A 57,671-nucleotide genomic window follows, 5' to 3' on the forward strand; every position below is an offset into this window, starting at 1 on the left:
AAGGAAATTTGGTGAGTTTTGTCGTTAGAGGGAATAATTTCCCATTTTATGGGCGTCGGCATCTGATCATTTGGCTTTTTGTGAAACCGGTTGCATAAGCGATGTGCCACTGTCAAGATTGATGACACCCCGAAAGCGGGGATTTTTTTGAAAGTAAAATGAAACCGGTTACATTTGGTTGGGTGGAGATCAAATATTGACCGGAAATGGGTGCGTCACAGCGGTATCTGGCGCTCAATTCACCAAATAACGATAACAAGGTATTCGTGATGAAGAGAGAGTACTTGAAGCTTCTGCCCCTAGGTTTGGTGAGCACCCTGGCACTGAGTGCGGTTGTGCCGTTGGCGCAGGCGCAAACACAAGCCGAAGAAGGAGACGCCAGCCAGTATGATGCTTCGCTGGAGGAAATTACCGTTTACGGCATCCGTAAGGCGCTGCGTGACAGCGTCGACAAGAAGCGTAACGCTACTGCCATCGTGGATATAATTTCTGCGGAAGACATCGGCAAACTGCCGGATGAAAACGCCGCGCGCGCGCTTCAGCGCGTAACCGGTGTACAGATCTCCACCCGCGACGGTGAAGGTTCCGAGATCCAGGTGCGCGGTATGTCCCAGGTAAATATGGAGATGAATGGTGTCTCCTATCTGGGCACTCCGTCCCAGCCGGGCTTCCGCTCCAGCGTGCGCCGCAACGCCACCCTGGAAGATATTCCGGCAGAACTGCTGTCCAGCATGGAGGTGATCAAATCGCCGTCTGCTGACCGTATCGAGGGCGCCATTGGTGCTACCGTGGATATGAAAACCCGCAAGCCGCTGGACAGTGATGGCCTGCAGCTGGCGGCCTCCACCAAGGCTTCTTATTCCGAACTTACCGAAGAGCCTACCGAGCGCTACTCCTTTCTGATCGGCAATAACTGGGACGATAAATTCGGCGTGCTGCTGAATGTGACCCAAGGCGAAAGCGTCAGCCGCAACGATTCCATCGATTATCGCAACTGGGATGGTCTGTCTTTCGAAGACTGGAACTCCAATGCCGGCTCATTACAGGCGTGGAATGAAAACGTCTGGTGGCACGCGGAGCAGGATCCGGCTTCCGTCTGCGCGCCCTATTGCTGGCGTAACATGGGCTGGGCCGACGACGGTACTGGCAACAATGTTGCTACTGAAAATGGTGGTTGGTTCCCAACACTGATGCACTACGATGCCGAGACTGGCAATCTCAGTCAGGTGATCGCACCACAGGAAATCGAGCTGCAACAGAAAACCATTTACCGTGATCGCCTCGGTGTAAACCTAGCGTTGCAGTACAACCCGTCTGAAAACGTCAGTCTGTACGCCGATGTAATCGCCAGCGATTACGAAGAAGAGCAGCAGGCCAGTGTACTGACCTATGCCATTCGCGATATAGATTGGCCGCACACCGGTGTGATTCTGGATGAGTCCATCATGCCGTTTACCCTCGGCCAATTCACCGCCACCGGCGATGCCCCCTCCGTGGCTGGCATTGAATCCGGAAGTATCAATGCGGTGGATGGCGAAGTAACCCTACTATCCGGCGGCTTTACGCCGATCAGCTGGAACAACAATGGCAACTCCCAGCGTATGGGCGGCCAGTCTGCACACCGCGATGTGCAAAACCGCAACTTCAGTTTCGGCGGTAGCTGGTGGAATGACGACTGGACTGTTGCTGCGAATGTGTCCGGAGGCAAATCCAAGTTCGACAGCATCTGGCTGCGTCAGGACCTGAAAGGCAGCTACGGCAACGTGAACTGCGGCTGGCGCGACCCGCGCCCGGTGGATCCGAATACCGGGCTGGAAGTGCCTTGTGCCGAGAATGTGCGCTGGGGCTATGACCTCTCTGGCGGCGGTGCCGGCAGCCTGACTCTCGACCCAACCCTGAGCGCTGCCAATCCGAACGATCCGAATGCAGATTACCTGACTGACCCCTACAGCTATGCCGTAGCCTTTGTCAGCCTGTGGCAAGATAGATTCACCAGTGACTACGGCGCGGTGGCGCTGGACTTCGATTACAACCTGGACAGCAGCCTGGGCGCGCTGAATTTCAATCAGGTTGAGTTCGGCGTGCGTGTCGCGACCCGCGGCAACGAGCGCGAAGTGCATCAGGGCATGGGCACCCACTGGCAGGAAGAATGCACTGATGAAACCTGCAGCGTGGTCACTGACCAGCGTCTGGGAGTGGAAGATGCCAATTCAGTTTATATCCAGTCTCATGAAATTCTGAACGCCGTGAGTGTGAATGACGGCAGCTTCCTGGAAAAAATCAGCGGCAATATTCCTCGCCAATGGATTTCCGGTAATCCATCTGCGTACGGCGACCCAATCCAGGATCTGGCGGACATCTGGGGTATGTACCCGGTATCCGACAAAATCAACGACTACAGGGTGGATGAAGACACCCAGGCGGTGTACGCCAAGGTGAATTTCGAAAGTGACAGTGGCGTTGTCAGCGGTAATATCGGTGTGCGCTTGGTGGGCACCGAAACGGCATCTACCAACTACTCGGTGCGTGAAGGTGTCAGCTCGGAATTCCTATTTGTTCCCGTCTACAACGAGGAAGACTACATCGCGAATACCCTGACGCGGGAATACAACGATGTACTGCCAAGTGCGACCATTAATTGGGATATCACCGACGATCTGAAGTGGCGTACCGCTGCCTCAAAGGTGATGGCGCGCCCGGATCTGACGGATCTGACCTCTGGGGTTTTCATTACCAGCATTACTTCCCGCCAGGGCATTATCGGCAATCCGGATCTGGATCCATACCGCGCGAATCAGTTTGATACCTCCCTGGAGTGGTACTTCAGCGAAGGTTCCATGTTGTCCGGTGCTCTGTTTTACAAAGACATCAACAGCTTTATCACCCATGACTACAGCGTGACCTTTATGGGCCCCGGCCGCACACCCAACGAAGATGGTGTGATTGAAGAGGTACAGTACAACGGTCGTATGGCGGTGAACGAGAGCGGTGAAGTGCGTGGTGCGGAGCTCTCCTACCAGCAGATGTTCTCCGGCCCGCTGGAGGGCTTCGGCACCTTGCTGAACTACACCTTTGTGGATAGTGAAACTCCGGATAGTATGCCGGTACCGCAGCTCTCCGAACACAGTGCCAATGCCATTCTGTTCTTTGAAAAGTCCGGCTTCGGCGCGCGTCTCGCCTACAACTGGCGTGATGACGCACTGCTCGCCGCGCGGGGTTCTGGCGGTCGCTCCGAGTATTCCAAAGACTACGGTCAGCTGGATTTCTCCCTCGGCTACGAGATCAACGACAACTTGAAGGTCACCCTCGAAGGTCTGAACCTGACCGAGGAGAATCTACAGTCATACGTGGATATCGAAGAGCGTGTACTGCAGTTCCAGCAACTGGATCGTGTATTCCTGCTGGGTCTGATCGGCCGTTTTTAACCTAAGCTGCCCAATTGGGAAGCCCGGCAACGTCATTGCCGGGTATCAATTTCGGCGCAAGCCGAACTGTCATCCCGGGTTACTTCCGTCCCGAGGTGACGCATTTGAGGCGGTGCAATCCCGTCTACTTTTCTCGTCGCACATTTCGTGTATTGATTTGAGCCCTTCTCAGGGCTCTTTTTTTGCCTGTGATTTTTACCGGCAAAAAAAACCGCAGGCTGGCTGCGGTATGAAAAGACAAGAACGATCGACGAGAGGAACGGCTTGTTAAAAGATTGGCTTCAAATAGAAGGTCAGCTTTCGATAAGTGCGAGCAGCGCTTCGGTCTGTTTTCTTAGTAGATCCGCGTCCGCGCGGGTTTCCAAATTCAACCGTAACAGCGGTTCGGTATTGGATTGGCGAATGTTTACTCGCCACTCATCGAAGTCCAGTCCCAGTCCATCGAGGGTTTCTGTGGCGGTCTGCTGTCCGTCAAAGTGGGAGTGGATTTTCTGCAGGATGGCGCGGGGATTTTCCACGCTGCGATTGATTTCATCGGAGCAGGGGTAGGCCTGCTGCATTTCCGCTACCAGCGCGGAAAGCGACTGGTTCTCGGCGCTCAGATATTCGCAAATCAGTAGCCAGGGGATGCTGCCGTTGTCGCAGTAGGCGAAGTCGCGGAAGTAGTGGTGTGCACTCATCTCGCCACCGTAGACGGCATCTTCAGCGCGCATAACCTGTTTGATAAACGCATGGCCGGTTTTGGATATCTTGCTGGTGCCGCCGGCGGCTTCCACCACTGCGCGAGTATTCCAGTAGAGGCGCGGGTCGTGCACGATGGTGGCGCCGGGGGATTTCTGTAGCAGAATCTGCGCGAGTAGGCCCACCAGATAATAGCCGTCCACAAAGCGACCCTGCTCATCGAAGAAGAAGCAGCGGTCAAAGTCGCCATCCCAGGCGATCCCCAGGTCGGCCTTGTGTTCGATCACTGCGCGTGCGGTTTCCTCGCGGTTTTCCAGCAGCAGGGGATTTGGTACACCCTTGGGGAAATGGCCGTCCGGCTGGTGATTGAGTTTGATAAATTCGAACGGGAGCTTGGATTCCAGCCGATTGACGATATTGCCCGCGCCGCCGTTGCCGGCGTTGACCACGATACGCAGTGGGCGCAGTTTAGCGGTGTCGATCCACTGCATCAGGTGTGCGTCGTACTCGCTTTTAAAGTTACGTTCACTGGCCGCTCCGGATTTCGCTACCGGTGTCATTTCCGCGCTGGCAACGAGCGCTTTCAAATTCTCCAGATCGCAGTCGCCGGACAGCGGCGCCGCGCCCGCCTGAACCAGCTTGATGCCGTTGTAGTTGGCCGGGTTGTGGCTGGCGGTAATACACAGCCCGCCGTCGAAGGTTTCGCCGGAATCACTACCGTCGGGCTGTTCGGTGGCCAGCCCGGCAAAGGTCGCGAAATAGATTTCTTCGGTGCCGCACTGGCCAATATTTACCGCGTTACAGCCGGCAGCACAGATGCCTTCGACCACTGCCTGAGTCAGCGCGGGGCTGCTCAGACGGATATCGTGGCCCACCACAAGATTGCGCGCATTCAGCAGCCGTGCAAAGCCGTAGCCAATGCGCCAGGCGATGGTTTCGTTCAATTCTTCCGGTACCTGGCCGCGCACGTCGTAGGCTTTGAAGGCGGTAACGGGGTAGTCAGTATTGGTCTCACAGGCTTGAGGCATGTTCTGCTCGCATTTTCAGTCGCTTGGCCGCGGCGTAATCCGCCGCTTCGGTGGTGGCCACCATTAGGTGGTACAAGGTGCTGGCAGGGGCCTGGCCATTGAGAATCTGGTTAGCTCCATCCAGCTGATCGATATAGAGGCCGGGAATTTCGTTGGAAAAATAGTATTTGAACAGGGTCTGGATGGCGCGCGCGGCCTGGGTTTCGGCCAGATCTTGTCCCGCTTCCGCCTGGCAAAGGCTGGCCTTGATCAGCTCGGTCAGCGGCCAACAGCGCTTGGTGGTTTTGAGTGGCGTGCCGTCGAGGGCGATGGCGTCGTAGAGAAGCCCGGTGTGGGATTCGAGGCCATGATTGATGGCGTTCTGATACAGGCAATGGGTGTAGCGGCGCACCGGGGCGCCGCTGCGGCGGCTGTACTGGTGCAGCAGCCACACCCACTCCAGCATGTGGCCGGGCTCTACTTCTTGGCCCTCCTCGCTTGTGAGCGGGCGCCAGTCTTGGTGAAAGTATTCCAGCAGCACACCGTGTTCGGCGTCGTAGAAGCAGTTTTCAAACAGAGTGAAAATTTCACCGGCACGGGCCAGCCAGCGGCCATCGCGGGTGGCATCGTAGAGCGCGATAAAGGCTTCAAACAGATGCATGTGGGGGTTCTGGCGGCGCGCCTTGCTGTCGTAATCCCCTTCCAGCCAGCCACCTCGTGGCCCCTTGATGTAGTTGTCCAGGTGCCGGGTCAGCGCATCTGCTTTACGCAGTGCGGTGGCGTCGCCAAATGCGCGGAAGCGCCATGCGCAGGCCAGCAGAAAGAACGCCATATCGTAGACGTCTTGGCGCGCGTCGGAGATTTCGTTGTCCGCGCTCAATACGTGCACGAAGACGTCCGGAGCCTGAGGGTGAGTGGCAAAGCGGCTGGTGAATGCCTCCAGTCGTTCCACGCGCGTGGCGCCGTCACTGATCCAGCCGCGCTGCTGTGCACAGGCCAGCACGAACATCTGCCGGGCCTGTACCCTTACTCGTTTAGGGCAAGCGAGATCGGCATGGCCCTTGTCGTCGAGGCGCTCGTGGGCGCTGCCGGTAGCCGGGTCGAAACCCTGCTCCAGCCACAGGGGGAGAGCAGAGCGCGACATCCAGTGGGTCAGGTGGTCGGCCCATTTAGTGAGGTCGTTAAGCATGGTTTGTTGTTCTTGAGTCACTTCTATTGAATGGTGAAACCGGTTACAAGTTATTCTTGAGTTTAGCCAGATCGAACCGGATTTGCGGATTATTATGCGCCATGATGTAACCGGTTACAACGATGTGCGGTAATGGAAGAGCGGGAGCGGAGCGCTGGATTCAGTGGCTTGTGTTATTTGGTGGGTGGAAAGGAGGTAAAAGCGAGTGGGAAGGACGTGAGAGAGGCAGGAAGGGCGGCTGTCAGCCGCCCTGCGCGCAGGCTGCAGAAATCGGGTCAGCGCTTCAGAGTGGGCGTGCTCTTGCGCACCACGAACTCGTACGGGAGCACCGTTTCCGCATTGCCCAGATCCTTGCCTTCGATCAGCTCCAACAGGGTCTGAAAGCCCACGCGCCCCAGTTCTTCCGCCGGTTGCGCAACGGTGGTGAGGGGCGGGTCACTGTAGCGGGCGAATTCGATATCGTCGAAGCCGGTCACTGACATTTCCTGTGGGACCTTGATGCCCGCTGACTTGAGCCCTTGCAGGCAGCCGATGGCCATTTCATCGTTCATCGAAAAGATGGCAGTAGGGCGATCTTTCATGCGTGCAAAGTGGCTTGCCGCCATCAGTCCGGAGCCCAGGGTGAAATCGCCATTCACCTGCAGATCCGGGTCGAGCGGGATACCCGCCGCTGCGAGCGCCTCCCTGTAACCGCGCAGGCGGTCGATGGCGTGGGGGTTGTCCACTAGGCCGGAGAGTACACCGATGCGGCGGTGGCCCTGGCCAATCAGATAATCGACGATCTCACGCGCGGCGCCGGCATTGTCGATCCGCACCGAGGGGTAGGGGGTGTTTTCACAGCCGCACGCGGACACCATGGGGATGGCCACTTTGGGCTCCAGGGATTTACCTGGCGTGTGTGGGCGCAGCTGCAGAATGCCGTCAGCCTGTCGTGTTTCCACCAGGCGGATGTATTCTTCTTCCCGCGCGCTGGAGTCGCGGGTATCGCCCAGCAGCACACTGTAGCCCTTTTGCTGGGCGGCGTCTTCGATGCCCCGGATCACCGTGGCGAAGAACAGGTTGGAGAGGTTCGGAACCAGCACCACGATGGAGTAGGCGCGCACTGCGCGGAAGTTTCGCGCCATCATATTTGGGCGGTAGCCCACCTTCTTGATGGCGTCGTTGACCTTCTTCAGTGCCGCTTCCGACACCTTTTCCGGGTTACTGAGGGCCCGGGATACCGTGGCGATGGAGACACCGGCCACCCGGGAGACTTCCCTAATATTCGACATGCTTTTGCTTCGTTGAGAGATTCACTGCGACTTTCGCTGGAGACGGACTGCTGCGAGGCATCTCGACCGTTCTTTTGCCCGTTTGGCGGCGACGTTTATGGACGTCTGAGTCGCAAATTCTGCCGGAAAAGTTACCGGAATTCTGGAGCAAGCTCTAGTAAATTGATGTGTAACCGGTTACATTGGGTTTTATGGAGGTCGCCTCGAAGGCGTATTTCCTATGAAACTCGGTAGGGCTTCCGCTATAAAAAATACTGATGGAAGCAAGTTGCGACGGCATTTGGCCAGTCTGCGACTACAACAATAACGAGCACCGCCCAGAGCCACGAACCGGACTCAGCGGTGCCAGGCGATCCAGAGAGAAGAGTTACACATGAATCTCGCACCAATCGACCTGATGGTCATCGGGTTATACCTGCTTGCAACGCTGTTTATCGGCTTTTGGGTATCCCGTCGCGCCTCGAAAAATATTCAGAGTTACTTTCTCGGTGGTAACAAGCTGCCGTGGTACTACCTGGGGCTGTCCAATGCCTCCGGCCAGTTCGATATCTCCGGCACCATGTGGATGGTGTACCTACTGTTTATTTACGGACTGAAGAGTATCTATATTCCCTGGCTCTGGCCCGCATTTAACCAGATCTTCCTGATGGTGTTCCTGTCCCTTTGGTTGCGTCGCTCTGGCGTGATGACCGGTGCAGCGTGGATCCGCTTCCGCTTTGGCGAAGGGCGCGGTGCGGAGCTTTCCCATCTGATTATTGTGGCCTTTGCGTTATTGGTGGTGCTCGGCTATCTGGCCTATGGCTTTGTGGGCATCGGCAAATTCGCGGCCGCCTTTATGCCCTGGCAACTGGCCGCCGATCCACATACCAATGAAATCTGCTACGGCCTGATTCTCACCGCAATCACTGCCGTGTATGTGGTGAAGGGCGGTATGTTCAGTGTGGTGCTGACCGAGGTGATGCAGTTTGTGGTGATGACCATTGCGTGTATCGCCATCGGCCTGATCGCCATGTATCAAGTGTCCCCGGAAATGCTGGAAGCCGCGGTGCCCGCGGGCTGGTACAGCATGGGAGTCGGCCACACTCTGGGGCTCGACTGGAGCGGCATTCTGGAGAGCGCGAATCAGCGCATCATCGATGATGGCTGGTCGTTCTTCTCCGTGTTCTTCGTGCTGGTGTTGCTGAAAGGCATTTTGCAGAGCATGGCGGGGCCCGCGCCCAATTACGATATGCAGCGTATTCTCTCCGCGCGCACCCCGGTGGAAGCGGCGAAAATGAGCTGGCTGGTCAACCTGGTGCTGCTGTTTCCACGCTACATGATGATTACTGGCCTCACCATTCTGGCGCTGGTGTTCTTCACCGACGACCTGCGAGCGATGGGTGGCGATGTGGACTTTGAACAGATATTGCCATTTGCTCTGGCTAACTATGTGCCCCAGGGGTTACTTGGCTTGGTGGTTGCCGGTTTACTCGCCACCTTTATGTCAACGTTTGCCGCCACCACCAATTCGGCGCCGGCCTATGTAGTCAACGACGTCTACAAGCGCTATTTCAACCCGAACGGCAGTGAAAAAACTTACATGCGCATGAGCTATGTGGTTTCCATTCTATTCGTGGTGCTGGGTACCGCCATCGGCCTGTTTGCGCCGTCCTTGAACGACATCATCCTGTGGATCGTAAGTGCACTCTACGGTGGTTACACCGCGGCGAATATTCTTAAGTGGTACTGGTGGCGAATGAATGGCTTTGGCTACTTCTACGGCATGCTCGCTGGCCTCGCCGCAGCCATCCCGTTGATGTTTACCGACCTGTCGCCACTTTACGCCTTCCCCTGGTTGTTCGCCCTGTGTGTGACCGCCAGTGTTGCTGGCTCTCTGCTGACCAAGCCGGACGATATGGAAACCTTAAAAGCGTTCTACTTCAAAACCCGTCCTTGGGGCTTCTGGAAGCCTGTGCACCGCGCTCTGCAGGAAGAGCGCCCAGAGCTGCAGGCTAACCGCGATTGTGTGCGCGACTTGATCAACTGTGGCGTGGGCATTCTGTGGCACACGGCGCTGACCGCTGCACCTATCTTCCTGGTGATTCGCCGCTGGCCGGAATTCGTAGTCGCCATAGCCGTAATTGTCGCCACCAGTTTGTTTCTGTGGCGCAACTGGTATCGCCACTTGCGCAATGACCCGGACCAAGCGACGGACGAGCACAGCGATGCGGAGAAACCTTTCGCTGGCGAACAACGCGGCCCGCTCGTGAACGGATAACAAGCTATGAGCGCAAAGAGATTTGGGGAGGCGGCGCCGCCGCTGTAAAAGTAATAAGACGTACAGGCACTTTATGACTCAGTACCTCGACAATGTGCGTGCCTTGATCGCACAACAGAACACACTGCTTGACCAGAAAAATCAACCAGCAGAAGGCGGCAACGGTATTTACCAGCGCTGGGAAAATCCGGTAATCACCCGCCACCATATCCCGGTAGACTGGCGTTACGATCTGAACGAATCCAGCAATCCATTTCTGATGGAGCGCCTGGGCATAAACGCCGCGTTCAACTCCGGTGCCCTCAAACTGGGTGACAAATATTTGTTGGCTGTTCGGGTGGAAGGCGTCGACCGAAAATCGTTCTTCGCCATCGCCGAAAGCGATAATGGCGTGGATGGTTTCCGTTTCTGGGACAAGCCGGTGGTGATGCCGGAAACTGAAAACCCGGATACCAATGTTTACGATATGCGTCTCACTCAGCACGAAGACGGCTGGATTTACGGTCTTTTCTGCACCGAGCGCAAAGATCTCGAACAGCCGAATGACATTTCTGCGGCGGAAGCCCAGTGCGGTATCGCGCGCACCAAGGATCTGAAAACCTGGGAGCGTCTGCCGGATCTGATTACCCACAGTGGTCAGCAGCGTAACGTGGTACTGCACCCTGAATTTGTCGATGGGAAATATGCGCTGTACACCCGTCCTCAGGATGGTTTTATCAGCGTTGGCAGTGGTGGCGGCATCGGTTGGGGCCTTACCGAGTCCATGGAAAATGCCGAAGTCCTGAACGAAACGCTGGTGGACACTAAGGTGTATCACACCATCAAGGAAGTGAAAAACGGCCAGGGCCCGGCGCCGATCAAAACCGACAAGGGGTGGCTGCACCTGGCTCACGGTGTGCGCAATACCGCCGCCGGTCTGCGCTACGTGCTGTACATGTTCATGACCGATCTCGACCGCCCGTGGAAAGTGACCCACCGTCCCGCCGGCCACCTGATTGCGCCGGAAGGCAGTGAGCGCCTTGGTGACGTTTCCAACGTGGTATTCAGCAACGGCTGGATCGAAGAGCAGGGCAAGGTATACCTCTACTATGCCTCCTCCGATACCCGTTTGCACGTGGCGACCAGTTCCGTTGAGCAGCTGGTGGATTACTGCGTGAATACCCCGGAAGACGAATTGCGCTCCGCGACTTCCGTGCAGACTCGTATCGATCTGATCGAACGCAATGCTGCGGTACTCAGGGATTTGTAAGTCATGGAGCGCGAGATGGATACCCGGATGGAAAGCCTGGAAGCAGTGGCGCCGCAAGCGCAGCGCACGCAACAACACGTACTGACAAAACTGATCCCCGAGTTTGATCATCAGCTTAAGGATATCGCCCGCTGGTGGCGGGACCACTCGCTGGATGAAGAGCACGGTGGATTTCTCGGCGAAGTCAGCGTGTACAACATCCCCCATGCACAAGCGGACAAGGGTGTGGTGCTGAATGCGCGCATCCTGTGGTTTTTCAGCGAACTGGGTTTGCACCATCGCGCGCAGGGTGAATCCGATGTGGAAGCAATTGCGCTGGCCCAGCGCGCTTTTGACTACTTCGTGCAGTATTTCGATGATGCCGAGCACGGCGGCGCCTTCTGGTCGCTGGATTATCGCGGCCAGGTGCGCGAGGCGAAAAAGCAGACCTATGCCCAGGCGTTTTGTATTTACGGTTTTGCCAGCTTTTACCGATTGACCGGCAATGCGCAGGCGCTGGACAAAGCACTGGCGTATTTCCGCACGATCGAAACCCACTGTGTGGATCGCACGTGGGGTGGCTATGTGGAAGCGGTAGCCCGTGACTGGAGCCCGGTTTCGGATTTTCGTCTGAGTGAAAAAGATCTCAACGCACCGAAAACCATGAACAACCACCTGCACGTACTGGAAGCCTATACTGGCCTCTATCGCGCGCTACCCACAGAAGAGGTGGCTGCGGCACTGCGTGCGAGTATCGAGTGGTTCTGCGATTACATCGTCAACGGAGAGAATGGTCATCTGCGCCTCTTCCTGGACATGGAGTGGCAGGATATTTCAGGTGGTTATTCCTACGGTCACGATATTGAAGGCAGTTGGCTGCTGACGGAAGCGCTGGAAGTGCTCGGTGATCATGCGTTAGAGGCCCGTTACATGCCGCTGGCGCGCGCGCTGGGAGAATCCTGTTTGCGCGAGGGTATTGGCGAGCGTGGCCAGGTCTTGGATCACTTTGATTTTAAAACCCGCGCACGCCAGTTGGACTCCGAATGGTGGGTGCAGGCAGAAGCGCTGGTGGGATTCTTGAACATGTGGGAAGTTACCGGTAGCGATGACTACGCCCGAGCGTTTGAAGCTGTGTGGAAGTACGTGAAGTCCTTCCAGATTGATCACGACGATGGTGAATGGCTGTATCACGCATCTCTGGATCGCGCCAATAAGGGCGATCAGCGCTACAAGCTTGGATTTTGGAAAGGTCCCTATCACAATGGGCGCGCCATGATGGAAGTGAGTCAACGCCTTGTACGTTTGGTTCATCAGGAATCCGGTGAAAAAATACAGGAGGAGGCTGTTCGTGAAACCATTGCATAGTCTCATAGCTGCGCTTCTGACCGCTTTGACGGTGAGTGGCTGTGAAAAGTCCGTCAGCGATTCGCTGCCCGAACACTGTCAGGTTCCTGGGTTGTCTGGCGGTTCGGAACAGGTCGAAGCGTTTACCGGCTTCGAACATTTTATCCGTCGCGATGGAATCCAGTTACTTGATGGCGACAAGCCGGTGCGCTTTATCGGCCTGCACGCCACCGAACTGCATCGCATCGAAGACGATGTGGCCTCAAAGGGCAGCACCATAGGCAAGTCCGATCACTTCCGCTGGCCTACGGCGCGAGAGCAGGCCAACTGGATCAAGGCACTGGTTTACAGCGGCCACAGTATTACGCGGATCTACACCCTATCGGTGGACGATATCGAACTGCCACAGGATGTGCGTGCAAATATGCCGGCACATATCGTCAAAAATCCACAGACCGGCGCCATCGAACTGGATGAATCCGCAATGCAGGTTTATGACCGCATGGTGTATTTGGCAGATAAGTACGGCTTGCGCCTGATTGTGCCCGTCATCGACCACTGGAGCTGGTGGGGCGGTAAGCATGAACTGGCCAATATGGTTGGCGAGGGGGATGGTGATACCAAGGAAGACGGCCCGTTATACGATGTAGATAGCAAAACCTTTGCGGCCTACACCTCCGTCATCGAGCAGCTACTAACCCGCAAGAATACCTGCACTGGCCGGGAATACCGGGAAGAAAAAGCCATTATGGCATGGGAAACCGGTAATGAACTGCGTGGAACCAACAAGGAGTTTCTCGCGCAGACCGCGGCTTTGTTTAAGCGTCTCGCACCGAACCAGTTGGTGGTCGATGGCGATCAGCAGGCGGACTACACCCATCCGCCGGGATCTGCGGATATCGAAAGCGGAGAATTTCTCGGCTTACTTGACCCTAATGTGGATCTGCAGTCCAACCATTTTTACGGCGGTTATATGTCGCCGGAGGTTGTGCGCAAACAGGCCGCACTGTCGCGAAAGTTCAACAAGCCTTTATTTATCGGCGAATACGGATTGCAACCTATTGAAACCATCCGCGCGGTTACGGATGCCTGGGTCGATGAGCCCGCCGTGGCTGGTGCCCTTGTGTGGGGTTATCGCGGACATCGTGAGGCGGGTGGTTTTTACTGGCACTACGAGTCCGATGGCCATATGAGCTATCACCTGCCGGGTTTTGCGGTAAATGAGAGCAATCAGGAGCCTGATGTTATCGAGCTGATACGTGCGGTTCAGGCCAAGGTAAGTGGCAACGAACGCGCCGAAGCCCTGAGCCAATCCTGGCCGGCACCGGAAGCGCCCTGGCTGCACCCGGTTGCGGACACCGGTGCGATCAACTGGATGGGATCGCCTACCGCCAAATCCTACCGGCTGTATCGTTCGTCCGACGATGGACAAAGCTGGAACCTCTATGCAGACCAGCTGATCGATGCGAAAAATGACTGGGATCCTGCGGCCACGGACCTGTATCGGGAAACGGAAGTACCTGGTGCGCTTTGTTTCAGTTATCGCTTGACGGCAGTGAATGGGAGCGGGGAATCAGCCCCTTCCAATATCGAAAAATTCTGCGGAAAGAACGAAAAGTAATTTTCTCGCACAGAAATTTCCGTGGGCCCGACGTCAGGTTTGAGTCGGAATCGCGGAGATAATGAGTATTCGCAAGAATGCTCGAGGTTGTGGACCTCTCATCTCTTGAGACCTTTCTCGTCGGTCTCTTTTTTTACCGCTGCGGGTTTCTCGCAGCGGTTTTTTTGTCTTTCTGCTGAATTCCTCATTGTGCGGTAGGTCTTAATTAGCCGCTATCGCGTGCTAAGCAATGCAAAAAAACAGATCGCAGCACCAGTTATTGGTAACCGGTTTCATCGTGTGGCAGTATTCTCCTGCCTTTCAGGAGCCAAAAATAATTCAACAAAAACCTGACCGATTATGCCCACCTAAAAGCAGTTCTAAAAAATCGAGTTTATAGCCTGCTGTACGGTTCTCAAATGGAGTGGAGAACTAAAATGTTCAAGCGAAGTAAGTTGATTTAGTTATTACTTTCCGTGGTTATGGCCACAGCGACACTGAGTGCCTTTGCTGGCATCCAGGTAGCCGGTCGCAACCTGCTGGGCGGGAATGGCACTGTATTTGTTATGCGCGGTATCAATCACGCGTATACCTGGTATGCCGGAGAGAGTAGCTCCTTTTCCAATATCGCGGGCACTGATGCAAATACCGTGCGTGTCGTACTGAGCAATGGTACCCAGTGGACCCGGAGTAATGGCGATGAATTGCAGAACATTATTGGCCTGTGTAAGTCGAACAGGCTGATCTGTGTGCTCGAAGTGCATGACTCAACGGGTTACCCGGAGCAGGGGACTGCAACCCATATCACCAACGCCACCAACTACTGGCTGTCGTCCGATATTCTGCCGGTGATTCAGGGGAGGAAGACTTTGTCATCATCAGTATTGCCAACGAACCCTTTGGCAATAATGTGGCGGAGTCCACCTATGTTAATGACACCAAGAGTGCCATCCAGGCGCTGCGCAATGGTGGCCTGCAGTACACCCTGATGATCGGCGCGGGCAACTGGGGACAGAGCTGGCAGAACTTCATGCGCAACAATATGGCTTTGGCTATCTGGGCTGGTCCTGGTCCGGCAATGGTAGCTGTTGTGCGGATCTGGATATTGCATTGAATTTTGATGCCGGAAACCTGAGTAGCTGGGGCAGTCGCTTGATCGACGGTAATAACGGTATTCGTGAAACCTCACAGATTGCTAGCGTGTATACCGGTGGTAGCAGTTCTGGTGGCAGCTCCAGTTCCTCCAGCTCTTCAAGTTCCTCGAGTTCAGGAGGCGGAAACGGCGATGACTAGTGCACCTGGAGTGATGGTACCGTGTGGCCGATGTGTGAGACCGATGCCGGCGGCTGGGGTTGGGAAAACAATCAGAGTTGTGTATCCAACAGTATTTGCCCGGGCGGAAGCACTGTGAATACCTGGAGCGATGGCCGTGTCTGGCCTATGTGCAACAACGACGTAGGTGGATGGGGCTGGGAAGATAATCAGAGCTGTGTATCGGCAAGTATCTGCCCGCAGTAAGCTCGTCTCCGGACGTTCATTACCGCAATCGATAATAGTAAAAAGCGCCTCAGGATACACTGAGGCGCTTACTCCAACTGCGTTTCGTTATTCGGTCAGATCACTACGGTATTGAAACCTGTTGTTCCGTCGCGGCCGCACCAATCGTGTCTGCATGTGACTGGATGATTTCCAGTGTGCTGATGTCGCTATCAAATACCGAGTTCAGTCCCTGAGGTTCCTGGGGTGGATCACCGAGAAAGTCATTGCCCGGTTGCCACTGATACTCTGAATTTCCGCTGCGGCCGTAGCCGCTGAAAGTCCAGAAATTGGAGCCCGCAAAGGGGCCGCCACTGGTAACATCCTGCTCGATACGGGTATAAATAGCCGTGAGGAATTTATCCCGGTAGGTGGTGCCGCTCTCCGGCGAAAAGCTGCCGCCATCCCGCTCTACACCAAACTCTTCCAGTACCAGCGGTTTGTTCAGATCGCTGGCGATCTGAACATGCGTGTCGAGGTAGCGTGTGGCATTTTCCAGTGCATTGTCGTAGGTCTGTTCCGGTTTCCTCGCATCAAACCAGCCCCAGTTTTTTACCCATAGGTGCACGGTGAGATAGTCGATGGCAGGGGTATCGTGGGCTTTCAAATAGACCTCAGCTTGTTCTTGACTACCTGCCAGGCCTTCGCTGCCACTGCTCACCAGCTGACTAGGCGCCATGGATTTGATGGCTGCAGCGGATTCGCGTACCCAGCGGATATAGTCGGTAGCGCGCTCTGGGTTGTAGTTGGCTCCACCGGAGCGCGGTTCATTAGCGAGTTGCCAGGCCATGATGGTGGGGTCGTTTCTGTATACGTTACTGGTAACGCTATTGGTACGTTCGATCAGGTTACTGGCGGCGTCAAGATACTGCGTCTGGCAGGGCGCACAGCGATAAAAATCCGTAGTGTTTTCAATGTATTCATCCCACTTTCCGCTGACATCCGGATCATCCAGTTCGGCGTCCTGATGCCACACCAAGTACTGGGACATGCCGCCGGACCACTGCCAGAAGTTGGTGAGATACAGCACCGCCTTCATATCCCGCGCCGCCATTTCCGCCAGCAGAATATCCAGCCCCTGTTGCAGTTCTGCGGTGTACTGCTCCGGAGTGGTAATGACCGCGGGGGAAACACTGCGGGAGAGTGCGCTCGCTTCAGAAAGTGCCAGTACTCGCAGGTTGGTGATACCGCGCGCGCGCATCAGGTCCAGCTCTCGGATCAGACGTGGCTTATCGGTGGCCGCCAGGTAGGCACCGTACCAGTAGTTGGCGCCCGCGTAATGGTAGGGCGCGCCATTCAGTTCGAACCTTCCGTTTTCCACCTGCACAAATGGGCTTGGCGCTGTGTTGTCCAGCTCCGCATTGCAAGCGCTGAGGGCGAGAGTGCACAGGGCAATAGTGGCGAGTTGGCTGATACCGGCTTTTTTTATCTGAAAAGAAAGTTTTTTTATTTTCATGGGTTTTCTCTCTTTGAACTTGTTCTCATAGATTTTCACGGCTGGCGGAAAAATAAATCACCCCGTATTGCGCGCGGACTTGTAGCGGGCGAGCAGGGCGTTGGTGCTGGTATCAAAGCGCTGGCAGTCATCGCTGGTGGCAATTTGCGGTAGGAGGTCGTTGCAGATCTGCTTGCCCAGTTCTACGCCCCACTGGTCGAATGCATTGATGTCCCAGAGTGCGCTCTGAACAAATACCTTGTGCTCATACAGCGCGATCAGCGCACCGAGTGTCGCGGGGGAGAGTTGATCCATCAGTAGTGTGTTGCTGGGACGGTTGCCGGGCATCACCTTGTGCGGTGCTAATGCTTCGGCTCGCAGAGGATCCACTCCGCCCGAAAGCAGCTCTTCACGAGCCTGCTGCAGGTTTTTCCCCACCATCAGCGCACGGCTCTGGCCGAGGCAGTTGGCCACGAGCAGGTCCTGGTGATTGCCGGTGGGATTGTGGCTTTTCAGTGGCAGGATAAAGTCCACCGGCACCAGCAGGTTGCCCTGGTGCAGCAACTGGTGAAAAGAGTGTTGACCGTTGGTACCCTCGGTCCCCCAGATAATCGGGGATGCGGGCTGCGGGAAATGTTCCCCATCCATGTGGACAGATTTGCCATTACTCTCCATATCCAGTTGCTGGACATAGCTGGGGAATTCCCGCAGATAGTGGTCATAGGGCAGCAGGGCGAGAGTGTCGGCATTCCAGAAGTTCTGATACCAGAAGCCCAGTAAGGCCAGCAGTACCGGCATGTTTTCCGCCAGCGGCGCCTGCTGGAAATGGTTGTCCATGGCCGCCGCGCCATCGAGAAATTCTGCAAACCGTTCACTGCCAATGGCCAGCATCAACGGCAGGCCGATGGCGGACCAGATGGAGTACCGCCCACCCACCCAATCCCACATGGGAAAGGTGTAATCCGTAGAAATTCCAAATTCGGCGATACGATCTGTGGCTGTACTTACTGCGGCAAAGTGCTTGGCTACCGCACCTTTATTGCCGGTTTCCTGCTGCAGCCAGTTGCGGGCCGTATTGGCGTTGGCCAGGGTTTCCTGGGTGGTGAAGGTTTTCGAGGCGACGATGAATAGCGTGGATTCCGGGTCGGCATCGCGCAGTTTTTCGATCAGGTCACTGGCGTCGACATTGGAGACGAAATACACACGGATGCCGGGCATGTGATAGGGCTTGAGTGCAAGACTTGCCATGGCCGGTCCCAGATGCGAACCCCCGATACCAATATTGATAATGTTGGTCAGCGGCTTACCGGTGATGCCCCGGATCTCTTCCCGGTGCAATGCATTGGCGAAACCGGTCATCTTCCCCCGCGCAGCTCGGATCTGTCGTTGCTCATCCTCAAGGTCTGCGCGTGGGCTCCGCAGCAGAGTGTGCAATACCTGGCGCTGCTCGGTGTAATTGATGGCGTCACCGCGGAACATGGCGGCAATTTTTTTCGGTAGTTGCTGGTCTTTCGCCAGTGATTCCAGGGCGGTAAGCGCGGGGCCATCAATGCGGTTTTTGCTGTAGTCGAGGGTCAGGCCGGCGGCGCTGAGGGTCATCTTCTCGGCGCGCTGAGGTGATGCGGCAAACAGGCTGTTCAGCGTGGTGTGCTTGAGGCGAGCATGGGCCTCCTGTAACTGTTGCCATTGCAGGGTGGAAGCGGGGTGCGTCATGGGCTGGCTCCTGTTTTCAAATGACCGGTTGCGCCGTTCTTCAACTATCGGCGCGGCGCTGTGCGCACGGCTCGATAGGGGTTCTTGGCTAGTATTGGAACAGATTGTGTAACCGGTTACACGTATTGGCGCAGGTTTTGTAACGAATTTATGCGCGGAACTGGGGCTTTATTTGGCTATCTGCAAAACGCTCGCCCTACTCTTGTGCTCGAAACAAAGCCGACATGGAACCTGGTTGAGTAGTTCGAGAGTGCATCAAATTCAGGATGAATGAGTATTCCTTATTCTTGGTTGCGTGGGCCTTATACGTATAACTGTGGCGCAGTATTTTGCTTTTTGCTGGTGCAGTGGTAAAAAGGGTTGCACACAAAAAGAGCTTGTAATAGTCTTAATGAAACCGGTTACATGGTTGTTCAAAAAGAACACCTGTTTTATTTTCAGGCGAGTGTAACCGGTTACATTGCGGGCCTGTCCCGGTCGCAATGGAGGCAGGATGTAGGTAAGCGTGTCCTGTTTCGCGTCTAGCGCGCGATGAAACAACAAGATAATAAATGAGGGAAACAAAATGCTGGCAAAAAAACTTCCGTTCGCTCAGGCGCTTTTGGCCACTAGTGTTGCGGCCTATGGCTTGCTGGGCGCTCAGTCCGCGTTTGCACAGGAGGGGAGCGAAGCACTAGAAGAAGTGGTGGTGCAAGGGATTCGCATGTCTCAGGAGACCGCGATCAATACCAAGCGCAATGCTTCCTCCATCGTGGACTCTATCGTAGCGGAAGACATCGGCAAACTGCCGGATGTCACCATCTCCGACTCACTGCAGCGTATCACCGGTGTTCAGATTCGTCGCTCTGCCGGTGAGGGCGGGGCCATCAACGTACGCGGTATGCCTCAGGTGATGACCACCCTTAATGGCGAGTCCTACCTCGGAGCCGGCTCGGTAACCACGGTGCAGCCGAACTTTAATGATATCCCTGCACCGCTGTTTGCCGGTGCGGATGTGCATAAATCACCGACCGCCTCAAAACTCTCCGGCGGGATTACCGGTATGGTGAATCTGCGTACTCATCGCCCGATGGATTTTGACAGTGGAACCACTACTTCCTTTGCTGCTGAAGGGCAGACTGGCCGTGATTCCGGCGAAACCGACAGCTCCATCTCCGGGTTGTTTGCATGGAATAACGAGCAGGTTGGGGTGTTGTTGTCCGCGTCCCTCGCCAATGTAAATCTGGCGAACTACTACAACGGCATGGCCGGTGGCGGTTCCGATGCGGGTTGGTCCGGTATGCCTCCCGAAGCGGGCAGTGAGACTGACAACTGGAACTATAAAGGCACTGATGTGAATGGCGACGGCGACCTCGATGATCGCTTTATTGCCTATCAGGGGCACACTGCCTACAACCAGTTTGCCGAGCGCGAACGTTTTGGTCTTAACGGTTCCTTCCAGGCCGACCTCGGGAATGGTTTTGACCTGGCTGCCGACTTCTTCTTTACCGATATGGATGAAAAAGACCGTCGCGCAGGTATTGCCATTTCGGACAAGTGGCAGCAGTGGGGCTGGGCTACGCCGCTGGTGTCCAGTGAGGGTGCGGATGGTATTCAAACGACTCAGGTTTATCAGGCAGATGGCCGCCGTCTGAAGTCCTACTCAGAGGTGAAAGGAACGGTCTCTGAGTCCAGTAATATCAATATTGAACTCAATTACGACAATGGTGGTGCCTTTACCGGCGGTGCCCGATTGGTCCACGGACGTGCAGAGCAGGGCAATCTCAACAGCTACATGGACATCGACATGGCGGATGGCAGCCAGTGGGGTACCCAGTTCCCGAACTATCCGGGAGGCGCCCAAGCCAGTAACCCAGGCGGATACTCCGACCCATTCCAGAGTATCGTGGTGGACTACCGCGGCAGCGCGCCCCGCTGGAGCGGTGTTCCTGATCTGGTGAGTAACCTGGATGGCTACGCGGTGGGCGCTCTGTCTTCAGAAAATAACTACGAGCGCGAAGGGGAAATGACCGTTGCGCGCTTTGATGGCACCTTCAATTTTGACGATGGCGGCTTCCTCCAGTCAGTGGATGGCGGTGTGCGTTACTCGGATCGGGATGCTGAAAACGAGCAATACCATCTGCTGGCCCCGATAGGCGACGATGGCTGCCTGGTGCGCTGGAAGGCTGCCGACGTAGTCATGGGTGGCAGCTCGTGCTCCTTCGGTGATGGCAGTGGTACTTTCTACACGGCTGGTAGGCCGATTCCGCTCTCCTCCTTTGGCAGTGATGTCCAGTGGGTGACGGACTTTGGCGGTGCAACCGGTATCCCCGGAGTCTACGCACTGAACCCGGAAGCCATGGACAATGTGGTTGCGTTTCACAACTCCCTCTACCCAAACAATGAGCGCGGCATCATCCCGGGGCAGTCCTACGCTGTGAACCTGCAGGAAACCTCCGCCTATGTGCAGGCCAACTTTGCTGCAGAGGTTGGCGTACCGGTAACCGGTAACTTTGGTGTGCGTGTAGTGCAGACTGATCTGGAGGTAGGTCAGCGTATCGTTGGCGCGTCGCGGGATTACGGTGCCCCGGAAGTGGATGGCGGTGAATTTGTGACGGATCGATCCTACACCGATGTATTGCCGTCCCTGAACCTGGCATTTGAACTGCGTGAAGATCTCAAACTGCGTGCCGCCTACGCAAAAACCATGTCGCCCCTGAATCTGGAGCAGTGGGGTGGCGGACTTTCGCCAACTTACGCCATCAATTCGGATACCGGTGTATTTGAAGTTATTTCTGCGAGCTCCAACGGCAACCCGGATCTGGATCCGTGGCGTGCGGATAACTTCGACCTGTCACTCGAGTACTACATTGGCTCCGGTATGGTCAGTGCCGGTTTGTTCCTGGTTGATATCGAGAGCTTCATCGAGCGTGGCTCTGTGTCCATGGACCTTCCGGATCAGGATGGTGTAGTGCGTCGCTCTACCGATGTCCAGACCAATGTTCAGGGTGATGGTGGTGAGCTCTCGGGTGTCGAGCTTTCCTTCAAGCAGGCATTCGACTTCCTGCCCGGTGTCTGGAGTAACTTTGGTGTGGATGCGAACTATACCTACTCGCCGAGCGACTCAGGCAATAAGGATATTGACGGTGAAGATCTTCCATTCGCTGACAACTCCGAGCGACTGGCCAACTTCGTGGGTTGGTACGAGGGGGAGCAACTGCAGGCTCGCTTGGCCTACAACTATCGCAGTGAGCGAGTGGTGGCATTTAACCAGGTTTGGGGAACGCAAGGCCTGACGCTGATGCAAGCCCCTACTGCCTATGTTGATGCTTCGGTTAGTTACGATATCAATGACGACGTCACTGTTTATCTTAATGGCTCCAATCTCACAGGAGAAACGGAGGAATACTACCTCCAGTGGGAAGATCAGAAGGCTTGGCAGAATGCCTATGAGCCGCGTTACACATTGGGTGTTCGCGCCAAGTTCTGATCGATGTGCGAGAGCTGCTTGCGTTTGAGCGGCGTGGGTAGTTCTCAGGGCCACACTGTGTGTGGCCCTATCTCTCCCTTCCGAAGTTGTCGGACTCTCGACATTTGCCTCTGGTTCGCCGGGGGCGTTTTTAAACAATAATTCTAATAATAATTTTAAGCTCGATCACTTTTAAGGCGCAGTAAACCTGTGTTGCCCATTTTCTTGGATAAGGGAATGTGGGAGTCATAATGAAGAAAATTTCTAGTCTGTAGCAGCAATTTCCTTGGTAGTCAGTCCCTTTTCTTCGTGAAAAATATTTCATGAAGAGTGGGTGGCGGGCGCCTCAGAATAATGTCCGGAGTACAGAAGTACTCCGTTACATTGCACGGTATAGATAGTGCCGTGAACCGCGACGCGCAGCCTGCGGGTCGCCGAGTTGCTGGGCATCCAGTTTGCTTGTGCCAGTGTTGTTCTCAATGACGACACCGGCCGCAGTTAACAGTCGACTCATCCATTTAAACGCCAATAAAAATAAATGGTGAGTGAAATGAGAAAAGTAAGAACTGGCCTTTCGTTGCTGATTGCGACGATATTGGCCGCACCTGCTGGTGCTCATGCAGCAGCATGTACGGAGCCGGATTGGGATCCGGAATTCCAGTACACGGGGCATGAGTCAGTGACCTATGAGAGTGCCCACTTTAAATCCAAGTGGTGGGTTATAGGTACTCCACCAGATCGCACAGATCAGTGGGGCCCTTGGGAATTCCTCGAGGAATGTGACACCGGAGGTGTCTCCGATCCTGTTCCTGTCGTTTCGCCGCTGTCGCGTTCATTCAACGTCAATGGTGGCAGTGATGTCGTATTCACTCTCAACACCGATGGCGACACGCTGCTGTCAGTGGACAACATCACGCAGGCGAATACGCTTGATCAAAGTGCGTATAGTCTCAGTGGCTACGACCTAACATTTGGGGCAACTTATCTGAGCGCTCTGGGCACAGGCAGCTATAGTTTCCAGCTCAACTTCGCCGCTTCAGCACCATTGGTGGTGGACATCGACGTGGTGGATGTAACGCATCAAGTGACCACGTTGACTCCGGAAGATGCGGTGCTCACGTATGATTCCGTGCTTACCAATGGCCAGATCGAGCTCAAAAAGGGCGAGGCCCAGTGGCTCTATTATGCACCTGTCTCTGGGGAATATGTGGTCGAGTTTGACTACACCGCTCCCTATGGTGAAAAAACCAATACCTTCTACGTTGGTGGCAATACCCAGTCGGTGATGACACCGCAAACCGATACCATTCAGACTGTTTCTTTCACGGCCAACATGAGTGCCGGCGACCAGGTGATTGGTGTAGACGGTAGTGAAGGTAACTGGGGTTATATCTTCCTCGACAATGTCCGGGTGTACTCGTCAGACATTAACCCGGATGATCCGGATAATCCCCCGGTTGATCCACCGGTTGACCCCTCGATCAGCCCGGCCAGCCAGACGGTACAGGCAGGTTCCGGCAGCAGCGTGAGCTATAGCCTGGATTCTGGGTCCTACAGCTTCTCGAGCCTGAGTGTAGATGGCGTCACCCTGCAGCAGGGCACCGACTACACAGTGGCCGCGACAAGCGTGACCCTGGAAGCCGCTTATATCAGTACGCTTGCCGCTGGGAGCTATACGGTCACAGCCAACTTTGAAGACGCCGAGCTTGGCACTAGCGCGGTATCCGCTGAGCTGCTGGTAGAAAGCGAGCCGGAGGTCATGCCTTCGCTCTCTCCCTCGAGCATTAGTGTTCAGGTCGACTCTGGTGACAGTGTCAGCTACAGCATGGACGCCGGCTCTTACAGTTTCTCCAGCTTGAATAATGGTGGAGCCGTATTGCAGCAGGGTACGGATTATTCCGTCACCGCCACAAGCCTGGTTCTTGACGCGGCCTATGTCAGCACCCTGGCAGTGGGCAGCTATACCCTAACCGCCGCATTTGACGATGCCGAGCTGGGTAGTGAGTCTCTGTCTGTCCAGTTGCGCATAGACAGTGTTCCGGTTGTTATGCCATCGGTTTCTCCTTCCAGCGTCAGTGTGGAAGCGGGCTCTGGTGCCAGCGCCAGCTATAGCATTGATAGTGGCTCTTACAGCTTCTCCAGTGTGAATAATGGCGGCACGGTTCTGGTTCAGGGATCGGATTACACCCTGAGTGGTACAACCCTGACGCTGGAGGCTGGATACATCAGCACCCTTGCGGTAGGCACTTATGCGTTGACAGCCGGCTTTAATGACGCAGATCTGGGCAGTGAGTCTGTACCCTTCGAGCTGCGGGTAGACGCTCCACCAATGGTGATGCCGTCTATTTCTCCTGACAGCCAGACTGTGAATGTTTCTGCGCCCACCGCATTGAGTTTTGATCTGACTGCGGGATCTTTTGAGTTCGCGGGTGTTGAAGCAGATGGTGTCCCGCTACAAACCAGTGACTACACCTATAGCGCTGATGTGCTTACCCTGAATGAATCCTACGTTGCCACTCTGACTGGCGGCCAGACCGTGAGCTATTCGGCACTGTTCACCAGCAGTGTACACGGCGATACCAGTGCCCAATTCTCGGTAACCGCGATGGACGCGCTCACCGGCGATTGCTTCGATCTCAGCACCATTACCCTTGAGGGTGGCGCCAAGATCGAACAAGGACGAGCTAAAATTGTCGGTAACGTCGGCAGTGCAGGTTACTGGACCGTCAGCTTGGATAAAGCAGGGGAATACCAGGTTCTGCTCACGTACAGCACAGAAGGCGGTGACAAGATCGTCTCCTATATGTTGAATGATGGTGGCAGGTCGAACATGGTGTGGCCGGATGTCTCGCCAACTAGTCCTCAGGATATGGAGTTCATCCACAACCTGGACGCTGGCGTGCATCGTATCGGCATGATCAACCGCGACGGCGACTGGGGTTGGGCGAGCCTGCACAACCTGTGTGTTAACTTCCGTGGCAGCCTCGACATTACCAGCCCGCAGTCGTTTGATAGCTTGACCAGTGGTTCTGATATCGTTGTGGACTTTAGCAAGGATGCCAGTGGTGACCTGACCTATTCGGTTAACGGCGGTAGCACTCAAGCCTATAGCGGCGCAAGCCCGCTGGTAATTCCCACCACGGGTGATGGCATTTATGACCTGAAGTTCGGTGTCGCCGGAACCAGCCTCAGCGAAACAATGCGAGTGCAGGTTGGTGAAGCTCCCGGTCCATTTTATGTCGATACCCTGGGCTCACAGTTTGTGCTGGGTAACAAGCCGTTCTACTTCAATGGCTCCAACCAGTACTACCTGATGTACAAACCGGAACCCATGGCGGAGGACTTCTTCAAGCGTGCTAACTTCCTGGGCATGACTTCGGTGCGGACCTGGATGTTCTGCAACGACACCAAAACCCATGATGGTGTTTGTATCAACATGAAGTCCGGTGATGACTTCCTGCTGACCAAAGCGAACCGTACCGCAGAAGAGCAAGCTATCGTCGATCGCAGTTTTGAGCTGTTCGACAACTATGTTGCATTGGCGCATCAATACGACATCAAGCTAGTGCTTTCTCTGGCGGATCACTGGGATTACTTTGGTAACCTGGACTCCTATGGTGCCCCGCATTACTCCACGCCGTCGTCGGTGGAGAAATTCAAAGGGTTTATCACCGAGCTGTTGCAGCATCACAACCCGCTCACCGGTTACACCTACGCGGAAGATCCTGCGATCATGATGTGGGAGCTGGCGAATGAGCCACGTTGTTCCAGCGGCTGTGATGCCGATATCTTCAAGGCATGGGCGAGTGATGTTTCCAGCCTGCTTAAGACGCTGGCACCCAATCACCTGGTGTCCATCGGCGCAGAATCTTCGTTCGGCCACAATGGTACCGGTGATGACTTCAACTTCATCAAGTACGTTAACGACTTGCCCACCATCGATGCGATCAGCGCGCATCTGTACCCAACCTGGTGGAATATGTCAGATGCAGAAACGCTGGCAAATATCGACCAGCTGGCGGAAGTTGGGCGGGTGCTGAGCAAGCCGACGTACATCGGTGAGTTCAGCTGGCCAGTTGCCTCCGAGGCGAGCGTGACGCAGGACCTGCAGACTCGACATCAGAAGTTTATCGACTGGTACGCGCGCGCTGAGGCAAACAAGGATGCTATTGGCGGAGTGCACGCCTGGCAGCTGTCTGGCCTCGAATGGGGTAACGGAGAGACGCCTCTGGACGCGTGTCAGTGGTGTGCAGGTCCTTACGGTGAACCTACTGGAGGCTGGACGGCGAATAACGATGGCTTCCAGATGTACTGTGCTATGACGCCGGAAGAGCAGTTGCTTACCGAAACGGGTGCACCGGGAGCGAATAAAGAGGGTAATATTATCCATATAGACCTCCATAAGCCTGTGTGTGATCTGCTGATTGAGCGGTCGAATTACTACGAAGCCTTAAATCAATAGTAAATCAAGTGAGTGACTTTCAGGCCGCAACGGGTATTTCCTGTTGCGGCCTTTTTTATTTCTTTAAGCTGGGGAGTTACTGAATTTAACCTGCTCGTTCGAGGATGTTTTGCTGAAGATGTAGGGAAAGTGAGTTCAATACACTGTATCAGAACCCGTTGGGAATAGAGGTGGTCAACTATATCAATGAGTACGATTTCGAAGTTTGGGGGAAGGGATGGTGGGAGGTCAGGTATATATGTATTCATTTCGAGGAAATTTGTCGGTTGGATATCGTTATGGCTCGCGATCACCTTTGATTAAAGATTACGTAATTAATTATCACGTTTAATTCAAAGAAACATACTATTAATCGATGAATCTTTGGGGCGACCAAAATGCGAATATAGGTGCTGCTCTGGAAGTCAGTATTGCAGGGCATGGGATGGTAGCTTTTCGTTTGTTTTGGCGTCGCTCACTATTGATAGCGAAAGACTTAGCAGGACTCGGCTTTCCACCTCTGCGAAAAAGTGGATTACAGGTTAAAATTTGGTCTGGTTGGTTTTTGGGCGCATTCACGTAAAGGATTTACTGCCCTGAGTAACTCCGATCCAGGTTACTTTTTCGCTGGGCTGAAAGACGGCGAAAAAAGTAGTCTCACTGGTTTTTACTGGGCTATCGATTTTCTGATCTATTTTTATATAGGAATTCACTCAGGTTACTTTCTAGGTTACTTTTCCACATGGCATTGGGCGTGAGTTGATCGAGCAGGAAAAGGCTCAGTTCGAAATCCAGAAGATTCAGATGGAACGCGACCTGGAGCGGGAGAAAATGAATCGCGCCATCGCCCGTGAAAAAGCCATGGGGCAGAAAGAGGTCAACGACCTGCTGGCGAAATCGGTGACGGATAAATATCTTGCCTACCGTACCCTGGAGGTGCTCGATCGTATGGCCGAATCCGAGAACAAGGTTTTTGTACCGGTTGAAGCGCTGGGTAGCATCGGCCTGCAGCAGGCCGTATTTTCCGATCAGGTGAAACAGGTGGCGCGCAAGCGCTAATGAGGGATGAGCGATGGAGTTTAACTCACAGATAGCCAACTGGCTGATGACCGCTTTCGGTGGTCTCTCCACCTGGGTGGTGATTACTGCCTGTGTGTTGCTGCTAATGAATATTGTCCTGCGGGTGCGCTTTCTGCGCAGCCACGGCGAGAGTTTGCACTGGCTGCTGGATCGCACCCTCATTATCCGCTTTTTGTGCTTGCTGTTTTTTATCTGGGTGCTGATCGGGTTCAACAGCAATGGACCAAAACTGGTACTGGCACCGGACTATAGTGCGGAACAGCAGGCGACAGAGCGTGCTCTGAATCGGGAAACGGCGCCGGTTGGTGATCTGGCGCCGCAACGAGAGTCCGCGGCACAGCGTACCGAGCATCTTGAAATGTTGCGAGAAGAGCAAAAACAGGAACAGGAAGCCATGGTGGGCGAGGAATAAATTTCCTTGTTTTGGCTTAGAGGGGGGCTGAAATCCAAGGTCGTTTCAGCCCGTTAGTACTTCTCTCCGGAATCTTTCCCGTTCAAAAAAATCAACCTTGACATGGCGGTCACAGCGCTAATTTTTTGAAAATATTCGGTTGGGACCCTCCACATGCCTCAATAGACTTCGTGGCACATCCGAAGAGGAGGATCCCAAATGCGTTATCTATTACCAGTAGTACTGTTTTGTACCGTTGCCGGTTTTGCTCAGGCACAGCAGCCAATGGATCAGTTACCTGCGGGCAGTGCTGAAGTCCAGATTCTTGGTAAAACTTACTGGAAAAGTGGAGATAACTTCTATCAGTTCAATGAAAGCACCGGTATGTTTTATCAGGTTCCGGAACCTCAGGTCCAGGCTCACCGCGACCAGGCTGCACACATGTATCAGCGCAGCCAGACTGTTCCGGCGACAAACCTGACTCCTGATCAGATCGAGGGTTGTCGTAACTCTGCTGCGGACAAGTCAAATGAAGTGCCTAACCGCGGTAGTAATGTGTACATTCAGGAATACAACAAGTGTGTGACTGATCTTCAACAGTAATTAATTGTAGATTGGTGAAAAGGCTTGCCGTTATGCGGCGAGCCTTTTTTACATGTGGGGATCGGGAATGTTGGGTTCAGTAAGCGCCGCGGATCAGCTCTATTCCCGGCTCGATAGCCCGGCGCCAGGCCAGAGCGGTGTCTTCATTGAACTCGGGATCGTACTCGCGCAGGGTTGCCAGCAGCGCATCCAGCCACAGGCCGTACCAGTCCGGGCGTATACCGTAGCCACCGCGTGAATGACTTTTCCCCAATGCTTTCAGTTTGGTATCCGGCATGCCCCGTGCGTGCAGCACCAGTTGCATGATGCCGTTGCGCAACAGGTGACGCTGCGCCGGCATGTCGGTGTCCTTGAACAGGGCACGGATCTCTTCGGAGCTGCCCATAAAGCGGTCGTAGAAGTCGATGAAAAAGCCTTCTCTGTTACAGCAGCGGCCGTAACTCTGAAAAACGATATCGCTGTCGGCATTTCCCATTGCCGTCACTCCCCCTGACTATTGTTATGACTGCGCGGGCGGGCACAGGCGACCGCGGATTCTAACGGTGGGCATCGGGCTCAAATTGATTTAAATCAATTTGCCTGCGGGCGGGGAGTACAAATTTTCGAGCACTACAAAAAAGGGGGCCAATTGGCCCCCTGAATTCAACGTGTGCAGGTTATTGTGTGCAATTTTTACCTTTGCAGGGCTTGCCGCCGCCGCCATTGCCGCCGTCGCCACCGCCATTACCGCTGCCGGAGCAGCCATTTGCTGTGAGGTAGTCCACTGCGTCTTTGGCCTGTACCAGACCGTAGCCGTAAGCATTGTCACGTCCGGCTGCGCCCAGGTCTTCCGCAGTACTGGCCAGCGCCGAGCGGATCTCGCTGGCGGAACAGCTGGGGAAGTGGCTCCACACCAGGGCGCTCACGCCGGCAACGTGGGGCGTGGCCATGGAGGTGCCGTTAAAGTAGGCATAATCGCCAGGCTCGATCGTCAAACTTGCGCTGCTGCCCAGCTGGCCGAGGAGTGCGGCACCATCGGTATCGGTAATGCCCACGGACGGAATACCTGTGGCCACTTCGCCCATGGTGCCGTACAGCATACCCGGTTCGTTGTTGTAGATTACCGCTGCGATACCGCCGCCGGCCTCACAGGCCTGCACTTTCTCCGCGAAGCTGATATTGCCGCGGGAGATCAGGCACACCTGGCCAGAAGCGCTGGCACAGGCAGCTTCGCCCAGGCCGCAATCCACCAGGTTGCCGGTGACGCTACCCTGCGGACTGCCTTCCATGGCTGCCGCCTCAATAGCGCTACCGTTCACGACCAGGCTGGTTTCCAGGCTCATGCCGGTCGGCACGGATGACAGCACATCCACACCGGGGCCAGCCAGTTCCACCTGATCCGTCTGCTGAGAGAAGTCGGCAACTACCTTGTTGCTGTCGATGGCTGCAACGGATACCACCGCGTCGTAGGACGCGGGGTAGGAGTGACGGGTATTGCCGTCATTACCCGCGGCGGCAATGGAGAGTACATTCTGGTTTGCGTACAGATCGGCAAAAGCCCGTTCCTCGGTGCGGGACTTGAAGGTGCCGCCGAGGCTCATATTGATCACGCTGGCACCGTTGGTCGCGCATTCATCAGCCGCAGCCACCAGAGAGGAGGAGTAAGCCCAGCCGTCGGCACCGAATACCTTGACGATGTGCAGGTTGAGGTTGCCGTTCGGGTTCACGCCGACGACACCTTTACCGTTTCCACCAATCGCGGCGATGGTGCCGGCTACATGGGTGCCGTGACTGTTTTCGTCGGTAAACCAGTCGCCGGTACCTGAGTCGTAGTTACCAGTTACGTTTCCGCTGGGAAGATCCTCGTGATTGATGTCATAGCCGGAGTCGATGATACACACCGTCTGGTTGCCGGCCATGGCATCACTGAGCTGGTCTGCCTGCACCATGGGAATACCGAAGGGAACGGTTTCCGCCATGGGGTAGCGCTTCACATCCAGTTCGACGTATTCCACGTTGGGGTTGTTGCGCAGTGCGTTGAGCGCTTTGCCGGGGAGGTTCGCAGCCATCGCGCCGCGTTTCTCCAGTGCAAGCGCGGAGCGGCCCCCGTTCTTTTCCATCATCGCTTTGACCGCGGGGCCTTTGCCTTCTTTGAATTTGATGATGTAGCGGTCGTCGGCAGCGCTGGCCTGAGCGGAAATGGCGAGGGCGAGGGCGCTGGTGAACAGGGTTGGAATGAGTCTTTTCATCTTTTTATATGGCTCCAGTTCTGTCTGGTACTTCTTGTAATTGGTTTTGATGTTGGCTGACCACAGCTCGGTGCCTCGACATAGGGGCGGGGCAGGCGCACAGCCGGTGGATAAAATCTAGCAGCTTTTTACGGGGAGCCCATTGCTCACTGAACGCATTGAGCAGTGCTCTGCAAAAGGGATTTCCGAGGAGGATAACGGCGACAGATTGTTGGAGGGGGTTGCGGGTTCGTTCGTCTGCCCGTCTGCGCAAGACCTGTGGAATTCGGCGTCGGTTGATGGCTGCAGGGGATTAGGTTGCAGTCGGTGGCCGAGCCAGAAATTGCCGGTCGTAGAATAAAATCTCTAATTAAATCTGGCTGAAAAACAAACATTTCCCGCCGCTGACTTGGCTCTCATAGTGAAAAATTTGATAAAAAACATGCATTTACCAGGTTTGTAAGTACTCAGTTCCGCTAATTGGCTAAAAACCGAATAAATATTCCATTTCTTGTGTGTCTCTGTAGAATGGCGGGAAAAATAACTTTTGGGACGTGGTTCCCAATTCTCTCGACTCACAGGAAAATAATCATGAGAAGCCGCAAGTCTCTATCCCCCATGGCGGGGTTGCTGCGCCGCATGCGTGTTGCCCAGGCGCTATCTGACAAAACCGGAATATCCGCCGATGAAAGTCTCGATATCGTTACCGAGGGTGCGCGCCTGGGTGGCAAGGCGGCTTCTGCGGAAGAGCGCCGTCGCTTCCTCAAGCAGCTGGGCTTTGGTGCCGCTGCGGTAGGTGTGGGTGCATCGCTCGGCGGCGTGTCCAAGCCGGCACAAGCCGACCCGGGTGGCGGCAATGGCGATGGCCGCCCCGGTCGCGTTGCGATCATCGGTGGTGGTGTGGCGGGTATCCGCTGTGCCCATCGCCTGCAGCAGTACGGCATCGCCAGCACCGTGTTTGAAGGCAACACCCGTCTGGGTGGCCGTGTAAGCACCAACCGCTCTATTTTTGGCGGCCCGGTTGAGCGCGGCGGTGAGCTGATCTCTACCGAGCACAATGCGGTGCGCAACCTGGCCAATGAGCTGGGTCTGGACGTGGAAGATGTCAACGGCAACGCAGTGCCCGGTGGTAACGAGCTGTATTTCGTCAACGGCCAGCACTACTCCGAGCACCAGCTGAACGAAGAGTGGCGTGAAACCTACAAGATCTTCAAGAAGATCCAGCATGATGCGCCCTGGCTGCCCACCTACGACTGGCACAACGATACCCACAAGGCGCTGGATTACATCGACTCCAACACCTGGATGGATCAGGTTGGTATTGGTGCCAACTCCAATATGGGCCAGGTATTCCAGGCGGACCTGGTTGCTGAATACGGCCTCCAGCCGGAAGACCAGACTGCATTGAACCTGATTTACCTGTTGGCGTGGAACCCGATCAACAGTGCGACCCCGTTGGCGGGTACCGACGAGCGCTTCCGTATCGCCGGTGGTAACGATCAGCTGTGGCGCAAGATGGTCGAACAGCTGCCCGAGGGCACGGTCGAGACCGGTCGCAAGCTGGTGGCCATTCGCGGTGATATCAACGGCCCTTACACCCTGACTTTCGAAGACGGCTATGTGCACAACTGCGACAAGCTGGTGCTGGCACTGCCGTTCTCCCTGCTGCGCGATGTGGATATCGAGCCGGCGCTGTACAACAGCTTCCGCCCGGAAAAACGCATGGCGATCGAGCAGATGGCTTTCGGTAGCAACGGCAAGATGGCGCTGCACCACAACAGCCGCCCCTGGACCCAGACCCAGTACGTCAATGGCCAGGCGGTGACCGGTAACGGTGTGACCTATGTGGGCCGTCCGGAGCTGTTCGACACCTGGGACTCCACCTCGGTAAATGGCAAGACCGACGGCATTCTGGTGAACTTCTTTGGTGGTACCTACGGTGCCAACCTGGGGAGCGACCAGCCGTTTGCCGCACCTACCCAGGCGGACATCAACCACTTCCACGGCATTGTGGACAATGTGTTCCCCGGCACCTCCGCCGCCTTCTCCGGTACTGCCATGCAGTCCAAGTGGTCTGCCAACCCCTGGTCCAAAGGTTCCTATTCCACTCCGACCTTCGGCAGTTACACCGGCTGGTGGGGCGCCCAGCCTCTGGCGGAAGGCAATATCCACTTCTGCGGTGAGCACACCGAGCTGGAATACTTCGGCTATATCGACGGTGCGGTATCTACCGCCGAGCGCGCGGCCAGAGAGATCCATCAGACCGCGTAAACTGCTTCGCAGTTTTCATCTCACAGGATGCAAAAAAGGCCGCGGGCGAGTGCTCGCGGCCTTTTTTGTTTCTCACGGTTTTTGTTAAACATCGTTCTCGTGCTTTAACTGCACCGTCCACTGCCCTTCCAGATCCACACTCACCAGCACCTGAATCGGCCGGCAGCACACGGCGCAGTCCTCGATGTAGTGGCGACTGCCCGCCGAGGTATCGATCAGCAGCAGGATAGTTTCTCCGCAGTAGGGGCACTGATCACTGAATTCGTCCACGGTATCCATATGCATTTTCTCCGAGTGGGGTGTTCGCTTATGGGCGGCTCACTTGCCTAGATGGGGCCCCGCCCAGGCCGCGAGGGTGTCTGCTACATAAATAGCATCTTCTCGCCGGGTCAGCAGGTGGTCGGCGTCGTCGAGGCTGATAAAGCTCTTGGGATGCAGGGCGCGGTTATAGATGTCCGCGGCTTCGTCGATGGAGACAACCTGGTCCACCGGAGAGTGGTAGATCAGCAGCGGGCGTCCTAGTCGATGGATGTAGCCCTCCTGGATGGATTCCACATCCTCCACAAAATGCTTCTGGATCACGAAGGGACGTCCGGATAGCTCGACTTTCGCCTGCCCCTGTTCCTCGATGGTATCCAGCGCGCAGGAAAACTGTTTCAGCACATGCTCCGGGTCTGCCGGCGCAGCGACGGTGGCGATGGCCTTTGCCTCGGGGATGTCACCGGCGGCCGCCAGCACCGCGGCACCGCCGAGGCTGTGGCCCACCAGCAGGTCTGCGGGCTGGAATTCATCGCGCAGAAAGCTCGCTGCGCACTTCAGGTCTTCCACGTTGCTGGAAAAGTTGGTCTCGCTGAAGTCCCCCTCGCTGTCACCGAGGCCGGTGAAGTCAAAGCGCAGGGTGGCAATACCCAGCTCCGCCAGACGGCGGCCGATGCGGGACGCTGCGAGCACATCCTTGCCACAGGTAAAGCAGGGGGCGAAGAGGGCGTAGCCCCGGGGCGAGCTGGTCGGGGTTTCCAGGATGCCTGCGAGCATCTGTCCGCGGGCATTGGGGAAGGTCACCTTGTGTCTGCGGCGCTCTCTGCCGTTGCTGTTTGCGGCCATGGGGACTCCTTTCTGCGGTGACATTTTCAGCGGGAGATGGCCTCCCGCAGGCAATGGTAGAGAGCGAAATTTGACCGGACAACGGGCGCAGTTGGTTTTTTTTGCGTTCTTGTAAAAATGACAGCGGTGTCACATCGTTATTCATTCTGTGCGGTAATTCATTTACAAAACCGGTTGATATACTCCGCGGCGAGCGTCGTCGGCCCGCAATTACCGCCGCAGCGGTGACCACACCGGTGGTCAGAGCGTATAATCCGCGCCCGCTTTCCCCGCCCGAGGGTCGGGGTGAGTAAGTATTCAGCAACCAGCAAACGAGGATTGGCTATGGCGGTTAAATTGATGAAGGATCAGAATCTGGCGGGCAAGCGCGTTCTGATTCGCGAAGACCTGAACGTACCGGTGAAAGACGGTGCGGTCACCTCTGATGCGCGCATCCGCGCAGCACTTCCCACCATCAAGGCTGCCTCCGAAGCCGGTGCCAAAGTCCTGCTGATGTCTCACCTGGGCCGCCCCACCGAGGGCGAGTACGAAGAAGAATTCTCCCTCGCACCGGTCGCTGCGCACCTGGGCAAGCTGCTGGGCAAGGACGTGCCGGTGATCAAGGACTGGCAGAACGGCGTGGAACTTGCAGACGGTGAAGTGGCGTTGCTGGAAAACGTGCGCTTTAACCAGGGCGAGAAGAAAGACGATGAGACGCTGGCCAAGCAGTACGCGAGCCTGTGCGATATTTTCGTGATGGACGCTTTCGGCACCGCGCACCGCGCCCAGGCCTCCACCCACGGCGTAGCCAAATTTGCCCCGGTTGCCTGTGCCGGCCCGCTGCTGGCGGCAGAGCTGGATGCACTGGAGAAAGCCCTGGCTAACCCCGCGCGCCCCATGGTAGCGATTGTCGGCGGTTCCAAGGTGTCCACCAAACTGACCGTGCTCGAGAGTCTTTCCGACAAGGTAGACCAGTTGATTGTCGGCGGCGGTATCGCCAACACCTTCCTGGCAGCCGACGGCAAGCCGGTGGGCAAATCCCTGTGCGAGCACGACCTGATCGACACTGCCAAGGGCCTGATGCAGAAGTGCGATATCCCGCTGCCCAGCGACGTGGTGACAGGCAAGGAATTCAGTGAGTCCGCCGCGGCGGAAACCAAAGCCGCAGAAACGGTGACGGACGACGATATGATTTTCGATATCGGCCCGGATTCCTCCGCAGTACTGGCAGAAATCCTCAAGGGCGCCAAGACCATTATCTGGAACGGCCCGGTCGGTGTGTTCGAGTTTGATCAGTTTGGCGGCGGCACCGAGCGCCTGTCGAAGGCGATTGCCGACAGCGATGCCTTCTCCATCGCCGGCGGTGGCGACACCCTGGCGGCAGTGGATAAATACGGCATTGCTGACAAGGTCTCCTATATTTCTACTGGGGGTGGTGCATTCCTCGAGTACGTGGAAGGCAAAGTACTGCCGGCAGTGGCTATGCTGGAAAGCCGTGCTGGCGAATAAGCGCCGCGCGAGCGAGTAAGGGTTGTTGCGGTGGCGCCGGGCACGGATTTTGAATCTTTTCCCGGACGCCCCGTGTACCGGCATTGGATGTACATGCCGGTGTAGTTACCGATGTAGATACGACTGAAGTAGATACGAGCGGTTTAGTTACGAAAGTACCGAATAGTAAAAAGAGATGTGACCGGGCCACGGCTCAGGAATCACACAAGAGCAGTACCAAATACCAACTTTATATCGACGAGAAAGGGTTTTTTCATGGCTTTAATCAGCTTGCGTCAGCTGCTGGATCACGCCGCCGAGTTTGGCTACGGCGTACCGGCGTTTAACGTCAACAATCTGGAGCAGATGCGCGCGATCATGGAGGCCGCGGACCAGACCGACTCCCCGGTGATCGTGCAGGCCTCTGCCGGTGCCCGCAAATACGCCGGTGCTCCCTTCCTGCGCCACCTGATCCTGGCCGCTGTGGAAGAGTTCCCGCATATCCCGGTGGTGATGCACCAGGACCACGGCACCAGCCCTGCGGTGTGCCAGCGTTCCATCCAGCTGGGCTTCAGCTCGGTAATGATGGACGGCTCGCTGATGGACGACGGCAAGACCCCGGCGTCTTACGAGTACAACGTGGAAGTGACCAAGCGCGCTGTGGAAATGGCTCACGCCTGTGGTGTTTCCGTAGAGGGTGAGCTGGGTTGTCTGGGCTCCCTGGAAACCGGTATGGCCGGAGAAGAAGACGGTGTTGGCGCAGAGGGCAAGCTGTCCCACGACCAGCTGCTGACCGATCCGGAAGAAGCTGCGGATTTCGTCAAGAAAACCCAGGTAGACGCGCTGGCCATTGCCTGTGGTACCAGCCACGGTGCCTACAAGTTCACCCGTCCGCCCACGGGCGACATCCTCGCCATTGACCGCATCAAGGAAATCCACGCGCGCATCCCGGATACCCACCTGGTTATGCACGGTTCTTCCTCGGTGCCGCAGGAATGGCTGAAGGTGATCAACGAGTTCGGCGGTGAGATCCCGGAAACTTACGGCGTGCCGGTAGAGCAGATTTGCGAAGGCATCAAGTATGGTGTGCGCAAGGTCAACATCGATACTGACCTGCGCCTGGCATCCACCGGTGCGGTGCGTCGCTTCCTGGCTGAGAACCCGTCCGAGTTCGATCCGCGCAAATTCCTCAAGGCGACCACCCTGGCCATGAAGGACATCTGTGTGGCCCGCTACGAGGCCTTCAATACTGCTGGTAACGCCAGCAAAATCAAGCCGGTCAGCCTGGAATCCATGTTCGAGCGCTACGAGAAAGGTGAACTGGTGCCCAAGATCAATTGATCCGGGTACAGGTGTTCGTAAATGAAAAAGGGTGGACTTCGGTTCACCCTTTTTTATTTCCTGATTTCAACAAATAAGTGCAGTACCATTAAGTCATGGATCTGCTGAAAGACTTCAATGCTGTTGACCCCAGCCCGGTTATCCGCCGGCCGGATTACTCTGCACTGCGCAATGAATTGCCGCAGTTGGGTTTTGCCTGCGATCAGCCCCTCCCGGAATCGGTGGTTGCCTACCGCAATTACTATCGCCTCAATTTCGACGAAGCTTCCGGCACCGGTATCGGTACTTTCGAAGCCGCCGGTTTTGAGCTGGTTGCCCAGTACTGGAAAGTAGCCAAGCCCAGGGGCACACTGTTTATCTGCCACGGTTATTTTGACCACACCGGCATTTACGGTGCTGCCATTCGCTTTGGCCTGCAGCGCAATTTCAATGTGGTCTCCGTAGACTTTCCCGGTCACGGACTCTCCAGCGGTGAGCCGGTGGCGATCGATTCCTTCCTGCAATACCGCGAAGTGCTCGAAGCGCTGCTGCACTGTGCGCAGGGGAAAATGCCGGAACCCTGGCACGGCATGGGTCAGAGCACCGGTGGTGCCACTCTGCTGAACTATTTGCAGTTCACCCTCTGGCAGCCGTTCGACAAGGTTATGCTGTTGGCACCGTTGGTGCGGCCCGCCAACTGGCATCTGCGCAAGTGGATGTACTACCTGGGGCGCTACCTGCTGCCGCACCCGAGCCGCGGGTTCAACATCAACACCCACGACGCGGAGTTCGCGCGCCGTCAGGCACACCGTGACCCGCTGCAATCTCCGGTCATGTCGATCCGGTGGCTGGGGGCGATGGTGGACTGGCTGAAGGTATTTCCCAAAACCTGCCGCAATCCCAAGCCGATTCTGGTGCTGCAGGGTACGGACGACGAAACCGTGGACTGGCGCTACAACATGCGGGCTATTCGCGATCGCTTCCCGAATAGCAAGCGGGTTATTGTGCGCGGTGCCCGCCACCAGATGATCAATGAAACCCAGCCCTACCGGCAGCAGATTCTCACCGCGCTGGACGAGTGGCTGGGCCAGCCCTGAGCGGTTGTTGTGAAAAGCGCTGAGCGGCGGATCTAAATAGCCTTGTCTCTCAAGCGCCGCCGCTTGCGCCGCAGCACCAATGCATCCGCCGAGTAGAAGCCCAGAGCCGTCCACACAAAGATAAACGTCACCAGCTTGGTTTTATCAAACGGCTCGTTATAGAGCAGCACCGCGAGGAAAAACATCAGGGTCGGCCCCAGGTATTGCAGGAACCCGAGGGTAGACAGATTGAGCCTGCGCGCGGCGATATTGAACAGCAGCAGCGGTGTCAGGGTGATCGGGCCGGCGAGCAGCAGCAGGCCGTTTAGCTCCCAGGAATTGTTCAGCAGGTTGCTGGTCGGGCTGCTGGTCCAGAACAGGAAGCCCACGGCCAGTGGCAGCAGGAACAGGGTTTCCACAGTCATTCCGGTCAGGCTGTCCACCGGTGTCTGTTTGCGGACCAGTCCGTAAAAACCGAAGGTCAGGGCAACGCCCAGTGCCACCAGCGGCAGGCTGCCGAACTGCCAAAGCTCGTAGCCAATCCCCAGCGCCGCCAGCGCCACCGCGATCCACTGCAGCGGGCGCAGTTTTTCCCCGAGTACCAGAACCCCCAGCAAAACACTGATCAGCGGATTGATGTAGTAACCGAGACTGGCGTCCAGCAGGTGATCATTGACCACGGCCCAGATAAAAATCAGCCAGTTGGTGCTGATCAGCGCGGTGGAAACCAGCAGTGCCAGCATGGCCTTGCGGGATGACAGTACCGTTTTCAGCCCGCGCAGCTTGCCCAGCACCGCGAGCAGGATCAGCGCCAGCAGCAGCGACCAGATACTGCGGTGGGCGAGGATTTCCGGCGCGGAGAGGTTGCCGAGTAGTTTGAAATAGAGTGGCGCAATGCCCCAGATGAGGTAAGCGCCCAAACCCGCCAGCAACCCTGCGGCGGCGGAATCGGTGTTCTGGTTTTGCACGAGGAATATTCCTGGCTCACGGGTGCCCCTGGCAGCCTGTGACAGTGATTCGGGAAGACAGAAAGCAAGAAACCCGCTTGCTGTGTATCTGCTACACAGCAAGCGGGCTTCGCAAAGTCTAACAGACCCGCTTCGGGCCTGTCAGGAATGGTCGCCGGCTATGGCTTAGAAGAGTACGCGGCAGCGCAGGGTGCCGGGGATATTCTTCAGCTTTTCCAGTGCCAGGTCGGAGTACTCGGCATCCACGTCGATCACCACGTAGCCCACAGTCTCGTTGGTCTGCAGGAACTGGGCGGAGATGTTGATACCGTTGTCCGAGAACACCTGGTTGATCGCGCCGAGCACGCCGGGCACGTTCTTGTGGATGTGCAGCAGGCGGTGCGCACCGGCATGGCTGGGCAGTGCTACTTCCGGGAAGTTGACCGAGCTGGTGGTGGTACCGTTGTCGGAGTAGAGCGCCAGTTTGTCGGACACTTCCACGCCGATGTTCTCCTGGGCCTCTACCGTCGATCCGCCAATGTGGGGCGTCAGCAGGGCGTTGTCGAGGCCGCGCAGCGGGGAGACGAACTCGTCGTCGTTGCCGCGGGGCTCCACCGGGAATACGTCGATGGCGGTGGCCGCCAGGTGGCCGCTCTTCAGGGCTTCCGCCAGCGGTTCGATTTCCACCACGGTGCCGCGGGAAGCGTTCAGCAGGATCGCGCCTTTTTTCATCTTGGCGATCTGTTCCGCACCGATCATCCACTTGGTGGAGGGCAGTTCCGGTACGTGCAGGGACACGACATCGGCTTGGCCCAGCAGCTCATCGAGGCTGTTGACCTGGGAGGCATTGCCCAGGGGCAGTTTGGTGACTACATCGAAGAAGATCACGCGCATGCCGATGCTTTCCGCCAGCACCGAGGTCTGGGAGCCGATGGCACCGTAGCCGATAATACCCAGGGTCTTGCCGCGGGCCTCGTAGGAGCCCACCGCAGACTTCTGCCAGCCACCGCGGTGGCAGACCATATTCTTTTCGGGAATGCCGCGCAGCAGCATGATTGCCTCGGCAATCACCAGCTCGGCTACGCTGCGGGTATTGGAGTAGGGCGCGTTGAATACCGCAATACCCAGCTCGGTAGCGGCCGCCAGGTCCACCTGGTTGGTGCCGATACAGAAGCAGCCCACCGCGATCAGCTTGTTGGCGCTCTCCAGGACCTTGCGGGTAAGCTGGGTGCGGGAGCGGATGCCGATAAAGTGTGCGTCGGCAATCTTCTCGATCAGCTGATCTTCCGGCAGGGCCGTCTTGATGTACTCGACGTTGGTGTAGCCGCGGGATGACAGCAGGTCCACCGCAGACTGGTGAACGCCTTCCAGCAGCAAAATACGGATTTTGTCTTTTTGAAGAGACTTTTTCGGGGAAGTACTGGGCGGAGCCATAACGGATCTCTTGGCCGTGCGCGACAGCGAGGTATCGCGGCGTGTTAGCAATAACTGGTTGGAAGCCGCCGGGAGTCCGGCGAGGGCGGCATCATACCACAAGGGCTTTATAAAGCTTTATACGCAATGTCTATCCTAGGTATCGAATTTGGTTATGTATAAACACACTTACACCTGCAAAACTCCTGTCGACCTGCCGTTGGGCAAGATTGTGTGCGTCGGGCGTAACTACGCGGCCCATGCTGAGGAGCTGAACAACCCGATTCCCGAAGAGCCGCTGCTGTTCATCAAGCCGGCCACGGCGGTAGTCCCCATGGCAGAACCCGTGCACCTGCCGCGGGGCCGTGGCAGCTGTCATTTCGAGGGGGAGCTGGCGCTGCTGATCGGGCAGCCTTTGACCGAGGCCAACGCTGCAGACGTGCCCGCAGCCATCGCCGGCCTGGGCCTGGCGCTGGACCTGACCCTGCGGGAGCTGCAATCGGACCTCAAGAAACTGAGCCAGCCGTGGGAAAAAGCCAAGGGATTCGACGGCGCCTGCCCGCTGTCCCCCTTTGTAAAGCTGGACTGGCTGCCGGACTGGGACAATCTCACCTATACCCTGTGGCTCAACGGCGAGATCCGCCAGCGGGGAAAGTCCAACCATATGCTGACCCCGATTCTGGACCTGGTGGCCTATATCAGCAGCCACTTCACCCTGCTTCCGGGGGATGTGGTGCTGACGGGCACGCCCGCGGGAGTGGGAGAGCTACAAGTCGGGGATAAAGTGGCGATGGGGCTGGAAGAGGACTGGCTGCGGGTGGAGACCTTGGTGGTTTGAATTTAGCGGTTTGAATAACGGCAAGCTAAGATTGTTCCATTTTAAAACCCCCACTAAGATGCGCGTTTCTGTACTCAATCAGCGGGAAAATCGATGACAGATCTCAACCAAAAGACCACAATCCGCATCCTCACTACCGGTGGCACCATCGAAAAGAGCTACTGCGAAGCCGAGGGCACTCTGAAAAATCGTGCCTCGATAATTCGCGACGGCCTGATCTCCAGCCTGCGCCTGCCCTATACCCATCTCGAGCTGGACAGCGTCCTCAACAAGGACTCCCTGGAGATGGATGACAGTGACCGCGACCAGATCTGTGCCGCCATCGCCGGTACCGCAGAGAAAGGCGACCCCATCGTGGTACTGCATGGCACCGATACCATGTCTGTCACTGCCGATTACTGCTACGGCAAGATGGGCGCTCCCAAAGTGCCGGTGGTGTTCACTGGCGCGATGAAACCCATGGGCTTCATCGATTCCGACGCCCGCCAGAATGTTACCGAAGCCCTGCTCACCGCGCGGCTGGTCGAGCCCGGCTTCTATATTGCTTTCCACAACCGGGTGTTCCCGATTCCCGGCGCCCGCAAAAATCTCGAAACCGGTACATTTGAGGCCATTTGACGGCCGCTTGACCTATACCAGCACACGCCCTGCGGGATGCCGCCCGCAGGCGCGTCATGCCTCTGAAGCTCCGTCGAAAAACCTACACAGTCGCAGGCTACACTGTTACCCTCTGCTTTCCTTTGATTTGTGATCACATTTTAGGTATAAACTGAATAATCCTTCAGTTTTTAATCTTATAGCAAGAATAGAGGTGTGCCATGGCAGAACAACAAACCCCGCAAACCCTGCAGGAATGGCAGGCGCTGGCCGCCGACCTGCAAATCGAGGGTCGCGCCTTCATCAACGGCGAATACGTTGATGCGCTCTCCGGCCAGACCCGCCCTAGCATCAACCCCGCCGACGGCAAGGAGCTGGCTCAGATCGCCAGTTGTGGACCGGAAGATGCCGAGCGCGCGGTCAAAGTGGCCCGCGACACCTTCGAATCCGGCGTCTGGTCCCATATGCCGCCGATGGATCGCAAGAAGATCCTGGTGCGCTTTGCCGAGCTGATCGAAGAGAACAAGATTGAAATTGCGTTGCTGGAAAGTCTCGACGCCGGCAAGCCCATCAGCGACACCATGAACGTGGACGTCCCCAGCGCGGTGACCACCATTCGCTGGAACGCCGAGGCCATCGACAAGATTTACGACGAGATTGCGCCCACCGGCCCCACCGAGATCGGCCTGATTACCCGTATGCCGCTGGGCGTTGTGGCAGCGATTGTGCCTTGGAACTTCCCGCTCTCCACCACCGCGTGGAAACTGGGCCCGGCGCTGGCCACCGGCAACAGCGTGATCCTGAAGCCCGCCTCCAACACACCGCTGACCGCCATCAAGCTGGCGGGTCTGGCGAAGCAGGCTGGCGTGCCCGACGGCGTGCTGAACGTACTGCCTGGCCCCGGCAGCTCCCTGGGCAAAACCCTGGGCCTGCACATGGATATCGACGGCCTGACCTTCACCGGTTCCACCGAAGTGGGCAAGACCCTCACTGAGTACTCGGGCCAGTCCAACCTCAAGCGCACCTTCCTCGAGCTGGGTGGCAAGAGCCCCAACATCGTGTTCGCCGATGCGGACCTGGACAAGGCGGCAGAAGCCGCGGCGCTGGCGGTGTTCTACAACCAGGGCGAAACCTGTACCGCCGGCACCCGCCTACTGGTGGAGAAGGGCATCGCCGATACCTTTATCGAGAAGGTGAAGAAAGCTTCCGAGCGCTTCAAGCCGGGCCACCCGCAGGACCCGAACAGCGTGATGGGCGCACTGATCGACCAGAGCCAGTTCGACACCGTCGAATTCTACGTGGCCAAGGGCCTGGAGCAGGGTGCGCAGCTGGTATGCGGCGGCAAGCCGGCAGATGCGGTTGAGGGCGGTCACTACTACGAGCCGACCATCTTCAGGGGTGTGAACGGCGATATGACCATCGCACGCGAGGAAATCTTCGGCCCGGTGCTCTCCATTATCGAATTCGAGACCGAAGAAGAGGCGCTGAAGATCGCCAACGATTCCATCTACGGCCTCGCCTCCGGTGTGTGGACCAAAGACATCAGCCGCGCGCACCGCATGGCCCGCGACATCCGCGCCGGTTCCGTGTGGATCAACAACTACTTCGGCGGCGACATCACCGTGCCGTTCGGCGGCTTCAAGCAGTCTGGCAATGGTCGCGACAAGTCCCTGCACGCGCTGGATAAGTACTGTGAGCTGAAATCCACCTGGATCGACATCAGTTGATCCCGGATTTGGTTTGTCCCTATTCGACTCCATTTGGGCCGCCTTAGCGGCCCTTTTTTGTGCTGTTCAGGCTGCAGTCATACACCGGAGTGAATAATGGAAATGTGATCTGCGGCGAGCCCGCGGACCGGCCGACGGTATACGATATCGCCCCTGAATCTGGGAAATGAATGACTGACGGGAGTAATCACTCATGTTGAAGAGCCTGACCAGCGCACTTGTCGCAATCGCCCTCGCGGTGCCGGCCACCACCGTACTGGCCAAGCCGGATAAAGGCGGTGACCTGCCTCCGGGCCTGCAGAAGAAAGTCGAGCGCGGCGGTGAACTGCCTCCCGGCTGGAAGAAGAAGTTGCGCCCCGGCTACGTGCTCGAGGACGAAATCTACCGCCATGCGGTCATTGTGAAGCCTGTGGACAGTCGCGGGCTGGTTACCGTGCGTATCGAAGGGGAACTGGTTCGCCTGATGCACGCCACCCACGAGATCGTCGACATCCTCTCCCACTGACACACGTCCATTGAAACTGGGCGCGAGTGCGGGGCCACGCTATACCTTCGGTTAGTTGTGTTTCCGCATTCGGGTTCGTATGCCCGGGGAGATAATCCATGGGTGAATATCACCACGGCTTTTCTGTCAGTATCGAACGCACCGGAGATGAACGGGTGCTGTTGTCGATGCATGCCCGCGGCAAGCTGCAACACGAGGATTATGAAACCCTCGTGCCCATGCTGGAGTCCGCCATTGCCGGGATGGACCATCCCAAAGTAGATGTGCTGTTTGATATGCGCGACCTGGCCGGATGGGAAATTCGTGCCGCCTGGGATGATCTCAAACTGGGCCTGAAACATGGCCGTCAATTCAATCGAGTCGCCATGGTGGGCGATAAGCAGTGGCAGGAAGTCGCGGCCAAAATCGGCACCTGGTTTATCGGTGGCGAAGCCAGGGTATTCGACGATAAGGCAGAGGCCTTGGCCTGGTTGTCGTAAAGCGCATAAACTCTCCCCTCAGATAATTCCGAAGACGGCCCCTGCCGCAAGACAGGGGCCGTTTTCTATACGTCTATCATTCGCGCAATATCAATAATTACTGCGCAAAACGGGGAAACATCATGTTCGAATGGATTGCGAGCCCGGAGGCGTGGATCGCCCTCGCCACCCTGGCCGCCCTGGAAATTGTTCTGGGGATCGACAACATTATCTTTATTTCCATCCTGGTCGGCCGCCTGCCGGAGAAGCAGCGCGAGTCTGCGCGTTTTATCGGCCTGGCACTGGCGATGATCACACGACTGGCACTACTGTTCTCCATCGCCTGGATCATGGGACTCACCGAACCCTGGTTCACCGTTTTTGGCGAGGAGATTTCCGGGCGCGATGTGATCCTGATTGGCGGTGGCCTGTTCCTGCTGTTCAAGGCAACCCATGAGATCCACAACAGCCTCGAGGGCGAGGATGGCGGAAGTGCCAGTGTGGCGACCGCAACTTACGGCATGGTGCTGGCACAGATCGCTGTACTGGACATCGTGTTCTCGCTGGATTCGGTGATTACCGCGGTGGGCCTGGTGGACCATATTTCCATCATGGCCATCGCCATTATCCTGGCGGTGGGGGTGATGCTGGTAGCGGCCAAACCCATCGGCGACTTTGTCGATCGTCACCCCACCATCAAGATGCTGGCGCTGTCGTTCCTGATACTGGTCGGCGTCACCCTGATTATCGAAGGCTTCGACGTGCATGTGCCCAAGGGTTATATCTATTTCGCAATGGCCTTCTCCATGGCCGTGGAAATGCTGAATATCCGCATGCGCAGCAAAAAAGCCGAGGCGGTGAAGTTACACAAGCCGATTCGCGAAGAATCATAAGTGCGATAAACAATCCGAAAGGTAAAAAAGGGACGATTCAATCGTCCCTTTTTTGTTGTCCAGAGGTCGATTACTACTGACAGACACTCTGAATTTGGTGTGCTTCCTGTACAGCTTCGAGCCAATAGTAGGTCTCATTGTCGCTGAAGTAGTAGTACACGCTATCGTTTGGTAGCAGTACCACAGTGATCCCACCATAACCGGACAGGAACGGAATCCACTGCGCGCCGCTGCAGCCACTCAGGTTGCCGGCCACATTGTGTGCCCAGAACCCGTTGTTGTAACGGTAGTCGGCCAGCGGCACGGTACCTGTATCGGCGCTATTGCGCTGCATGGCAGCATTGAGCTGGTTGCTATCGAGCATTTGCTGGCCGTTGATCTCGCCATCGTCGATGCCGACAAAGCTCGCTATTTTTGCCACATCGTCGGGTAGCCACATCAGGCCCCAGCCGGCAAAGGGTTGTTCCACCGAGTCGTAGGTGCGGCGCGTGTACTTGCCAGTAGGGCTGATGCCTATCGGGTCCCACAGATCGGCGACAATGATGTCGGCAAAGATATCCGCGCTACTGCCCTGCTGGTCCTGCAGGTAGTCATTCATATGAGTGCCGGCTATGTAGGTGTCCGAGGTGTGGTATACCCACTGGTTCCCCGGTGTTGCCTTGCGCGAATACTGGCTACAACTGTAATTGATTTTGCTGTTGTGGCTGTCGCTCAGGAACAGGTTGTCGGTGTGGGAAGCACCCTCATCCACCATATAAGTGGCATCACCATAATTCCCGGTTGCCATATCCAGCAGATTGTTCAGCGTTACATCGGACCAGTTGCCATTGTTGTTGCAGGCTGGTACATGGCTCGCAACGGCGGTATTGCGCACGCCGGGGTAAAGTTTCTCCAGTCGCATCATCGCCACACCGCCAAAGAAGGATTTGGCCGAAGAGTAGGACGGCACCACCATGGAGTCGCAGTAGGGGTAGTTGCCATAGCGGGTAACGCAGTTGCCGCGGTAATGCACTCCACCGTAGATAAATCCGGCAGTGGAAACGTGACTGGCATCGGTGCTGCCGGGTGCTTCAAATGCGGAGGGGCTGGTGCCCGGGTAATCCGTGCTGAGCGCCGACAATGGTTTGGTTGGCATGCGGCCGGCAATTTCTGCATGGTAGTCCTGAATCCACTGGCTCTGGTTGGCAATGGTTTCCGGTGTGTAGGTGGCGCTGAGTAGTCCCCACCAGTCGGCCTTGAAATACAGGCAGGTTTCATTGCTGATCTGGTAGGCGACCTTGGAAATGGAGCCATCATCCTTGAATAGGAATGTCATCACTCCGTTGTGCATGCAGTTGGCATTGCGTTGTTGCAGGGCGAAGGGAATGGCTGCACGGCTGTAGCCGTTATCGTTGTTTTCCTGCCAAGCTCGACCCGGTGTCAGCACATATTCCCAGTTGGGGTGCGCACTGGGGATGGAACCGCGTTCCAGCGGGAAAATGTGACTGCCGGTCTGAATAAACTGGAACGCAAACTCCGGCAAGTGTTTGCGTGTGTTATCGCCACCGCCGGTGTAGTTGTAAGTATCTTTTACTTCGGCAAAGCTACCTCCGGTCGCTTCACCGCTTAGTGTCAGTGTGCCGGAAAATGCATTCTGCGGATGCGCCGCATTTTGCGGCACGCCGTAAGCAGAAAGGTTTACGCGGCTGCCCGGGTCGCTTCCGTTCATTAACACGTTATAGGTCAACAGTCTGCGTGAAACGTTTCCGGATCCGCTCAGCTCATCATAGTAATCGTCGTTGCTTCCACCACTACTACTTCCACCACTCCCGGTATCAACATCTCCGGTCACCAGAATGTTGTCACCGTAACAGTAATCGTAATAGTCGTTGCCAGCATTGCGATAACGGATCATCAGTTGGGATTTATTATCCGCATCAATGGCCACACTGTTTGCAGTGTACAGGGCACTGTTGTCCTGCCCATTGAAAAGGGTAATCGCATTTACCCAGGCGCTGCCGCCATTATTGGATACTTCCGCCACACAGGTTTCACCGTACTCAAGGGAGTACGCCGAAATATCCAGCGAGATATTGACGTTCACGTAACCCACCGTGGACAGGGTATAGGTAGAACTGGCACCGCTGCCGCGCAGACCAATTGAGTAATTGCCGTAGTACGCGTTGGCATACACGGTGCCGGTTGTACTCCAGCCAAAGATGTTGCCGTCCTGGAAGTCTTCATCAAAAAGGGGAGCAGCCTGGATCGTAGGCGCTGCGCAGGCGACGAGAAAAACTGCCGCTATAAGGTGCCGAATCATTTTCATTTTCTTTAGACCCTCGCGTCGTAGGGGTGACTGGGCATCGTGCGCTTTTCAATAAGTCCCGCTCAGCGCGCGCGATGAACACTGTGCTTGCAGGTTCTCGCAATCCCGTATCGATCGTTAGCGCCACTTGTGCGGCAGCGTTGGATCCAGAAACAGCATTGGCAGAGGTTTGTGTGAAAAATGATCAAGTTCGAAATGCATCACGCTTTGTGAGACATTAATCACACTAACAACACCAATTAGAGGTGATACCGAGATGGTTGTGATTGCCGGTATGGATACATGGCGCCGGGCTGGCCGGGGGATTTCCCGGGCCTGCAGCCTGTTGATTTTCACTTTGCTCGTGGCCTGCGGAGGTGACCGAGCGGAGAAAGAGGTGCAGTCAGTAGCTACTCCGTCCGAGCAGCAAGTGGGAGAAGAGGGCACTATCGCGCCCGAAGAGCCCCTGATCCCTGAATTTGAAAACTATATCGAGCGCGGCGATCTGGATGCCATTGCCGAACGCGAGACCCTGCGGCTGTTGGCACCGCGCGGACTGGAGGAGGAGTCACTGCCCCGCGACGGCCTGCCCACCGGAGAGTGGCGCGCACTGGCCGAAAAATTCGCCCACGAGCGCGGGCTGACTCCGCAGTGGATATATGTGGATAACTTTGCCCAATTAATCCCGGCGCTGATTGAGGGACGCGGTGACCTGATTGCGATTAACTTTTCCCGCACCCCGGAGCGCGCCAGGCAGGTCACCTTTACCCGGCCACTGGAATACGTGCAGGAGCTACTGATTACCCGGCGCGACACTAGCCAAAGTGATGCCCCGCTGGAGGTGGCACTGAGAAAAGGCAGTGCGTTCGCAGAAACCCTGAGCCAGCGCGCCGATACCGCGCGGCCCCTGACACCGAAATATCTGGAAGGCCCGGTTACCCAGGATGAACTGCTCGGTGGTGTCGCCAGTGGCGAGTTTGCGGCGACGGTAATCGACAGCAACCTGGCCGATGTACTACTGGCAGATTTCCCCGCTCTACAGGCGGAAGACCTGCGCGACAAGCGCCGCGCCATTGCCTGGGCGGTGCGTCGCGATGCGCCGAAGCTTGAGCGCGCGCTGAATGAATACTTTACCCGCGAACATCTCGAGGCAGCCCAGCGCCGTGCCAGCGCACTGCGGGACTGGGATCAGATTCGGGAAACCCGCACCCTGCGCGTACTCACTCGCAATCACCCGGCCTCCTATTTCATGTGGCGGGGCGAGCTGATGGGGTTTGATTACGACCTGTTGCAGCGCTTTGCCAGGGATCACGGCTTGCGCCTGAGCATGGTGGTACCGGGGCCGGATGTGGATCTGGCGGAGGCACTGGCGGCGGGGCTAGGCGACGTGATCGCCGCGTCCACGACCGTCACCGAGTCGCGTAAACAGCAGGGCCTGGTATTTACCCGTCCCTATATGCAGGTAACTGAACAGCTGATCACCGCGGCGGACAATATCGTTGAGAGTGCGCAGGCGATCCCGGTGGCACAGCAGCTGAGCGGACAGTCTGTCGCGGTTAATCCGCTCAGCAGTTACTACACCAGTCTCACCGCTGTCGCAGCCGCGAGTGAGGCGCCCATCGAGATCCTGCCGATAGCCGGGGCGACCACAGAGCAGCTGATCGACGGTGTGGCAACCGGACGCTACGATTACACCGTGGCGGATTCGCACCTGCTAGAGATTGAGCAGACCTACCGCGATGACTTTCAGGTAATCGGGGATCTCGGTGGCGAGCGCGATATCGCCTGGGCGGTGCGCAAAGACCAGCCCGCGTTGCTGGAGGAGTTAAACGGGTTTCTGAACAAGTATTACCGCGGGCTGTTTTTCAACGTCACTTACAACAAATACTTCCGCGAAGAAAAACGCATCAAGCGGAAGCTGGGAGAGCGTCTGCGGGATACCAGTACGCTCTCTCCTTACGATCCGATCGTGCGCAAGCACGCGGTGCCTGCCGATCGGGACTGGCGTATGGTCGTTTCACAGATGTATCAGGAGAGCCGTTTTAATCCGCGGGCAAAATCCTTTGCCGGCGCGCGCGGCCTGATGCAGGTGATGCCGCGTACCGCGCATCAGATGGGCATATCCGATCTGTACCATCCAGAAAACGGCATTCGTGCGGGAATTTCCTATCTGGGTTGGCTGGAAGAGCGCTTTCCCACAAGCCTTGCCTTCGACCAGAAAATTTTCTTCACCCTGGCCGCCTACAACGCCGGCCACGGCCATGTGAGGGACGCGCGCGTGCTCGCCGAGCAACTGGGCAAAGACCCGGATCGCTGGTTCGATAATGTGGAAGACGCGATGTTGCTGTTGTCACAGCCGGAATACTACAAGAAGGCGCGTTTTGGATATGTGCGGGGCCGGGAGCCGGTGAACTATGTGCGCGAGATCCGCGATCGCTATTTCGGATATGTCTCGGTGGCGCGCAATGAAAGGATGGCAGAACAGCAGTAGACCATATCCGCGTAGGGCGCAGCCGGCGAAAGACCTTGCCGACTGTGCCCGCGCAAAGCATCAGACCCGGGCGGTTACCTGAATCTCGATCTTCATTGCATCTTCCAGCAGTCGCGCCTCAAAAAAGGTTGCCGCCGGGCGCACATCCCCGAGCCACTTTTCGAACACCGGCCAGCAGGGTTTGAAGTCCTCACGGTCGGGCAGAATATAAGCCACCCGTACGATCTTATCGATACTGCTGCCCGCTTCCTGCAGGGCCTGCTCGATATTACTGAAGCACTGATCCGCCTGCTCCGTCACATCGTCGCTGATGCTGTTGGTGGCGTAGTTGAAACCGGTAGTCCCGGAGACAAATACATAGTCCCCATCCACCACCGCGCGTGAATAACCGATTTTTTGTTCAAACTCCGATCCACTGGAAATCAGTTTTCTGCTCACCGAAATTCTCCTTGAGATAGGGCTCCGCCCGATACGGGAGCCCGTGAATATTGGGCGCGGGATGATGCCACACTCTGAACACTTCACCTAGCACCCGGAGATTTCCGGTGACTACTGCGGGGTCACGTGCGACCGTGAAAAAAACATCTAATTCAACTCTGGCACGAATTTATAGTGGCTGAGATAGGCAAAAAAAGGTGATCTAATACTGGCCTGCTTGAATCTGCACCGGGGTGCAGTCATCAAATAATCGAACAATCACAGGAGGTGATCGTCGTGCCCGTATTCGCCTATCAATCCCTCAATTCCGGCGTCCAGGTCGATCATGGCGTGGCCGCATCCAACTCCCAGCGGTTTACCAAAAGTACTCACACGAATATCGCCAAGAGTGACAAGCCCTGGATGTTGTCGATGCCTGTAGCGGAAGGCGCGGCACCGGATGTGCCGGTTCACGGCCCCGCGCAGTTGCTACCCACCGCAAAGGATATCTACAAAAAACAGGGGCGCTTTACGGATAAGGTTTTTCTGAACCTGGTGGAGGGAAAAGCGCGCCAGACCCATCAGCACCTGATCCGCTCACTCGGCCAGTGCAGTGTGCTTGTTTACGGTGAACTGGATGGCAATCACAGCGAATGGCAGAGCATGCAGCAGCACGCCGGTAACCTGTTGACCGCAACCAGTACCGGAAAGGCGTGCAATAGCTTCAGCGTGCATACCAATGGCTCCGGTAGTCACCGTTTCATCCAGGCCGGTATGGGCTGGATTGCCATCGAGAGCGACGGTATCCGCGCGCTGTTCGTGCACGTGCCCAACAGCGTTGCCACCAAAAAGGACCTGACCAGGAAATTCTACAGCGACATCCACTCCCGGGTTCTGCAGTCCGAGGGCGGTGGTGTGATTGACGTTATCATGGGCGACACCAACCAGCCGAGTGTGGGCTATACCCAGGAAGTGGTGTCCGGTGCGATGGGACAATCGTTTGCGGAGTTCCACCAGGGCAAACAGATCCAGCCGGAAGATGCCTACCAGCGCAGCTTTGGCGGCACCAACAGTAATGCCAGCAAAAAATACGATGTGGCGGTCTACAACACCAACACGGTAAAGATCGAAAACCTCGTTTACCTCTCCCAGTGCGTGGATGTCGCCGGAGCCAGTGGCGCCGCGGCGATTACCGACCACATGGGAATCGGGGTCAAGATCGCCAGGGTGTGAGCGCCCCGGCGAATTCTCAGCATTCAGCTCAGGACTGCGCTTAGGACTCAGTTTAGGACTCTGCATCACTGTCACCGGTCAGTTCCGCCTGCGACAATGCGCGCTGGCTTTGCAAGCGGTACACATTGCGCAGGTTGTGCTGGGCCGCGGTGTTGCTTCTATCCAGGGCCAGCGCCTGACTGTAACTCAGCTCTGCCAGTTCCAGATTGCCGTCCCGTCGCTGGATATAACCGAGGGTATTCCACAACAGGCTGGAGCCGGGGTTGAGGGTCAGCGCCTCCTGCAACAGATCGACCGCTTCTTCCCGCCGCTGTTCTTTCTCCAGTTCCAGTGCCCGGTTGTTCAGGTACAGGGACTGTACCGTGGCATCGTCCAGCCGCTTGTGCCGGTATGGGCTGCGCGGATCGAAGTTGAATTCCAGAATGCGCGTGGACCAGCCGAAGGAGACCTCCGCATTGATATGCAGGATATTCTGTACCAGTGCATTGCCACTGCTTCCCGACGTTGTCCTGCGCCCCATTGGGGCGTGTACCCGGTTGAAGTGCGCTTCCAGACCCACCTCGCGCGCCAGTGCCACCATCAGTGCAGAAAATGAAATACAGTTGCCGCGGCGCTCGGCAAACGCCTCCGCGGCGGTGGCGGTAGTATCGAGATCGTAAATCAGTTCAAAACGCTGCTGCTTCAGGGTGCGCAGAATCTGGCGGAATCGCTGGTTGGGGCTGAGGGATGGATCGATCGAATCCACAAACGCCCGCATTTCCGGACTGACCGCCAGCAGTCCCTGTGAATAACCGGGCCCGGTGAGTGCGGATGCTCCCGGTTCCATTGATTGGCCGAAGGTGATTTCCAGGGCTTCTGCCAGTGATTCGGCCTGGTCCTCACTCAGGGCCGCCTCACCGGTGGTGATAGAGCCCCCGCTCAGTGCCCGTGGGGGCGTGGAGCTGGGACTGCCCGCACAACCCAGCTGCAGCGCCACGATAAAAATTGCCATCCATCGCATGAGATATTCCTCTTGGTTTTTCCTCCTGTCAGGTTGGTAATGGACGCACAAAAATATTGGGCTAGATGCGGCGCGTCGATGAATGTACTGAAAGTGGCGTTGAGTCGAAGGGCGTGAAGGCAGGGCTGCGGCGGGTGGAGTGGTGGCGCCGGTGGGCCGAATGAGGCAGGTGGGGGATTTGGCGACAGTGGGGCTGTGTCAGTTTTCGGTGTATGGGTCGTTCTTCACCAGATGGAAGCGACTGCGACGAGCCTCCGCGATTTCAGCCCTGCGCTTCAGCTGTCGCTCCAGTTTTCTCTGTGATTTCTCTTCATCGGTGGGCCAGGTGTCCGCTTCCGACAGGGTATACAGCACCGAGCGCCACAGCCTGGAAACATTGAGACGCAGCGGGTTGTTGATGATCGGGTAGCGGTGTTCCGGATCGCAAACCTGCAGCCAGCCGTGCAGGGAATGATAGACCGACAGCGTGGCCCGCACTTCGCCGGCGCGGGCCGCCAGCTGGATAAATGCGGAGTGCAGTTGCGGTCGCAGATTGCTACTGCCGGCGAGAAACTCTACGGCGTGTTCTGCATACCTGAGCTTCAGTCGATGCCATTGCCTGAGAGACATAATCGGATATTGTCGTTTTTATGTGCCGGTTGAACGATAGAAGTGCGCTGCCTAGCGAAATGCCACGCAGGCCGGGCTGCGCACCCTGAGAACAGTCGCCTGATCGAAAGTCCGCTTGTAGTGATCGATCGCAGCGCTGATCGAGGACTCGATCTCAGGACTGCTCGAATGTACCAACGAGAGCACATGGCTTCGCTCTCGCACGGGGACCCCGGCGGCGGGTTTCCATTGCCCTGCGGCGGGAATCACCGTCAGCCCGTCAGCGAAATGTTGGGACAGGACATCGTCCACAAAGCCTTGCCACTGTGTCTCGGACACTTCCGCAACGGGCGGATTGCCAATCGCCGTACCGAAATACAACAGGTCGTGAAATTGCAGGGTTTCCCCGGGCTGGCAGCGCAGTGCCGATGGGCCGCCACAGGCTGCAATCGAGGCAACCATTAACGAAGCGAACAGTATTTTTATACTTGTCACGTGCATTCTTCTTTATGCCATTCGCATGCCATTCGCCAGTGACGAGGCTTCCCGCCTATCAAGTCCGACATTAAAGCTGAGGCTAATAAAGAATTTAAGGTACGCCATTTTGCCGCGGATGTAACCCCTGTCCCTTTTCCGTCGGGACGAGGGAAATCGCGTCAGGCTGGTCGCCCCACACGGAGGATGGCTGCGGAGGGCGAGAGTGGAGAACGATTAGAAATGGTATTTCAGCAGTAGGTTGATATTGCGCTCATTGGAGTCAATGCCGAAGGTGCCGTCTTTGATGCCGAACTTGTCATTCCAGTGGACATACTCGATGCCGGCGTAGAGCTTCTTGGGGTGGCCACTGCGCGCACCGATATCCCACTTCAGCTGGGAAGTGAAATTTATGCTCGGATGCACATCTGCCGAAGCGCTCGCCCAGTCGATAAACCCATCGTACAGAAAGGACTCGTTACCCAGGTTGAACGGCAGTCCCCAGGCCAGGGTCAGCTGTTCGTTGTCTGCCTTGCTGTCATTGGTGCGGTGATAGAGGTTGGCCTGCAGGTAGGAGAACCCCGGGGCTGCCAGATCGAAGCCGACCCCTGCGAGCTTGTTGACGAAGTGCGGGCCGGTGGCGGTGAGGTTGTCCGGGTCATCCATATTGCCAAGTTCCAGCTGCCCCGCCAGCAACACATCTTTCACCGGACCGTAGGCGAACTCGCGGCCACTCAGTTTGCCCAGGCTCAGGCGCGGGGAGATTTCCGTATACAGCTCACTGGAGCCATCTTCCGAGGAGAGGTAATCCGAGAACAGGAACAGGTCTCCCCAGCTGTGGCCACTGGCGTGCTCAAAGGTGACTACGCCGCGGCTGCTGTCATCGGTGGAGAGGCTGTAGTTGACCTTGTAGTCCCGGCCGTACAGCGCGGTCAGGCTATTGTCCTGCCACAACACGTCGGCCGTTGCGCTGAGGGAAGTGGACAGGGTAAGCAGGCCTGTAGCCAGTGCGGGCAGGGAGCGGGGGAGCGTCATCGGAACCTCTGAATCGGCAGTGTGGTGCAAACCGCAATTGGTCAAAAAATAGCCGCGAAATTTACCGGATTCGTGCGCGGATTGCCAAGTTTTGTCAGGTGAGCCGCGCGGGCAGGGCCGCGTTAGTGTCCCTGGTCCAGAGAATGGGGGTTTGTGTGAAAAGCGTGCTATTCAGGCGTCAAATAAGAAATATTGTTTCAGGGGGCGTTTTACCCGGGCAGCTAAATACGAAGCCTACTGGCCACTACCGTGAACGCCGCCAAACAGGGCATCTTTCAGCAGGTTGGGGTCTTTCTGGATGCGCTGTAAATTGTGATTCAGCGCGGTGCTCTGCCGCGCAAGCCACTGACCTCCTCAACGCTGGTTGCCTGCAGGATATCGTGTTCTACCGAATTGAAATCGACCCGCGTCTGTATCGGATTGCCGGCTGGTGCCTCACCTATATACTGATTGTCCATTTTTTTCGGTACGCCAACCTGTATGTCTAATCACTCCGAACCCGTCGACAACCGCGAAAATACCGGGCAGGCAGCAGATGCCGCCTCGCGCATGAGCGCGCGTCAGATGATGGCTGCGCTCTGGCAGTTTATGCGGCCATACAAGAAGACTTTATTCGGCGCGGCAGTGGCCCTGGTGTTTACCGCTGGCGTCACCCTCGCCATTGGCCAGGGTGTGCGCCTGCTGGTCGACAAGGGACTGACCGGAGACTCCAGCGCCGCGCTTGGCCAGGCAGTACTGGTATTGATGGTGCTCGCGGTACTGATGGCCGTTGGCACCTATGCACGGCATTACCTGGTGTCGTGGATGGGCGAGCGGGTGGTGGCGGACCTGCGCAAGGCGGTGTTCGACCATATCGTGACGCTGCACCCGAGCTATTTCGAAACCAACCGCAGCGGCGAGATCATGTCCCGTCTCACCACCGACACCACACTGCTGCAACATATTATCGGCACCTCGTTTTCCATGGCGCTGCGCAGCGGATTGATGTTTGTGGGCGCGCTGGTGTTATTGCTGTTTACCAACCTGAAATTGAGCCTGATGGTACTGGTGGGGGTGCCGTTGGTGTTGTTACCCATCGTGCTGTATGGCCGCCGGGTGCGGAAACTGTCCAAGGCCAGCCAGGACTCTATCGCCGATGTAGGCAGCTACGCCGGCGAGATCATCCAGCACATCAAGACGGTACAGAGTTACACCCGCGAACAGCACGAGCAGCAGGCCTTCTCCGCGGAAGTGGAAACCGCGTTTGATGTGGCCAAGCAGCGGGTGCGCCAGCGCTCACTGTTGATCGCGGTGGTGATCCTGCTGATGTTCGGTGCGGTAAGTGCACTGTTGTGGGTGGGCGGCAATGACATGATCGCCGGACGTATGAGCAGTGGTGACCTGGCCGCGTTCGTGTTCTACGCCATCATGATGGGCTCGGCGGTGGCGACGATTTCCGAGGTGTACGGCGAGCTGCAGCGGGCCACCGGCGCCACCGAGCGACTCGTAGATCTATTGAATGTGAAGGCAGAAATTCCCGCGAGTAGTACTTCTGCGGATAGTGAGCGCCCAGCTATTGAGGCAGAAGCCGAGGTGGTTTTCGATGGGGTAGCGTTCAGCTATCCGTCGCGACTGGACCGACCGGCGATCGACGGTCTCGATCTGACAGTGGCGGCCGGCAAGAGCCTGGCCCTGGTGGGCCCCTCCGGCGCGGGTAAGTCTACTCTGCTTGAGCTGTTGCAGCGGTTCTACGATCCCAGCGGTGGGCGTATCACTCTGGATGGGGTGGACATCCGGGAGATGGATACCGGCACCCTGCGTCGCCAGATCGCCGTGGTGCCCCAGCAGCCGGCGCTGTTTACTGCTGATGTCTGGTACAACATCCGCTACGGCAAACCGGATGCGACCGATGCGGAGGTAATCGCCGCGGGAAAGGCCGCCCACGCCCACGAATTTATTGAGCAGCTGCCGGATGGTTACAACAGTCACCTGGGTGAGCAGGGGACCCGTCTGTCCGGTGGCCAGAAGCAGCGGATCGCCATTGCCCGCGCAATCCTCAAAGACCCGAAAATCCTGCTGCTGGACGAAGCCACCAGTGCGCTGGATGCGGAAAGCGAGTACCACGTGCAGCAGGCGCTGGAAGCACTGATGAAGAACCGCACCACCATCATCATTGCCCATCGGCTGGCGACCATCCTGCACGCAGACAGTATTGCGGTATTGGATCGGGGCCAGCTGGTAGCGCAGGGTTCCCACGGGGAACTGATCGCGGCCTCGCCGCTGTACAAGCGCCTGGCCGAATTGCAGTTTCAGGATGTCGAGGCACCCGGCAGGGCCTGACAGGGCGTTATCCGGGATAAACCTGCAGTCATTCTGGACGGAAGGTTGCGGGAGTTGCCTTGGTCCACTTTTTGAACGCCTTGCGAAAGTTTGATGCATCGGAAAAACCGACTCGCGCGGCAATTTCCGGCACACTCATCGAGGTCTGCTGCAAATACTGCAGGGCCATTTCCTTGCGGGTCTCATTCAGCACGGATTGGAAACTGTGCCCACTTTGATTGAGCCTGCGCCCCAGCGAGCGAACCGATAATCCGAGTGCTTTTGCCACCTCGCCCGCGTCGGGAAACTGGCCGGGGTTTTCCATCAGCATGGCCCTTACCTGATGGGCAATGCCGTCCTCGGACTCCAGTTCCGCCAG

At 56.6% G+C, this 57,671-nt stretch carries 45 protein-coding genes and 1 pseudogene (2 of these 46 only partly in view); 27 read left to right on the forward strand and 19 right to left on the reverse strand.

The genetic code is table 11. The features are described from left to right. Positions 1-15 carry the 3' end of an NUDIX domain-containing protein gene (locus ACONT6_RS00720; RefSeq protein ID WP_428819993.1) on the forward strand. 564 nt of this gene lie to the left of the window's left edge, so only the last 15 of its 579 coding nucleotides appear in the window; its start codon lies beyond the left edge, outside the window; it ends in the stop codon at positions 13-15. Between the two features lie 254 nt (positions 16-269). Further along, complete coding sequence (locus ACONT6_RS00725; protein WP_428819994.1) at positions 270-3,425, forward strand: TonB-dependent receptor; 3,156 nt, start codon at positions 270-272, stop codon at positions 3,423-3,425. Positions 3,426-3,718: 293 nt separating this feature from the next. On the opposite strand, the gene ACONT6_RS00730 is transcribed toward ACONT6_RS00725, so the two are convergent. From ACONT6_RS00730 to ACONT6_RS00740, 3 genes are all read right to left on the reverse strand, one after another. After that, a complete protein-coding gene (locus tag ACONT6_RS00730; protein ID WP_428819995.1) occupies positions 3,719-5,134 on the reverse strand; it encodes a phosphomannomutase in 1,416 nt (471 codons plus the stop codon). Continuing rightward, positions 5,118-6,302 carry an AGE family epimerase/isomerase gene (locus tag ACONT6_RS00735; RefSeq protein ID WP_428819996.1) on the reverse strand — a complete coding sequence of 395 codons (1,185 nt, stop codon included), beginning with the start codon at positions 6,300-6,302 and terminating at the stop codon, positions 5,118-5,120. Before ACONT6_RS00735 ends, ACONT6_RS00730 begins: the two co-directional genes overlap by 17 nt. 275 nt (positions 6,303-6,577) lie before the next feature. Next, positions 6,578-7,573, reverse strand: coding sequence for a LacI family DNA-binding transcriptional regulator (locus tag ACONT6_RS00740; RefSeq protein ID WP_428819997.1), 996 nt, complete (start codon positions 7,571-7,573; stop codon positions 6,578-6,580). A 373-nt stretch (positions 7,574-7,946) separates the two neighbouring features. Between ACONT6_RS00740 and ACONT6_RS00745 the strand changes: the two genes are divergently transcribed. The 7 genes and pseudogenes from ACONT6_RS00745 to ACONT6_RS00775 all read left to right on the forward strand — a co-directional run. Then, the gene (locus ACONT6_RS00745) at positions 7,947-9,830 is read left to right on the forward strand and encodes a sodium:solute symporter family protein (protein ID WP_428819998.1); all 1,884 of its coding nucleotides are present in this window, start codon (positions 7,947-7,949) and stop codon (positions 9,828-9,830) included. A gap of 73 nt (positions 9,831-9,903) precedes the next feature. After that, the gene (locus ACONT6_RS00750) at positions 9,904-11,079 is read left to right on the forward strand and encodes a glycoside hydrolase family 130 protein (RefSeq protein ID WP_428819999.1); all 1,176 of its coding nucleotides are present in this window, start codon (positions 9,904-9,906) and stop codon (positions 11,077-11,079) included. Positions 11,080-11,094: 15 nt separating this feature from the next. Then, a complete protein-coding gene (locus tag ACONT6_RS00755; RefSeq protein ID WP_428820000.1) occupies positions 11,095-12,423 on the forward strand; it encodes an AGE family epimerase/isomerase in 1,329 nt (442 codons plus the stop codon). Beyond that, positions 12,407-14,023 (forward strand): beta-mannanase man5E, encoded by a 1,617-nt coding sequence (locus tag ACONT6_RS00760; protein ID WP_428820001.1) that lies wholly within the window; start codon positions 12,407-12,409, stop codon positions 14,021-14,023. Before ACONT6_RS00755 ends, ACONT6_RS00760 begins: the two co-directional genes overlap by 17 nt. An 802-nt stretch (positions 14,024-14,825) precedes the next feature. After that, a complete protein-coding gene (locus ACONT6_RS00765) occupies positions 14,826-15,116 on the forward strand; it encodes a cellulase family glycosylhydrolase (RefSeq protein WP_428821533.1) in 291 nt (96 codons plus the stop codon). Then, complete coding sequence (locus ACONT6_RS00770; protein WP_428820002.1) at positions 15,113-15,295, forward strand: hypothetical protein; 183 nt, start codon at positions 15,113-15,115, stop codon at positions 15,293-15,295. The genes ACONT6_RS00765 and ACONT6_RS00770 overlap by 4 nt, the downstream gene beginning before the upstream one ends. A gap of 18 nt (positions 15,296-15,313) precedes the next feature. Beyond that, positions 15,314-15,520: pseudogene (locus ACONT6_RS00775) on the forward strand (carbohydrate-binding domain-containing protein); the annotation flags it as partial. A gap of 103 nt (positions 15,521-15,623) precedes the next feature. On the opposite strand, the gene ACONT6_RS00780 reads toward ACONT6_RS00775, so the two are convergent. Beyond that, positions 15,624-16,994, reverse strand: a complete 1,371-nt coding sequence (locus ACONT6_RS00780) for a glycoside hydrolase 5 family protein (RefSeq protein WP_428820003.1) — start codon at positions 16,992-16,994, stop codon at positions 15,624-15,626. A 57-nt stretch (positions 16,995-17,051) separates the two neighbouring features. Further along, positions 17,052-18,686 carry a glucose-6-phosphate isomerase gene (gene pgi / locus ACONT6_RS00785; RefSeq protein ID WP_428820004.1) on the reverse strand — a complete coding sequence of 545 codons (1,635 nt, stop codon included), beginning with the start codon at positions 18,684-18,686 and terminating at the stop codon, positions 17,052-17,054. 565 nt (positions 18,687-19,251) lie between these two features. On the opposite strand from pgi, the gene ACONT6_RS00790 reads away from it, so the two are divergent. Then, positions 19,252-22,155: a TonB-dependent receptor gene (locus ACONT6_RS00790; protein ID WP_428820005.1), complete on the forward strand. Its 2,904-nt coding sequence runs from the start codon at positions 19,252-19,254 to the stop codon at positions 22,153-22,155. Positions 22,156-22,513: 358 nt separating this feature from the next. On the opposite strand, the gene ACONT6_RS00795 is transcribed toward ACONT6_RS00790, so the two are convergent. Further along, on the reverse strand, positions 22,514-22,648 hold the full coding sequence (locus tag ACONT6_RS00795; RefSeq protein ID WP_428820006.1) for a hypothetical protein: 135 nt from the start codon (positions 22,646-22,648) through the stop codon (positions 22,514-22,516). A gap of 36 nt (positions 22,649-22,684) precedes the next feature. Between ACONT6_RS00795 and ACONT6_RS00800 the strand changes: the two genes are divergently transcribed. The 4 genes from ACONT6_RS00800 to ACONT6_RS00815 all read left to right on the forward strand — a co-directional run bounded on the left by ACONT6_RS00800 (position 22,685) and on the right by ACONT6_RS00815 (position 28,649). After that, a complete protein-coding gene (locus ACONT6_RS00800; RefSeq protein ID WP_428820007.1) occupies positions 22,685-26,596 on the forward strand; it encodes a X2-like carbohydrate binding domain-containing protein in 3,912 nt (1,303 codons plus the stop codon). A 783-nt stretch (positions 26,597-27,379) separates the two neighbouring features. Then, a complete protein-coding gene (locus tag ACONT6_RS00805) occupies positions 27,380-27,634 on the forward strand; it encodes a hypothetical protein (protein ID WP_428820008.1) in 255 nt (84 codons plus the stop codon). A gap of 13 nt (positions 27,635-27,647) precedes the next feature. After that, a complete protein-coding gene (locus ACONT6_RS00810; protein WP_428820009.1) occupies positions 27,648-28,067 on the forward strand; it encodes a hypothetical protein in 420 nt (139 codons plus the stop codon). Positions 28,068-28,265: 198 nt separating this feature from the next. Beyond that, positions 28,266-28,649, forward strand: a complete 384-nt coding sequence (locus ACONT6_RS00815; RefSeq protein ID WP_428820010.1) for a hypothetical protein — start codon at positions 28,266-28,268, stop codon at positions 28,647-28,649. 76 nt (positions 28,650-28,725) lie between these two features. On the opposite strand, the gene ACONT6_RS00820 is transcribed toward ACONT6_RS00815, so the two are convergent. Both ACONT6_RS00820 and ACONT6_RS00825 read right to left on the reverse strand, forming a co-directional pair. After that, positions 28,726-29,124, reverse strand: a complete 399-nt coding sequence (locus tag ACONT6_RS00820) for a globin (protein WP_428820011.1) — start codon at positions 29,122-29,124, stop codon at positions 28,726-28,728. Between the two features lie 181 nt (positions 29,125-29,305). Continuing rightward, positions 29,306-30,877: a S8 family serine peptidase gene (locus ACONT6_RS00825; protein WP_428820012.1), complete on the reverse strand. Its 1,572-nt coding sequence runs from the start codon at positions 30,875-30,877 to the stop codon at positions 29,306-29,308. A gap of 570 nt (positions 30,878-31,447) precedes the next feature. On the opposite strand from ACONT6_RS00825, the gene ACONT6_RS00830 reads away from it, so the two are divergent. Continuing rightward, on the forward strand, positions 31,448-33,127 hold the full coding sequence (locus ACONT6_RS00830; protein WP_428820013.1) for a flavin monoamine oxidase family protein: 1,680 nt from the start codon (positions 31,448-31,450) through the stop codon (positions 33,125-33,127). An 84-nt stretch (positions 33,128-33,211) separates the two neighbouring features. Here the strand turns inward: ACONT6_RS00830 and ACONT6_RS00835 are convergent, their stop codons facing one another. Together ACONT6_RS00835 and ACONT6_RS00840 are read right to left on the reverse strand one after the other, a co-directional pair. Beyond that, entirely contained in the window at positions 33,212-33,406 is a 195-nt protein-coding gene (locus ACONT6_RS00835) for a CPXCG motif-containing cysteine-rich protein (protein WP_181254428.1), read from the reverse strand. A gap of 39 nt (positions 33,407-33,445) precedes the next feature. After that, positions 33,446-34,231, reverse strand: a complete 786-nt coding sequence (locus tag ACONT6_RS00840) for an alpha/beta hydrolase (RefSeq protein WP_428820014.1) — start codon at positions 34,229-34,231, stop codon at positions 33,446-33,448. Between the two features lie 324 nt (positions 34,232-34,555). Between ACONT6_RS00840 and ACONT6_RS00845 the strand changes: the two genes are divergently transcribed. From ACONT6_RS00845 to ACONT6_RS00855, 3 genes are all read left to right on the forward strand, one after another. Next, the gene (locus ACONT6_RS00845) at positions 34,556-35,719 is read left to right on the forward strand and encodes a phosphoglycerate kinase (RefSeq protein ID WP_428820015.1); all 1,164 of its coding nucleotides are present in this window, start codon (positions 34,556-34,558) and stop codon (positions 35,717-35,719) included. A 255-nt stretch (positions 35,720-35,974) separates the two neighbouring features. Further along, a complete protein-coding gene (gene fba / locus ACONT6_RS00850) occupies positions 35,975-37,039 on the forward strand; it encodes a class II fructose-bisphosphate aldolase (protein WP_428820016.1) in 1,065 nt (354 codons plus the stop codon). A gap of 95 nt (positions 37,040-37,134) precedes the next feature. Continuing rightward, on the forward strand, positions 37,135-38,115 hold the full coding sequence (locus ACONT6_RS00855; protein WP_428820017.1) for an alpha/beta hydrolase: 981 nt from the start codon (positions 37,135-37,137) through the stop codon (positions 38,113-38,115). A 32-nt stretch (positions 38,116-38,147) separates the two neighbouring features. On the opposite strand, the gene rarD is transcribed toward ACONT6_RS00855, so the two are convergent. Next, on the reverse strand, positions 38,148-39,062 hold the full coding sequence (gene rarD, locus ACONT6_RS00860) for an EamA family transporter RarD (protein WP_428820018.1): 915 nt from the start codon (positions 39,060-39,062) through the stop codon (positions 38,148-38,150). Positions 39,063-39,227: 165 nt separating this feature from the next. Then, positions 39,228-40,475, reverse strand: a complete 1,248-nt coding sequence (gene serA / locus ACONT6_RS00865; RefSeq protein WP_428820019.1) for a phosphoglycerate dehydrogenase — start codon at positions 40,473-40,475, stop codon at positions 39,228-39,230. 154 nt (positions 40,476-40,629) lie between these two features. Between serA and ACONT6_RS00870 the strand changes: the two genes are divergently transcribed. The 6 genes from ACONT6_RS00870 to ACONT6_RS00895 all read left to right on the forward strand — a co-directional run bounded on the left by ACONT6_RS00870 (position 40,630) and on the right by ACONT6_RS00895 (position 45,472). After that, positions 40,630-41,292 carry a fumarylacetoacetate hydrolase family protein gene (locus tag ACONT6_RS00870; RefSeq protein WP_428820020.1) on the forward strand — a complete coding sequence of 221 codons (663 nt, stop codon included), beginning with the start codon at positions 40,630-40,632 and terminating at the stop codon, positions 41,290-41,292. Positions 41,293-41,385: 93 nt separating this feature from the next. Further along, entirely contained in the window at positions 41,386-41,910 is a 525-nt protein-coding gene (locus tag ACONT6_RS00875) for an asparaginase domain-containing protein (RefSeq protein WP_428820021.1), read from the forward strand. Positions 41,911-42,110: 200 nt separating this feature from the next. After that, positions 42,111-43,616, forward strand: a complete 1,506-nt coding sequence (locus tag ACONT6_RS00880) for an aldehyde dehydrogenase (protein WP_428820022.1) — start codon at positions 42,111-42,113, stop codon at positions 43,614-43,616. Positions 43,617-43,809: 193 nt separating this feature from the next. Continuing rightward, entirely contained in the window at positions 43,810-44,121 is a 312-nt protein-coding gene (locus tag ACONT6_RS00885) for a hypothetical protein (RefSeq protein WP_078083678.1), read from the forward strand. Between the two features lie 98 nt (positions 44,122-44,219). After that, the gene (locus ACONT6_RS00890; protein WP_428820023.1) at positions 44,220-44,600 is read left to right on the forward strand and encodes an STAS/SEC14 domain-containing protein; all 381 of its coding nucleotides are present in this window, start codon (positions 44,220-44,222) and stop codon (positions 44,598-44,600) included. Between the two features lie 122 nt (positions 44,601-44,722). Further along, the gene (locus ACONT6_RS00895; RefSeq protein WP_428820024.1) at positions 44,723-45,472 is read left to right on the forward strand and encodes a TerC family protein; all 750 of its coding nucleotides are present in this window, start codon (positions 44,723-44,725) and stop codon (positions 45,470-45,472) included. A 73-nt stretch (positions 45,473-45,545) separates the two neighbouring features. Here ACONT6_RS00895 and ACONT6_RS00900 read toward each other — a convergent pair whose 3' ends face one another. After that, positions 45,546-47,771: a hypothetical protein gene (locus ACONT6_RS00900; protein WP_428820025.1), complete on the reverse strand. Its 2,226-nt coding sequence runs from the start codon at positions 47,769-47,771 to the stop codon at positions 45,546-45,548. Between the two features lie 382 nt (positions 47,772-48,153). On the opposite strand from ACONT6_RS00900, the gene ACONT6_RS00905 reads away from it, so the two are divergent. Further along, the gene (locus ACONT6_RS00905; RefSeq protein WP_428820026.1) at positions 48,154-50,247 is read left to right on the forward strand and encodes a transporter substrate-binding domain-containing protein; all 2,094 of its coding nucleotides are present in this window, start codon (positions 48,154-48,156) and stop codon (positions 50,245-50,247) included. Positions 50,248-50,307: 60 nt separating this feature from the next. Here the strand turns inward: ACONT6_RS00905 and ACONT6_RS00910 are convergent, their stop codons facing one another. Then, positions 50,308-50,685: a RidA family protein gene (locus ACONT6_RS00910; protein ID WP_428820027.1), complete on the reverse strand. Its 378-nt coding sequence runs from the start codon at positions 50,683-50,685 to the stop codon at positions 50,308-50,310. A gap of 276 nt (positions 50,686-50,961) precedes the next feature. Between ACONT6_RS00910 and ACONT6_RS00915 the strand changes: the two genes are divergently transcribed. Further along, positions 50,962-51,897: a hypothetical protein gene (locus ACONT6_RS00915; RefSeq protein WP_428820028.1), complete on the forward strand. Its 936-nt coding sequence runs from the start codon at positions 50,962-50,964 to the stop codon at positions 51,895-51,897. A 52-nt stretch (positions 51,898-51,949) separates the two neighbouring features. Here the strand turns inward: ACONT6_RS00915 and ACONT6_RS00920 are convergent, their stop codons facing one another. The 4 genes from ACONT6_RS00920 to ACONT6_RS00935 all read right to left on the reverse strand — a co-directional run bounded on the left by ACONT6_RS00920 (position 51,950) and on the right by ACONT6_RS00935 (position 54,994). Then, positions 51,950-52,897, reverse strand: coding sequence for a transglutaminase domain-containing protein (locus ACONT6_RS00920; RefSeq protein ID WP_428820029.1), 948 nt, complete (start codon positions 52,895-52,897; stop codon positions 51,950-51,952). Between the two features lie 198 nt (positions 52,898-53,095). Beyond that, positions 53,096-53,506, reverse strand: a complete 411-nt coding sequence (locus ACONT6_RS00925; protein ID WP_428820030.1) for a hypothetical protein — start codon at positions 53,504-53,506, stop codon at positions 53,096-53,098. A 51-nt stretch (positions 53,507-53,557) separates the two neighbouring features. Further along, entirely contained in the window at positions 53,558-53,980 is a 423-nt protein-coding gene (locus ACONT6_RS00930) for a DUF3574 domain-containing protein (RefSeq protein WP_428820031.1), read from the reverse strand. Between the two features lie 216 nt (positions 53,981-54,196). Next, positions 54,197-54,994 carry an outer membrane protein OmpK gene (locus ACONT6_RS00935; RefSeq protein WP_428820032.1) on the reverse strand — a complete coding sequence of 266 codons (798 nt, stop codon included), beginning with the start codon at positions 54,992-54,994 and terminating at the stop codon, positions 54,197-54,199. A 480-nt stretch (positions 54,995-55,474) separates the two neighbouring features. Between ACONT6_RS00935 and ACONT6_RS00940 the strand changes: the two genes are divergently transcribed. Further along, positions 55,475-57,313, forward strand: a complete 1,839-nt coding sequence (locus ACONT6_RS00940; protein WP_428820033.1) for an ABC transporter transmembrane domain-containing protein — start codon at positions 55,475-55,477, stop codon at positions 57,311-57,313. Between the two features lie 28 nt (positions 57,314-57,341). Here the strand turns inward: ACONT6_RS00940 and ACONT6_RS00945 are convergent, their stop codons facing one another. Then, on the reverse strand, positions 57,342-57,671 hold the final stretch of the coding sequence (locus tag ACONT6_RS00945) for an AraC family transcriptional regulator (protein ID WP_428820034.1). Its footprint extends 699 nt past the window's final position; the window shows 330 of its 1,029 coding nt (coding positions 700-1,029); its start codon lies off the right edge, out of view; the stop codon is at positions 57,342-57,344.

This window comes from Microbulbifer sp. MCCC 1A16149, from assembly GCF_050368945.1.
Taxonomy (GTDB): domain Bacteria; phylum Pseudomonadota; class Gammaproteobacteria; order Pseudomonadales; family Cellvibrionaceae; genus Microbulbifer.

Coding starts and splice junctions, on each gene's coding strand:
- ACONT6_RS00820 (WP_428820011.1), bottom strand. CDS start 29,124: ATGGGAAATGCCGACAGCGATATCGTTTTTCAGAGTTACGGCCGCTGC.
- ACONT6_RS00740 (WP_428819997.1), bottom strand. CDS start 7,573: ATGTCGAATATTAGGGAAGTCTCCCGGGTGGCCGGTGTCTCCATCGCC.
- ACONT6_RS00825 (WP_428820012.1), bottom strand. CDS start 30,877: ATGAAAAGACTCATTCCAACCCTGTTCACCAGCGCCCTCGCCCTCGCC.
- ACONT6_RS00870 (WP_428820020.1), top strand. CDS start 40,630: ATGTATAAACACACTTACACCTGCAAAACTCCTGTCGACCTGCCGTTG.
- ACONT6_RS00920 (WP_428820029.1), bottom strand. CDS start 52,897: ATGCGATGGATGGCAATTTTTATCGTGGCGCTGCAGCTGGGTTGTGCG.
- ACONT6_RS00900 (WP_428820025.1), bottom strand. CDS start 47,771: ATGATTCGGCACCTTATAGCGGCAGTTTTTCTCGTCGCCTGCGCAGCG.
- ACONT6_RS00735 (WP_428819996.1), bottom strand. CDS start 6,302: ATGCTTAACGACCTCACTAAATGGGCCGACCACCTGACCCACTGGATG.
- ACONT6_RS00940 (WP_428820033.1), top strand. CDS start 55,475: ATGTCTAATCACTCCGAACCCGTCGACAACCGCGAAAATACCGGGCAG.
- ACONT6_RS00725 (WP_428819994.1), top strand. CDS start 270: ATGAAGAGAGAGTACTTGAAGCTTCTGCCCCTAGGTTTGGTGAGCACC.
- ACONT6_RS00805 (WP_428820008.1), top strand. CDS start 27,380: ATGGAACGCGACCTGGAGCGGGAGAAAATGAATCGCGCCATCGCCCGT.
- pgi (WP_428820004.1), bottom strand. CDS start 18,686: ATGACGCACCCCGCTTCCACCCTGCAATGGCAACAGTTACAGGAGGCC.
- ACONT6_RS00800 (WP_428820007.1), top strand. CDS start 22,685: ATGAGAAAAGTAAGAACTGGCCTTTCGTTGCTGATTGCGACGATATTG.
- ACONT6_RS00795 (WP_428820006.1), bottom strand. CDS start 22,648: ATGAGTCGACTGTTAACTGCGGCCGGTGTCGTCATTGAGAACAACACT.
- ACONT6_RS00780 (WP_428820003.1), bottom strand. CDS start 16,994: ATGAAAATAAAAAAACTTTCTTTTCAGATAAAAAAAGCCGGTATCAGC.
- ACONT6_RS00815 (WP_428820010.1), top strand. CDS start 28,266: ATGCGTTATCTATTACCAGTAGTACTGTTTTGTACCGTTGCCGGTTTT.
- ACONT6_RS00755 (WP_428820000.1), top strand. CDS start 11,095: ATGGATACCCGGATGGAAAGCCTGGAAGCAGTGGCGCCGCAAGCGCAG.
- ACONT6_RS00845 (WP_428820015.1), top strand. CDS start 34,556: ATGGCGGTTAAATTGATGAAGGATCAGAATCTGGCGGGCAAGCGCGTT.
- serA (WP_428820019.1), bottom strand. CDS start 40,475: ATGGCTCCGCCCAGTACTTCCCCGAAAAAGTCTCTTCAAAAAGACAAA.
- ACONT6_RS00745 (WP_428819998.1), top strand. CDS start 7,947: ATGAATCTCGCACCAATCGACCTGATGGTCATCGGGTTATACCTGCTT.
- fba (WP_428820016.1), top strand. CDS start 35,975: ATGGCTTTAATCAGCTTGCGTCAGCTGCTGGATCACGCCGCCGAGTTT.
- ACONT6_RS00935 (WP_428820032.1), bottom strand. CDS start 54,994: ATGACGCTCCCCCGCTCCCTGCCCGCACTGGCTACAGGCCTGCTTACC.
- ACONT6_RS00875 (WP_428820021.1), top strand. CDS start 41,386: ATGACAGATCTCAACCAAAAGACCACAATCCGCATCCTCACTACCGGT.
- ACONT6_RS00855 (WP_428820017.1), top strand. CDS start 37,135: ATGGATCTGCTGAAAGACTTCAATGCTGTTGACCCCAGCCCGGTTATC.
- ACONT6_RS00730 (WP_428819995.1), bottom strand. CDS start 5,134: ATGCCTCAAGCCTGTGAGACCAATACTGACTACCCCGTTACCGCCTTC.
- ACONT6_RS00880 (WP_428820022.1), top strand. CDS start 42,111: ATGGCAGAACAACAAACCCCGCAAACCCTGCAGGAATGGCAGGCGCTG.
- ACONT6_RS00840 (WP_428820014.1), bottom strand. CDS start 34,231: ATGGCCGCAAACAGCAACGGCAGAGAGCGCCGCAGACACAAGGTGACC.
- ACONT6_RS00790 (WP_428820005.1), top strand. CDS start 19,252: ATGCTGGCAAAAAAACTTCCGTTCGCTCAGGCGCTTTTGGCCACTAGT.
- ACONT6_RS00810 (WP_428820009.1), top strand. CDS start 27,648: ATGGAGTTTAACTCACAGATAGCCAACTGGCTGATGACCGCTTTCGGT.
- ACONT6_RS00750 (WP_428819999.1), top strand. CDS start 9,904: ATGACTCAGTACCTCGACAATGTGCGTGCCTTGATCGCACAACAGAAC.
- ACONT6_RS00830 (WP_428820013.1), top strand. CDS start 31,448: ATGAGAAGCCGCAAGTCTCTATCCCCCATGGCGGGGTTGCTGCGCCGC.
- ACONT6_RS00885 (WP_078083678.1), top strand. CDS start 43,810: ATGTTGAAGAGCCTGACCAGCGCACTTGTCGCAATCGCCCTCGCGGTG.
- ACONT6_RS00835 (WP_181254428.1), bottom strand. CDS start 33,406: ATGGATACCGTGGACGAATTCAGTGATCAGTGCCCCTACTGCGGAGAA.
- ACONT6_RS00925 (WP_428820030.1), bottom strand. CDS start 53,506: ATGTCTCTCAGGCAATGGCATCGACTGAAGCTCAGGTATGCAGAACAC.
- ACONT6_RS00895 (WP_428820024.1), top strand. CDS start 44,723: ATGTTCGAATGGATTGCGAGCCCGGAGGCGTGGATCGCCCTCGCCACC.
- ACONT6_RS00890 (WP_428820023.1), top strand. CDS start 44,220: ATGGGTGAATATCACCACGGCTTTTCTGTCAGTATCGAACGCACCGGA.